Source organism: Trueperaceae bacterium, assembly GCA_036381595.1.
GTDB lineage: Bacteria > Deinococcota > Deinococci > Deinococcales > Trueperaceae > DASVCN01.
In genome coordinates, this window is the sequence record DASVCN010000024.1 from 112,846 (window position 1) to 170,099 (window position 57,254).

Here is a 57,254-nt window from a genome sequence, read left to right on the forward strand (position 1 = left end):
AGCTGCGCCGCATCCCGAAGGGTCAGCGGGCAGGCGAAGAGGTGTATCAATGGCTCCCGCTCCAATCGACCTCGGCCCCCTGGGCCTGATCTTCGCCGGCGTCCTGGGCGCCCTGATAGGCTCGTTCTCGAACGTCGTCATCTACCGGCTCCCGCGCCGTGAATCGATCGCCTTCCCGGGCTCCCACTGCCCCCGTTGCAACCACGAGCTCTCTCCTCTCGAGCTCATCCCGATCCTCTCCTGGCTCGTGCAACGCGGCCGCTGCCGCAGCTGCCGTTCGCCGATCTCCATCCGCTACCCGATCGTCGAGGGGCTCATGGCACTCGGTTTCGTCCTCATCTGGTGGAACTGGCCGCCTCACGAGGCAGGGCTCGCCTTCGTGCCGCTGGCGGCTCTCTTCGCGGTCCTGCTGATACTGGCCGCGATCGACCTCGATACCTTCACCCTTCCCGACGTTCTCACGCTGCCGGCCCTCGCGGTGGCGCTCCTCGCACCACTGCTCTTCCCCGCCGGCACCGGATTGCCGACGGTGGCCAACGCGGTCGCGGGAGCGGGTATCGGGGCCGGAGTACTCGTAATCATCAACCGCGTGGGCGCGCTCATCCTTCGCCGCTTCCGGGACACCGGAGAGCGTCTCTGGCCGATCGGCTTCGACCAGGTCAACGTCGCCGCCCTCGCGGGAGCGCTCGCCGGTTGGCAGACAGGCGCCCTCTGCGCGCTGCTGTCGCTGGTCGTGAACCTGCTCGCCCGCAGGCCCGTGCGGTTGCCGGAGCCGCTCGTTCTGCCCCTCTGGTTCGGCGCGCTGCTGCTCGCCGCGGCCGGCCTCACCGTTTCGCCGCTGGTTGCGGTGGGCGGCAGCCTCGCCGCTGCCGGCACCGCTGCCATCGCTGGCGCGATCTACTGGTGGTTCGCCGAACTGACCGGCCGGGTCGGACCGGAGGCTTCGCCATCCGACGCCACTGGCAAGGTGGAGGCTCCTGCATTGGCCGGCGACGAAGACGACGAACCGGTTGCGATGGGGTTCGGGGACGTGAAGCTGGCCGCGGTCATGGGCGCGATGCTGGGCTGGGAGAAGCTTCTGCTGGCGGTATTCCTCTCCTTCATCGTGGGTGCGATCGGCGGAGTGACCGGTCGCCTGCTCGGCGGCGACAGGGTGGTGCCGTTCGGCCCTTACCTCGTGGTAGGCGCGTTCGTGGCGCTCTTCCAGGGCGACGCCATCATCGGCTGGTACTTGGGCCTGCTCGCGATCTGAAGCTGGAGCCCGGCAGACGGGTCGGGCGGCGTCGCCGCGACCCCGGATCGCTCGCACGGCTGGCCCCTACCCGCGCCCTGAACGAGTTTTCAGCGTGGTAGAGTCTCGCTCGACGGTCGCCCAAGCGCGGCCAAGAGGGAGCCACAATGTCGTCCAACGATTGCATCTCGCAGTGCTGCTAGCCAACGTCGAAACCCTCCGGGGTCGGGACCTGCTGTCGCTCGAGGATCTGAGCCGTGAGGAGTTCGCTGCGCTCCTCGATCTCGCCATCGACCTGAAGGTGGCCTGGAAGCGGGGCGATCGGCCACAACCGCTTCGCCACAAGACGCTGGCGATGATCTTCGAGAAACAGTCACTGCGCACCCGCTCCACGTTCGACATCGCCATGTTCCAGCTAGGTGGACACTCGGTACTGCTCTCGCAGAACTACATCGGCTGGGGCGTCCGCGAGACGATCCGGGACGTTGCCCACAACCTGGAACGCTGGGTCGAGGGGATAATGGCGCGCACCTACGGCCACTCGACCCTCACCGAGCTGGCTCACCACGCCGATGTTCCCGTGGTGAACGGTCTCTCCGACATGCTCCACCCCTGTCAGCTGATGGCAGACTACCTGACCATGCGCGAGGTCTTCGGCGGGCTCGAGGGGTTGCGGGTAGCGTTCGTCGGCGACGGCAACAACGTCTGCAACTCCCACATCTTCGCGGCGATGCAGGGGGGCACGGAGCTGACGATCGCCTGCCCGCAAGGGTACGACCCCGATGCCGGCGTGCTCGAACGGGCGAGGAGCCGCGGAGCCGTGGTGAACATCGTCCGCGAGCCGCGCGAGGCGGCCGAAGGCGCCGACGTCCTCTATACCGACGTATGGATCTCGATGGGTCAGGAGGAGGACACCGAGCAGCGGCGCCAGGCGTTCCGCGGGTACACGGTCACGCCGGAATGGTTCGAGGACCTCTCACCCAGGGGGATATTCATGCACGACCTGCCCGCGCACTACGGCGAGGAGTGCGTCGAGGAGGCGGTCTACCACTCGCGCAGCCGGGTGTTCGATCAGGCAGAGAATCGGCTGCACGCCCATAAGGCCATCCTCACCGCGCTGCTGGGCTCAGAGGACGCCCTCGTCTGATGATAGAGGTAGCCGTGCTGGGGGCCAGCGGCTACGGCGGTGCCGAGCTGATCCGTCGCCTCTCGAGGCACTCGGAGGTCAAGGTCGTCGCCCTCGGCTCGCGGGCGTTCGCCGGTCAGCCGCTTGAGGCGTGCTGGCCGCACCTGGCCGGTCTCACCGATGCCCGCTTCGTGTCGCCCGAAGAGGCGCTGGAAGCCGGGAACGTGGTGTTCACCGCCACTCCCCACGGCGCCACGGCGCCGCTCGTCGCCCAGGCGCGATCGGCTGGGAAGCGAGTGGTCGATCTCTCGGCCGACTTCCGCCTACCGCCGCAGGTGTACGAGCGGTGGTACGGCCAGGAGCACCAGCATCCGGAGCTGTACTCCGAGGCGCGCTACGGGCTGGTCGAACTCCACCGCGAGGAGTTGGCGGGGGCAAGCCTCATCGCCAGCCCCGGCTGCAACGCCTCCGCCGCCAGCCTGGCGCTCGCACCGCTTGCCGCCGCCGGGTTACTGGGGGAGCAGGTGAACGCGACCATCATGACCGGCGTGTCGGGCGCTGGACGAGGGCCGGCGCAGGCGTTCCATCTGCCCGAGTCGGCCGAGAGCGTCAAACCGTACAAGGTTGCCGGCGAACACCGACACACGGCCGAGATCGAACAGACCCTCGGCCGGGCCGCGGTGATGGGCAAGACACTCCTAACACACACGCCCGCCGACCCTCTGCCCGTGACTTTCAACCCCCACCTGGTGCCGATGATCAGGGGCATCCTGGCCACGTGCACGACCGGGCCGCGGGACGGGGACATGAGTACCGGGCGGGCGCTCGAGATCTACCGCGAGTACTACGCAGGAGATCCGATGATCCACGTGCAGGCTGAACTTCCGCAGACGAAGTCGGTGGCGGGCAGCGACCGCACGATCGTTTCGGTTCGCGTCGACAAGCGCACCGGAACGGTGGTCGCCTTCGCCGCCATCGACAACCTCGGCAAGGGGGCGGCGGGTCAGGCGGTGCAGAACTTCAACGTCATGCACGGTCTGCCCGAGACACTGGGACTCGAGCTGGAAGGGCGCTGGCCATGAGGCTCCCTCAGGGGTTCAGGGCTGGCGGCATCGCCGCAGGGCTCAAGCGTTCGGGCCGTCACGACCTCGGAGTGGTGGTCGCCGACGAGCCGGCCGTGTGGGCCCTCGCCACCACCACGAATCTGGTCCACGCCGCTTGCGTCGAGCGGAACCGCTCGCTCCTCGAGGCGGGCGGACCGGTCCAGGCGATCGTGGTCAACTCCGGAAGCGCCAACTGCGCCACGGGGGAGGGTGGGGCGTTGGACAACGAGGAGTACGCGCGGATGGTCGCCTCGGCCCTCCACCTCTCCGGTGGGAGCGACGTACTCACCGCCAGCACCGGCGTGGTAGGGGTCCCGCTGCCGCTGGACGGCATAAGGCAGGGGTTGCCGAACCTCACGCACTCGCTCTCTTCCGATGGCGCCGACTTCGCCCGGGCCGTAATCACCACCGACACAGTGACGAAAGAGGTCGCCGCCGAACTTCCCGGAGGTGGCCGGATCGTTGGCGTGGCGAAGGGCTCGGGGATGATCCATCCGAACATGGCGACGATGCTAGCCTTCGTGCTCACCGACGCGAAGGTGGAGCAGGAGGCGCTTCGCGACCTGTGGCGCCAGATCGTCGCCCGCACCTTCAATCAGATCACGGTGGATGGCGACACCTCTCCCAACGACATGGCAATGTTGCTCTCGAGCGGTCGAACCGAGACCGAGTGGCGGTCTTTCGCGGCGGCGCTGGCGGGCGTGTGCCGGCGCTTGGCGCAGAAGATAGCCCGAGACGGCGAGGGCGCGACGAAGCTGCTGACCGTGAAAGTAGAAGGAGCGAGGAGCGGCGAGGAGGCGCGGGCGGCAGCCCGAGCGGTCGCGGGCTCGCCGCTGGTGAAGGCTGCCGTCCACGGGAACGATCCGAACTGGGGCCGCATCCTCGTCGCCCTGGGGCGCTCCGGGGCTCAGTTCGACCCCGGCCAGGCGACCATCTCGCTGCAGGGGACGACGGTCTACCGGGAGTCACCTGTCGATTTCGATGCCGCCGAGGTCTCCCGTGCCCTCGCCGATCCCGACGTGCTCATCCATGTCGAGCTGGGCGCCGGCGATGGCAGTGGCACCGCCTGGGGCTGCGACCTCTCCGCCGAGTACGTGAGGATCAACGCCGACTACACGACCTGACGTTCGTCTCTGGCGGCCTCCATGAAGGTGCGGTCGCATCCTCTCGCGGCGATACCGGAATCACTCGTGCCCGCTCATAGGTCCACCAACGATCACCTGTAGTCGTTCTCCTTGAGTTCGATCACCCAGGCGCGCCTCTCGCAGATCTTCCCGTCGCGCATCCGGAACACCTCGGCCATCGACATCCGCATCACATCGCCGTTGTCGCGCCTCACCGCTCCTTCGAGTTCCGCCATCACGACATCCCCCTCCTCCACCATGCGCACGACCTCGAGCTGAGGCGGCCCAACGAACCCTTCGCCCTCGATCGCGGCGTCGTACGCCTCTTTACCCGAAAGCCGGAAGGCGCCGAACACGGTCCACTCGATGTCGTCCGTCAAGCAACTCAGTATCTGGGCATGATCGTTCTTACGAAATCCATCCAGGTAGGTTTCGACAACCTTCTTGTTCTGTGACATCTGCCAGGTCCCTTCCTACGGTTCCCACGTCGGGGAGAACCAGGCGCCGCAGCCGACCCCTACCTACGCTTGTTCGCTATATGTATCGCCCTTCCGTGCGCGTGCTCGGCTGCCTCCATGAACGTCTCGCTGATGGTGGGGTGCGGGTGCTGGGTGAGGGCGACGTCCTCGAGGGTCGCGCCCATCTCGATCGCCAGGGCCGCCTCGGCGACGATGTCGCCTGCGTTCGGCCCGACCATGTGGAAACCGAGCAGCAAGTCGGTCTTCGAATCTCCCACGACCTTGACGAGACCCTCCGCGGCCCCCAGTGACAGGGCCCGGCCCGACGCAGCCATCGGGAAGCTTCCCACCCTGACCTCGTAGCCGGCGTCCTTCGCCTCCTGCTCGGTCATGCCCACTGAGGCCAGTTCCGGCGACGTGTAGATGACGCTGGGCACGACGGTGTCGTAGGCGACCGGTTTGCCGGCGATGTGTTCGGCCGCGACCAGCCCCTCCTTCATCGCCTTGTGGGCGAGGAGCGGGGCGCGCGCAACATCGCCGATCGCGTAGATGTGCTCGACATTCGTCTGCAGTTGGTCGTTGACCGGCACGTAGCCGCGCTCGTCCACGTTCACGCCGACCTCCTCGAGCCCCACTCCCTTGCCGTTAGGGCGGCGCCCGACCGCGACCAGGATCTTGTCGACGGTGATCTTCTCCGTCTTGCCATCGGTCTCGAGGGTTACCTCGATGCCACCCTTGGTCCGCTTCATCGCGCCAGCCTTGGTGCCGGTGCGGAGCTTCATGCCGCGCTTCTCGAGCGCCTTGGCGAGCTCCTTGGAGATGGCCGGGTCGGCCGTCGGCACGATCCTCTCCATCAGCTCGACTACGGTGACTTCGCTGCCCAATGCGTTGTACACGTCGGCGAACTCGAGTCCGATTGCCGACCCGCCGATCGCCAGGAAACGCCTGGGCACCTCGCTCACCATCAGGGCGCCGGTGCTGTCGACCACCGATTCACCGTCGACCTCGAAACCCGGGACTTCGATCGGCCGGGAGCCGGTGGCGACGATGAACGCCTTCGCCGTGTAGCTCTTCTCGCCCACTCTGATCGTGTGCGGGTCGGTGAAACGCGCCTCGCCCTCGATGAGCTCGACCTTGTTCCCCTTGAATAGCTGACCCACGCCGCCGGTGAGTTTCCTGACGACGCTGTCCTTCCAGCCCATCAGCCGCTCCAGGTCGAGCTTCGGCTTGCCGAACGATATACCGTACTCGTCGGCCCCTTTCGCCTCGCGCAGGCTAGCCGCCACATGGAGCAGCGCCTTGGTCGGGATGCAACCGACATTGAGGCACACACCGCCAACGGCGTCCCTTTCGACGCATGCCGTCTTCAGTCCTAGTTGGGCGGCCCGCAGAGCCGCGTGGTAGCCGCCTGGGCCCGAGCCGATCACGATCACGTCGTAGTCCATGAGTCCTCCAATAGAGCTGGTGGCCCGCCAGTGTGCCTGTACCGGCCCAGTGTGGCGGCTTCCTCGACCATCGGCCCGCCGTCGCGGGCGAAACGAGCCCAGTGTACCGTCCGGGACGGGCCGTTCGACTATGCTCTGAACCGGCTATGAACTGGCAGACGATCAAGGATGATTGGCAGCGGCTCAAGCCCGCCGCCGCCGGGCGTTGGCCCCGGCTCGACGAGCGGACGCTCCGCCAGATAGCCGGGAACCGAACCCGGCTGATGGAGGCGCTGCAGGACGAGTACGATCTCACCCTCGAGGAGGCAGGAGTAGAGGTCGACCGCTGGGCCGACACCGTGAGCGAGCATGGGGCGCCGGGGGCCAAGACGTCGGAGTAAGGCGAACCGGCTGGCCGGATCCTCTGCTGCAGCGGTGGAGGAACGCTGTGAGTCGATACGGGCTCGCGCGTGCGGGGTACCGGTGCGAAGGGTGTCCGTTCGATTGACAAGGCCAGTGAAGCCGCTTAGCATTCTCTGGATGAAACGGAACGCGTACAGCCAGCGACTACCAGGGAGGGCCGGGCACTAGCTGGAGCACGAGTCCGAACTCTCTGCTGGCTGCCGCGGCCCGACCACCCTGGTCGGGCCGTCTTCCGTTGGCTTCCAGGAGGAGAAGCGTCAGCATCTATACTGGAGTGATCATGGCGAATACCAGCGAAGCGGCAGCGCCGGCCAAGTCGGCGACCCGCTACGAACCCTCGAAGATCGAACCGAAGTGGCAGAAGCGCTGGCAGGAGCAGGGCATCTACGTCACCGACCTGGAGAGCGACAGGCCGCGCTACTACTTCCTGACCATGTATCCGTACCCCTCCGGCAACCTCCACGTGGGCCACTGGTATGCCGAAGCCCCGGCCGATGCCGCAGCCCGCTACCGGCGCATGCGGGGCTTCAACGTGCTCTTCCCCATGGGTTTCGACGCCTTCGGCCTGCCCGCCGAGAACGCCGCCGTGAACGCCGCACGGGAGGGTAAGGAGGTCCATCCGGCTAGGCTCACCTACGAGCGGATCGCCTACATGGAGCAGCAGTTCCGCAAGATGGGCGCCATGTTCGACTGGACCCGCAAGGTGGTGACCTGCGACCCGGAGTACTACCGCTGGAACCAGTGGTTCTTCATCAAGATGTTCGAGCGCGGGCTCGCCTACCGTAAGGAGTCGTACGTCAACTGGGACCCGGTCGACCAGACGGTGCTCGCCAACGAGCAGGTCATCGACGGCCGCGGCGACCGCAGTGGCGCGCTGGTGGAGCGGCGCCTCATGCCGCAGTGGCACCTCAAGATCACCGAATACGCCGACGAACTGCTCGACTTCTCCGGCCTCGACTGGCCGGAACGGGTGCGGCTCATGCAGACGAACTGGATCGGCCGCTCCGAGGGCGCCCAGGTGGTGTTCGAAAGCGAACAGGGCGACCCGATCGAGATCTTCACGACCCGTCCGGACACCCTCTGGGGAGCCACCTTCATGGTCCTCGCCCCCGAGCACCCGTTGGTCGCGAAGCTCACCACCGATGATCGCCGGGCCGCCGTCGAGGCGTACGTCGCGCGCAGCGAGAGGACCAGCGAGATCGACCGTCAGGCCGAGGGGCGCGAGAAGACCGGTGAGTTCATCGGCGCCTACGCGGTCAACCCGGTCAACGGCGCGCGTATCCCCATCTGGATAGCCGACTATGTCCTCATGACTTACGGTACCGGCGCGATCATGGCGGTTCCGGCTCACGACGAGCGCGACTTCGAGTTCGCCCGTAAGTTCGGCCTCGAGATCGTGCCGGTCATCGCTCCCCCGGGCGGGGAACTCGACGGGACCACGATGACGGAGGCGTACTCGGGCGACGGCGTGATGGTGAACTCGGGCGAGTTCGACGGCACGCCGGCGGGCAAAGGCGAGGGCGATGGCGGTATCTCGAAGGTCACCGGTTGGCTCGAGGAACGCGGCATCGGCGAACGGAAGATCACCTACCGCCTGCGCGACTGGCTGATCTCCCGTCAGCGCTATTGGGGCACCCCAATCCCGATGGTGTATTGCGAGTCGTGTGGCGTGGTGCCGGAGAAGCTCGAGAACCTCCCGGTCGAACTTCCCCAGGATGTCGAGTTCATGCCCACAGGCGAGTCCCCGCTCAAGCACCACCTGGGCTTCCTGAACACCACCTGTCCGAACTGCGGCGAGCCGGCGAAGCGCGAGACCGACACGATGGACACGTTCATGGACTCGTCCTGGTACTGGTTCCGCTACCTGAGCCCTCATATGGACGAGGCGCCGTTCGACAAGCACCTGGCCGAGCGCTGGACGCCGGTGGACACCTATACCGGCGGCATCGAACACGCGATCCTGCACCTCCTGTACGCGCGCTTCTTCACGAAGGTCATACGCGACATGGGCCTCATCGACAGCGACGAGCCGTTCCTGCGGCTCCGCAACCAGGGGATGATCCTGGGTGAGGACAACGAGAAGATGTCGAAGTCGCGCGGCAACGTCGTAGACCCCGACGACCTCGTGGCCACCTACGGCGCCGACTCCGTGCGCGCCTACCTGATGTTCATCGGCCCCTGGGATCAGGGCGGACCCTGGAATCCGAAGGGGATCGAGGGTGTAACGCGCTTCCTCAACCGGGTCTGGAACGTGGTGATGGAGGAGGCCGAGGATCGGCCGGCCGGCAACGGCGACGCGGAGGAGTTGCGCCGCGCCGTCCACAAGGCGATCAAGGAGGCGACCGAGGACTTCGAGGCGTTCGCCTTCAACACGGCGATCGCCGAGCTGATGACGCTCCAGAACACGATGAGCCGGCTCAAGAGCCGCGAGCTGGGCGCGCTGCCCGAGTGGGCCGAGGCGGTGGAGGCCCTGCTCCTGCTCCTCGCGCCCATCGCCCCGCACATCAGTGAGGAGCTCTGGGAACGCACGGGACGCGCGGGCTCGGTACACCTGCAGAGCTGGCCCGACTACGACGAGGAGGCGCTGGTGGCCGACACCGTCACTATCGCCGTCCAGGTGAACGGGAAGGTTCGCGGACAGGTGACAGTGCCGGCGAACGCCCTCGAGGCGGAGGTCCTCGAGGCGGCCAAGGCGGAGCGGAACGTCGCCCGCTATCTCGCCGACGGCCAGCTCGTCCGTGAGATCGTGGTACCGGGCAGACTCGTCAACCTGGTCGTGAAGTGAGCAGCCGCCGCGGTGCAGCCTAGGCGTGTCTAGCCAGTTGATCGTGGTGTTCGGCCTCCCGGGCTCGGGCAAGAGCACTCTGGCCGAGCGTCTGGCGAAGCGGCTGGGCGCCACCGCCCTGAGCAGCGACGTGCTCAGGGCGGAGCTGGGGCTCAAAGGCGACTACCGGATGGAGACCATCAGCGAGGTCTACCGGGTGATGCTGAAGCGTGCCGGCGCGGCGTTGGAGAGTGGGGGAACGGTGATCGTCGACGGTTCGTTCAGCAATCACCGCTTCCGGGAGCAGGCCGCTGCCGCGGCCAGGGCGGCGGGAGCCGACCTGGTCCTCATCCATATGGTCGCCAACGAAGAGACGACACTGGAGAGGGTCGGCCGCAAGCGCAAGCTGAGCGAGGCCGGACCCGAAGCGTACGCCCTGCTGAAGGAGCGGTTCCGGGCGGTGGAGGGCGAGCACCTGAGGCTCGATTCGAGCGAGACGCCTGTATGGAGGCTCGTCCGGCAGGCCGAGGAGTACGTCGCCAGCCGGCGTGCCCGCTCGGCGAAAGTGAACCTACTGGGGTGAGATGAGGGCGACCTCGAGCAGGGTCGAGAAGTCGACCGCCGGCTGGACGAGGAAGCTCTGACGCAGTTCGTTGGGGTCCTTGGGCAGCACTTCCACGACCTCACCCAACAGCACCCCGCGCGGGAAGAGACCTCCGTAAGAGCTCGTCTCGACCAGGTCGCCCACGCTCACCGGGTCGCGTTCGATGAAGTCGATGACCCGGATCCTGCCGCCCACCTCGCCGATGGCGATGCCTTGGCCGCCGCGACCGCGAACGGTGACGCCGACCCTCGATTCGATGTCGCTTACGAGCCGCACCGAGGAGGTGCTACGACCGACCTCGGTTACCAGCCCCACCAGACCTTGCGGCGCGGTCACCGGCATGTCGGCGACTATCCCGTCCACCCTCCCCTTGCCCAGCGTCAGTCGCTGCAACACCGAACCGCTCGACACCCCGATCACCGGCGCCGTGGTTTCGACCCCAGGCGACTGATTCTCCCTGATCTGGACCACTTCCTGAAGCTGCTCCACCTGCAGCGCCAACTCCCGGTTCAGCTGCTCCAGCCTCGCCGTCTCCTCGCTGAGCTGCTCGACCCTCGCCCGAAGGTCGCTGCGGTCTGCCAGCGCCGCGAGCGCCGAGCGGAACTTCACCCCGGGACGATAGAGCATGTCGTGCGGCAACGAGACTGCGGCGCTGAGGTCGGCCGGCAACTGGCCAACCAGAGCGGTAAGCACGAAGGTGAGCAGGCCGAGGCCCACGAACACGTACCAGGCGCGGAAGAGGCTAGACAAGCTCCACCCCCAGTTGGCTGGCCAACTCCACCACGGTGGCCACCGACATGCCGACGACGTTGAAGTAGCAGCCGTCGATGTGCGGCACCAACGCCGAGCCTCGGCCCTGGATGGCGTAGCCGCCGGCCTTGTCGAGCCCCTCGCCGGTCGCCGCGTAACGGTCCATCTCGGCATCCGATAGGCGGCGGAATCGCACTCGGGTAGAGACCACCCGCTCGGCCCGGCTGCCCCTGAAGCGCAGGGCGTGGCCCGTCAAGACCTCGTGTACCCTGCCCGAGAGCCGAGCCAGGTACTCGCGGTTCTCGGCTTCGCCGGAAGGTTTGCCCAGGATCTCATGGTCCAGTACCACGACGGTGTCGGCCGCTATCACGAGGGCGGCTTCGGAAGCGGCCGCCACGGCCTCGGCCTTTGCGGCGCCCAGACGCGACACGAGCTGCTCGGGCGCCTCACCGGCCAGCGGCGTCTCGTCGATGTCGGCCGGCCGCACGTCGAACTCCAGGCCCATACCGCGCAGTAGCTCCCGTCGACGGGGCGAGCCGCTGGCGAGGATCAGGCGAGGCAAGCTTGGAGGTCGGGGGCGCACGCCCTCCACTCTACCCCGCTCTCCGCGACCCCGGGAATCGAGAACTTCTCTCGTTCCCGTCGGGACGGGATAGACTTGGGCATGCCAACGGAAGTGTCGAGCGGCGAGGCCGCACCAACGTTCGAGAAGGAGTCGACGCACGGGGTCCAGCGTCTCGAGGATTACCGGGGCCAGTGGGTCGTCCTCTACTTCTACCCGAAAGACGAGACGCCGGGCTGCACCGCCGAGGCTTGCGATTTCCGTGACGCCCTGCCCGGGATGGACGCGGTAGTCCTGGGCGTCTCCCCTGATCCCCTCGAGAGCCACCGGCAGTTCCAGGAGAACCACAGCCTTCCCTTCCCGCTGATAACCGACGAAGACCACTCCCTGGCCGAGGCTTACGGCGCCTGGGGCGAGAAGCAGATCTACGGCCAGACGGTAGTGGGCGTTATTCGCTCCACATTCATCATCGATCCCCAGGGTCGGATCGCCGAAGCGATGCGCAACGTCAAGGCTACGGGCCATGTCGAGCGGGTGCGCAAGCGGTTGGCAGTCCTGCAGAAGTGACCGAGACCGCCGCCGCTCCCGAAGCACAGAAACGGGCGGCCGCGCTGGCCGCCCTCGACCTGGTCGAGAACGACACGGTCGTCGGGCTGGGTACCGGGAGCACGGCCCGCTACCTCATCGAGGAGTTGGGCAGCAGACTCGAGACGGGGCTTCTGAGCGGGGTGCGCGGAGTCGCCACTTCACGGACGAGCGAGGAGCTGGCGAGCGCCTGTGGCATCCCGCTGGTGGAGCTACCCGCCGAAGAAATACCATTGGCGATCGACGGGATGGACGAAGTCGACGACCGGCTGCGCGCGATAAAGGGCCTGGGTGGAGCGTTGACACGCGAGAAGGTGGTGGCTTCGGCGGCCCAACGGTTCGTGCTCATCGGCGACGCGAGCAAGCTCGTCGTACAGCTGGCGCGAGCTACGCCGATACCCGTGGAGGTCCTGGAGTTCGGGCGAAACCGCACCGAGCGCCTGCTCGAACGGCTCGGGCTCGAGCCGCGGCTGAGGCTCCGCAAGGGACAGCCGTTCACCTCCGACAACGGCAATCCGGTGCTCGACTGTTCGGTCGTCGCGACTACCGACCTGGAGGGCCTGGCTGCGGAGATCAAGGCGCTGCCGGGTGTCGTCGAGCATGGTCTCTTCCTCGAGCAGGCGAGTCTCGCGATCGTTGCCGGCGAGGACAGGGTCACGGAGTTGCGGCGCGCGTGAGCAGGAAGCGCGGGCCTCTTCGCCCCGACGGTGCGAGCCACTCGGAGGAGTGCCGTTGATAGTCTCCGTGGGCCTCGACGTCATCGAGCTGGTGCGCATCAAGAGGATCTGGCAGCGCCACCCCAAGCGCTTCCTCTACCGGCACTTCACCCCCGAGGAGATCACCTTCTGCCGCTCCAAGGCCGACCCGCTCCCCTCGATCGCGGCGCGCTTCGCAGCCAAGGAAGCTTTCCAGAAGTGCTGGTTCGAGAACCACGGGTGGCAGGACGTTTGGGTGGTGCGGGAGGGGATGAAGCCCAAGCTGGCGTTCGCACCCGACATCGCCAGGGTGATCGAGGAGCAGGGGCTGGTCGTGCACCTCTCGTTGACCCACTCGCGCGACCATGCCGCCGCGGTAGTGGTCCTGGAGAAACCGTAGGTGAGTGACTGCCGACGGCGAACGCGAAGCGGGGGGACGCGCCGTGGCGCGTCCCCCCGTCGTTCCCTCGACCCGGTTCGGCAGGTCGCGGTCTAGAAGCCGTCCGCGATCGCCTGCAGCTCGAGGGAGTCGAGCAGGGTGATGCTCCTGTAGCCGGACTCGATCAACCCTTCGGAGCGCAACTCGGTGATGATCTTCGACACGCTCTCGCGAGTGCTCGCGGTGCCCTCGGCGATCAGCTCGTGAGTAGCCGAGATCACGAACCTGCCGGCCTCGTCCTTGGCAGCGAGCGGCGTATCGGCCAGCTTTATCAGGTACCGCGCCACCCGCTGCCGCAGGTCGCCGGTCTGCAGGTGATACTCGTAATCCATCAGCCGCTGCATCTGCTTGGAGAGCGACTGGGTAATGGTCATGAGGTCGGAGTGGTTGATCATCTCTGGATCGATCGCCTCGATCTGGGCGTTGGTGAGGGCCTCGGCTATCTCCTCGCGTTGACCGTGCATGAATGCCTCCTCACCGAAGAAGTCCCCCGGCATGACGTGGCGTACCGTCAGGACCCGCCCCTCGGGCGTCATCCTCGTGATTCGGATCAGACCGTCACGGACGCGGAACACCGATTGCGCCGCATCGCCGCTGTGATAGAGCGTCTGCTTCCGTTGGAAGCTCAGCGTTTGCGTTGGCGCCTCCAGCATCCCCTCGACCGGCGCCTGATCCTGTTGCCCCCCGATTTCGTTGAACATCGTATTCATTAGTCCCCGCCTCCTAATAGTTGAAGTCGTTCCGTACCTGGTCGTCGTCGTACGCCGTCAGCTCATGGCCCTCCTCCAGGGGGACGAGCGAGATCGAAGACAGTGCCGAAGGGGGCATGGATAACGTCGTTCATCGCGCCTCCTGGCCGTGAAGGCGCTGGCGCAGCCGCTGGAGCGCCTGGGCGATGTCGCCGCCCAGGTACTCGCCGCCCACGGCCTCGGCGGCGTCCGGGAAACGGTCGAAAGCCCCTCCGCCGAGGCCGAGGAGCGGCGCCACGCCAACCAGATAGCCGCGGTCGCGCTCCAGCCGTTCCAGTGACTCATCGGTGGTGGCCGAGATCAGCACCGCAACTGGGCGGAGCCGCTGCGCGAACATCGCCAGGTCGGGCAGCTGCAGAGCGTCCCCGGTGTAGTAGGCGCGCAGGCCGGCACGGCGCAGCATCAGCATGAGCGTGACCGCGCCGAGTTCGTGACGATCATCGGGTGCGGCGGCCACCGCGACCGCAGCCGCGCCACGGGGCAGCGGAGCCTGGTCTGCGAGCGCCAGGAGCCGCCCCTGAAGGTAGCCCGCAGCGTAGCTCAGCACGGCTGACTCGACCGAGCCCTGCTGCCACAGTTCGTCCAGTCGCCGCAGGCTTCCAGGGATCAGTTGCAGCACCACGACGTCGAGCGGGTGCAGGCTGTGGGCTTCGCTCAGGAGTCGGCGCGCGCCCTCCTCCTCGAGACCTACGAGCGCCGCGACGAGCTCGTCCTGGAGCTGGCGGACGGGTCGCGCGCCTCCGCCCATGGGCATCAAGCCACGCACCAGTTCGGCCGCTCTCGACGCCGGGATGCCTTCGGCGATGTGGCGTTTCATGGCGTCGATATGACCGAGGTCCAGTTCGCTGTACAGCCGGTATCCGGACTCGGAACGTTGCGGCTTGGGGAACCCGTAGCGGCGCTCCCACTGCCGCAAGGTGCTGCCCGGCACCTTGGTACGTTCCTCTACCTCGTTGACCGTGTACTTGCCTCGGTTCATACGAATAGGCGTCCCCCCGACCGCCAACGTACCGACCGCTTGCGACGTAGCTGTACAACTCCTGTACAACCTTCTAGGCGATTATAGAGAGCCGGATCGCATTGTGTCAAGATGCATAAACGCCGTCCCAGATTAGTAAAATGAGCGCCAGATGATAGCTGGGCCGATTAACGCGCTCAGGATACGGTGCCGGTTCACACGATCCCCGACAGATCCTTGGACGGAACCTGTACAACTCTTCCCGGTGGCGCGCGGGGTAGCATCGGCGCCATGGCTCGCAAGCACGTCATCATCTACACCGACGGCTCCTGCGAAACGCAGACGGGCGACGGCGGCTGGGGATTCCTGCTCGTCTACGGCGACGTCAGACGACGCGCCAGCGGCTTCGAGGCGAACACCACCAACAACCGGATGGAGTTGACCGGGGCGGTCCGGGCTCTCGAAGCGCTTTCGGAACCGTGTCGCGCGACGATCGTTACCGACAGCCAGTACCTCAAGAAGGCATTCACCGATGGCTGGTTGGACAAGTGGCTACGGAACGGTTGGCGCACCGCCGGCAAACAGCCTGTCAAGAATCAGGACCTGTGGCAACGTCTGCTCGAGCTCACCAAGATCCACGAAGTGCGCTGGGAGTGGACCCGCGGGCACGCCGGTCATGCCGAGAACGAGGCGGTCGACGACCTGGCGCTTACGGCCAGGCGGAGCCGCAAGGGGCTAGATGAGACCTACCGGAGCCAGAACGGTCGCTAGCCGAGATACCTGAGATCGACCGATCGAGAAACGGAGGATCCTCGCAGCTACTCTTGGCCGGGCTCGCCGGCCAGGCGGGCCAGCAGCCCGGTGAGCGCTCGGTAACCCACCTCCAGCGATGGTCGTTCCAGCCACTCGCTCATGCGGTGGGCGTCCCCACCCGCGTAGACGCCGAACGCGATCGCCGGGATGCCGGCCGCCATCGCTACATTCGCGTCCGTCGAGCTGGCGGCCGCACCCCCCTCGATCGATACCGCGGCCAGCGCCTCCTGAGCCATGGAGACCAGGCGCCGGTTGTCGACGGTGGCAGCCGGCCTGTCCCCTACCTTCTCGATCGTGACGTCTACGCGGTGCCGCCGGGCCGCTTTGTGGAAGCGTGCGAGAGCGTCCCGTTCGAGTTCGTCCAGCGCGCTCGAGTCGACGCTCCGCAGGTCGAGGTTGAAACCGGCTCGCTGGGCTATGGCGTTGACGCCCGTGCCGCCCCAGACCTGGCCGATGTTGTACGACGAGCGGGGTTGCCGGGACACCTTGAGCGCCTCGAGAGAGGCCACCATCGCCCCTAGCGCGTGGACCGCGCTGGGTGCCGGGAAGTCGCCCCAGGAGTGGCCCCCCTGAGCCGTCAGCTCGACCCGGAACCGCTTCGAGCCCACCGCCACGTCGACGATCGTGCTCAGGTGGCCGTCGATCGCCACCACGAAGTCGAACTCGTCGCCGCGCTCCTCGACGAGCGAACGGGCGCCCCTCAGGTCGCCCAGGCCCTCCTCTCCGACCGTGGCCGCCGCCGTGATCCTCGGCAACCGCAAACCGGCGCTTCGTCGCTCGCGCAGCAGGTAGGTGAGCAGGGCGAGGCTGGCGCTGTTGTCGCCGATGCCGGGGGCGCTCCAGCGCGTTCCCTGCCTCCTCACCGTCACATCCACCTCGGCAGAGAACACGGTGTCGAGATGCGCTGCCAGGAGCACCCGCGGGCCTTCGCCCCCCGGCACCTCGGCGACTACGTTGCCCACCCCATCGCTGGTCGGTTCGAGGCCCGCCTCCCGCCACATGCGAGTCACTAGCGCTGCCCGCCGCTCCTCTTCGAAGGTAGGCGCAGGGGTCTGGCAGATCTCGATCAGGAGCCGGCCCAGCAGGTCCTCGGCGACCGGATGCCCGTCCTCCCTTACGCTCTGACCGCTCCCCGAACCGCTCACGACTGGTCGCGAAGACTGGCGATCCCCTCACGGAGGGCGTAGAGAGCCGCTTCGGTGCGGTTGTTGAGCCTCAGCTTCGAGAAGATCTCGGAGAGCCTGTTTCGAACCGTCTTCTCACTGACGTCCAGAGCGTGGGCGATCTCCTGGTTCGATGCGCCCTTCGCCACCAGGCGGAGGATGTCGGCCTCGCGCTCGGTGAGGCCGCTGATCTTGTGCTCGGGGTGCTCCGGCAACTCGCCGAACTTGTGGAACTCGTCGAGGACCGACACGGCGAGTTCCGGGCTCAGCAGGGTCTCTCCGTCGGCTACCTTCCTGACCGCCGCGATGAGCTCGTCGGCCCCGGAGTCCTTGAGGAGGTACCCCTTGGCGCCGGCCTTTATGGCCTCGAATACGTAGCGGTCCTGGCGGTACATGGTCAGGATGATGACCTTGGCCGCCGGCCACTCGCCCAGTATCTCCTTTGTCGCCGCTACCCCATCCAGCTCCGGCATCTGGATGTCCATCAGGATGACGTCCGGCTTCACCTGGAGGGCGTGTCTCACCGCCTCCCGGCCGGTGGCCGCCTCCCCGGCGATGCGCAGACCCTCCTCCGTCTCGAGGATGCTCCTCACCCCCTGACGGAACATGGCGTGGTCGTCGCACAGCAGGAGTCGTGTCACTCGGTCATGGTAGCGCATCATCACGTGCTAACGTGACCGTGCAGCCGGCCGGCACGCGGAATCTATTTCGGGCGCCCGCCGGCTGCGCTGGAGGGTTTTCGATGGCACATCCGAAGGGGCTGCTGATGGAGCGGCTCAGGAAGCAGGGCCTCTCGCCCGAGTTCCGTACTGCCAACACGGGGCCGGATCACGAACCGACTTTCCTCACCGACGTCGTTGTCAACGGCGAAGTCCTCGGGACCGGCCAGGGGGGCAACAAGCGGGAGTCCGAGCGACTCGCGGCCGAGGAGGCGTTGGCATACCTCGACCGCAACCCGCTCGGGCTGGAAGAGGTGGCGCCGACCAAGGAGTCAGGCGCGAAGTCGAAGAAGGGCGCCAGGGCCGAGGGCCGCAATCAGAGCGACCGAGGCGACGCGAAGAAGAAGGGTGACGAAGCCGAGGGGCAGAAGAAGGCCGCGCGAGGCGACGGACAGACGCAGAGCGCCAAGGCCACCGGGCAGAAGCAGAGCGGCCGGAAGGGCGTGACCAGCGACGGCCCGGCGAGGGACCGAGAGGAGCCTCGGTCGGCGGATGGGCCGGCGGCCGACCGCTTCGAGGGGCCGTGGCCGGTTTTCGAGCATCTCCTCGCCGGAGTCGTCGAGGTCGCCGGCGCGAGGGTGGACCAGGATCTCGAAGGGGAGGAGGCGCGCGTCGCCGTGCGCGACTTCACCCTCGAGCTCTACAAGGAGCTGCTAGAGGACCTGGGCGACATCGTCGACGTGGAGGACGAGGAGTAGGAGCTAGAGGTTGTCTCGCGCCCAGCGCTCGATCCTGTTAAGGTCGCTGGTCGCCTTCTCCTTGATCATCATCTCCAGCATGCTGCCGCCCGGGTCGAAGTCACCGGTGCCTACCGACCTGATGATGTCGACCATCTTGGCGCCGAAGGCCCGGAGCGGCGTCTCCATGCCGAACTCGGCGCCCTCGGCGGGGGCGCTCAGGAGGAGCAGGTCGCTCTCGAGGGCGTTGTCGCACTCCGGGTTGACGGCGACCACGACGTCTCCGTACTCGGTCTTGACGAGATAGCGCTGGGGGGTCTGGGAAGTCAAGTTCTGTTCCTCCTGGGTTCGGGCTGCTGCCGCTTCGGCTACCGCAGCACCCGACTATAGCGAGTGGCCGAGTGCATGAGCGAGCGGGCCTGTGTCACACTTGAGCGCATGGCGACGCTCTTCGAGAGCCACATCTCCCTGACCATCGCCGTGATCGTCGCCTTGGGAGGGGCCGCACAGTGGGTGGCGTGGCGCGCCAAGCTGCCGGCGATACTTCCACTCCTGACGATCGGTTTCGTCATCGGGCCGCTGCTGGGCTGGATCCGGCCCGACATGATGGTCCCCTCGGGACTCCTCTACCCGGCGATCTCGCTCGCGGTCGGGCTCATCCTCTTCGAGGGCGGGCTTACCCTGCGGATCCCCGAGGTGAAGGAGATCCGGACCGTGGTCATGCGACTGGTGACGATCGGCGCCCTGGTAACGTGGATCGGCGGCACACTGGCCGCCTACCTGCTCACCGACCTGTCTCTGCCGCTCTCGTTCCTCTTCGGATCCCTCATCATCGTCACCGGCCCCACGGTCATCGGGCCGCTGCTGCGGATCGTACGTCCACAGGCGCGAGTAGCCAACGTCCTGAGGTGGGAAGGCATCACCATCGACGTGCTCGGCGCGATGGTAGCCGTCCTGGTCTTCGAGTTCGTACTCATCGGCACAGCCAATGAAGCCCTGGGGCAAACGATCCTCCTCTTCCTGGAGTTCGTCCTCTTCGGCACCATCTGCGGAGTAGTGGGTGGATTCGCCCTCACCGCCCTGCTGCGGTTGCGGGCGATCCCCGACTACCTGATCAACGTGGTCGCGCTGGGCGCGGTATTCCTGGTCTTCAGCGTCTCCAGCGCCCTGGGGCCCGAGTCGGGCCTGCTTGCCGTCGTGCTGATGGGGGTCATAGTCGGCAACAGCGGCGTCCCCAACATCCACGACCTGCTGTCGTTCAAGGAGGATCTCACGATCCTCTTCATCAACGTCCTGTTCATCGCCCTGGCCGCGAATATCGACCTGCCGGCGTTCGTAGGCGTGCTGACCCTCTCCGGCTTCTCGCTGCTTGCCGTGGTGATGCTGGTCCTGCGGCCCCTCGACGTCTTCGTCTCGACCTGGCGAACCGGCCTCCGGCGCAACGAGAAGATCTACCTCTCCTGGATCGGTCCCCGCGGCATCGTGGCCGCCTCGGTAAGCTCCCTGTTCGCCGCACGGCTCGAGGCGAGCGGTTTCGGCGGGGCCCAGACGCTCGTCTCACTCGTGTTCCTCGTGATCGTTGGCACGGTGCTCCTGAACAGCGTCACCGCCAGACCGCTCGGCAGGCTGCTCGGGGTCGCCGACCCCGATCCGCAGGGGTTCCTGATCCTGGGCGCCCATTCGGCGGCCAGACGGATCGCGAAGCTCCTGCGTGAGTACGACGTGCCAGTCCTGTTGGCCGACACCAACTGGAGCAACGTGGCGGCGGCCCGGGGCGAGGGGCTCAACGCCTACTACGGCAGCCTCCTCTCCGATCGAAGCGACGACGAGGTGCGCCTGGGGGGGATCGGCCGGTTGCTGGCCCTCACCTCGAACGACGAGGCCAACGCCCTCACCGCCCTGAAGTACGCGCGCGAGTTCGGCTCGCAGGACGTCTACCAGCTCGAGCCGAGTCGCGAGGCCTCGGAACGGAACCGCCTCGGGGGCGGGAGCCGTGCTCGGGTGCTCTTCTTCCGTGGGGTGCCGTACCGGGAGCTGAGCAGGCTGGTGGAGAACGGTCGCTTCGTGACTACGGAGGTCGACGAAGCCTTCGACTTCGACGAGTTGAGCCGGGAGTACGGCAGCGAGGTCCTACCGATGTTCGTCATCAACGGCAAGAAGGTGCGGGTGCTGGTCAACGACGGGCAGCCGCCTGAAGCAGGCAGCACGGTGGTGTCACTGGCGCCCAAGGAAGCGGCAGCGGCGGCCTGAGCGGCCGTCCGACCGGCGGGAAGCGGTCGCTCAGACGAGCCGCGACCGGTATAACCCCTATCCGGCTGAAGCCTCAGTCGCTCGCTTCGTCCAGGAACTGCTGCAGCTTCTCGGTGTTGACGGTGATCGGGGCGCGCCTGCGCCGGACCGCGCCGTACTCGAGGAGCCGTGCTAAGCAGTGGCTAACCGTCTCGCGAGTGGCGCCGATCATCTTCGCCAGGTCCTGCTGGGTGAGGTTCAGATCTATGACCGTGCCGCGATCGCCGGGGGCGCCGAAATCCTGAGCGAGTCGCAGGAGCAGGTTGGCGAGGCGACCGGGAGCGTCGAACGCGCCTACCTCGGCCTGCCACTGCTGGGCCTGCCACAGCCTGGTGGACATCACCTGGATGAACTTCATCGCGATGTGCGGCTGCTGCGCCAGTAGCTTCTGGAAGTCGCTCTCGGGCATGACGATCAGGGTGGTGTCGACGACCGCTTCCGCCTGATTCGGACGCCGCTCCGAAGGAAGCAGCAACAGCTCGCCGAAGATGTCGTACTGGCCCAGCAGGCCCAGGATCATCTCCTTGCCGTTGGGGAAGTACATGGAGATCTTCACCATGCCGTCGCGGATGAAGTAGAGCGCGTCGGCCGGATCCTCCATGTGATAGATGATCTCGCCGGCTGCGAACCGCTTGTAGGGCGTAATTCGTGAAAGCTGCTCGAGTTCCTCCTCGGACAGATCCTCGAACAGCTGCGTGTTCTTCAGGTGCCAGACCAGACTCGGATACTCATGCATTTCGGGGATTGTACCTTATCAACGCATCGGACGCGTACCGGCGTTCGGTCCCCGCCGCGGGCAGGGCCCTCCTCCGCCCCGCACCCAGCACGTACCGGCGTCCCATCCTCGCCTCGTGAAGGGCCTTCGTCCGCCCCGCACCCGGCACGTACCGGCGTCCGATCCTCGCCGCGGGCAGGGCCTTCGTCCGCCCCGCACCCAGCACGTGCCGGGCGTCCCATCCTCGCCGCGGGCAGGGCCTTCCTCGCCAGCGCACCGACCCGTTAGCCGGCATCTGCCTCTTTCGCCTCGGCCCTCATCGTGCCCAGTTCCTGCCATTCGTCGACGCTCGTCTCCTCGGAATGAGGACGCAGGCCGGCCAGGTATCCGGCCCGGGCGACCATGTATCCGGAGAGCGGCGCGGTGAGGAAGAAGAAGGCGGCGATCAGCAGCACCCGTTCGGTTGCGCCCACCGAAGAGAAGATGGCCGCGGACCCGCCGAAGATGCCGATGCCGCCGAGGGTCACGAGTTTCGTGCTGGCGTGGAGCCGGGTGTAGAAGTCGGGGAAGCGGAGCATGCCCAGAGCCGCCGCGAGGATGAAGACGGCGCCGAAAAGGATCAGGATCTCGGCGACGATGCTGCTGACGAGTGTAGCCTCCTGAGCCGCCTGGGCGGTACCGGCAAGCGCGGCCGCGAGGAGCAGGGCCGGGGACTTCACCGCATCACCCTGCCGGTGAGCAGGTAGCGGCTCAGGGCCACGGTCGTGAGGAAACCCAGGATCGACACGACGAGGGCGGCGTCGAGGAATGCGGGCTGAGCGCTTCGCAGCGCCACTAGCACGATCAGCAGGGCGACGTTGACCCCCAGGAAGTCGAGCGCGACGATCCGGTCGCCAAGAGTGGGACCCCTCGAAGCGCGATAGACGGCGAAAACGATCGCGAGGGCGATACAAGCGAGGGCGATGTCTACGATCATTGACAACTCCTAGCGCATGAACCCGAGGATCAGGCTCTCGATGCGGACGACAGAATCGCGGGAGCGAGCCGGGTCGGCCTCTCCGATCGCGTGAGCGTACAGCGTGCGCCCATCTTGGCTCGTCCCCATCGCCACCGTGCCCGGCAGCAGGGTGATGGTGGCGGCCAGGAGCGAGATAGCGGCGTCGCTCTCGACCCGCAGGGGTACGGCTATGACGTGAGGGTGGAAGCGCGGCTCACGGCTAACGGTGAGACGCGCGATGGTTACGCAGGCGACCACCAGTTCCGCGAGGAACGACACGACGAACCGGAGCACCCGCCAGAGCCGGCGGGGAAGCGAACTGGACCGTTCGCGCCTCACCAGCAGGAGCAGCAGCATGCCGAGCAGCGCGCCGACGAGCAGGTTGAAGGTGGTGAACTCGCCGTAGAGGAAGGCCCAGAGCAGCGACACGGCGACGACCACGAGTATCTCGGCCAACATCTAGGGCACCTCCGGCGTGGGCGTCAGTACCGCCTGCAGGTAGGCCGAGTTGCTGCCCAGTTGATCCGCCACGAGTGAGGCCATCGAGTAGACGGGACCGCTGAACAGTGCCAGGGCGGCGAGGAGCACGATGGCCGTACCGGCGGTGTAACTCATCGCGCGCGGCAGCTTCACCCGGTGGACCGCGTCGGCCTCGCCCCAGAAGAAGTGGCGGAAGATCTCTACCCCGGCATAGAGGAGCAACAGGCCCGCGATGACGGCGACCGTAGCTACGAAGATGGCGGCGGTGCCCCCGACCGCGAGCAGCGACTCGATTATCGCGAACTTGCCGATGAAACCGCTCGTTGGCGGCATCCCGCTCAGGGCGAGCATTGCGAAGAAGTAGCCTCCCGCCAGCCACGGGTAGAGGCCCAGGTGACCGGACGAACGGAACCTGAGCCCTCCGATGATCTCGGCCAGGGCGGCCACGAGGAAGAGGCTGAAGATGACGAGGACCGAGTTGACCATGTAGTAGAGGGCCGCCTCGAGGCCCGGGCGGCTGCCTATGAAGGCCCCGGCCAGCAGGTAACCGATGCTGGCGATGTTGGCGAAAGAGAAGACGTAGCGCCACCTGTGCCGAACTATCGTCCCGAGCGCGCCGAACAGCAGGGTGAACCCGGCGAGCACCAGGATGATCGACCGGAGTCCGGTCTCTTCCGGGAACATCAGCGTGAATATGCGGATCAGGGCGTAGACGCCGACCTTCGTCAGGAGCGCCGCGAAGAACGCGCTCACCGCCGCCGCCGGAACGGGATAGCTGTTGGGAAGCCAGAAGCCGAGCGGGAAGAGAGCGGCCTTGACGGAGAACGCCAGCGCCAGCAGGGCGGCTATAGCCGTCACCCTCTGGTCGGGGCCGTGTTCCGCCAGCCGTTGGGCGATGTCGGCCATGTTCAGGGTGCCGAAGAGGCCGTACGCCATGCCCGCCGCCCCTACGAAGATCGCCGAAGCGAGCAGGTTGACCACCACGTAACGGAAGCCTTCGCGCAGCTGAGGCAACTCGCCGCCCAGAAGCAGGAGCGCGTAGGAGGCCACCAGCAGCACCTCGAAGGCCACGAAGAGGTTGAACAGGTCGCCGGTGAGGAACGACATGTGGACACCCATGAACAGGAACTGGAGCAGCGCCTGGGCGCCGTACGTCTCACGAGCCCGGTTGAGGAGTCCGCCCAGGGCGCGGTGCGGGGCGTGCTGCAGGCTCGAGCCGGCGAAGACGACGGTGAGGAGTCCGGTCACTCCCGAGAGAACGATCATGACGGCCGCGAGCCCGTCGGCGACGAGCGTGATGCCGAACGGAGCTGGCCAGGAGCCCATCTGGCTGACCAGCACCTCGCCACCGAGCACCCGGGTCAGGATCACCAGGTCGATCGCCAGCGTTACCAGCGATGCGGCGATCGAAACCAGGCTCCGGGACCGGGCCGTGGGGAGGAGGAGCAGCACGACAGCAGCCAGCAGCGGGATCAGGATCGGCAGGGCGATGAAGTGATTCATCTTTGGCCCCCGTTGGCCTCTTCTTCGCCCACGGTCGCCTCACGCTCCCGATAGCCTGCTTCGACCATCGCCCGGTCGCTGTGGCTACCCCGCTCCGGCGATACCGAAGGCTGCTCCGGGTCGGCGTAGACGACCGGAGGTTCGAGCGGATCCGGCCTTTCCACCAGCTCCTGCACGTGGTCCGTCCCGGTCATCTGGTAAGCGCGCGTGGCGAGCACGAGCAGCAGTGCGGTCGTACCGAAACCGATGACGATCGCGGTGAGGATGAGCGCCTGCGGCAGCGGGTCGACGTGCGGCCCGGCGACGTTCAACAGGGGTGGGCTCGCCTGCCCCACCCCTGCGCCGGCTACGAGGATGCTCAGGTTCACCCCGTAGGAGATGAGACTCAAACCGACGATCAGCCTGATGAGCGCCCGCGAGAGCAGGAGGAAGACGCCCGTGCCGATGAGCAGGGCCGCCAGCAACGGGATCAGTAGCTCCACGGATCCGCCTCCCGCTTCCCGGCCCGCTGCTCATCGGGCCGGTCTAGTCCTATCGGAGCGGGCCCGCGGTCTTCCGCGAGCAGGTCGATGATGGTGAGCGTGGTGCCTACCACCACCAGGAACACGCCGGCGTCGAAGAGCACCGCGCTCGCCCATTCGAACTCGCCGATGAGGGGCCAGTCGAGGTGGCCGTGGGCGCTCGTGAGGAATCCGTGGCCGGCCAGCAACGGGACCAGACCGGTGAGGGCGGCCAGCGCCAGTCCGATCGCGACCAGACGCATCGGCGCGACCGTGAGCAGCCTGCTCCCCCCGGACATGCGGGCGAGCAGGGCGGCCACGGCGATGATGAGGCCGGCGATGAAACCGCCTCCGGGAGCGTTGTGCCCGCGGAGGAAGAAGTGCAGGCCGATGACCACCAGTGCCAGCACTATCGGGGTGCTGAGGGTGCGGAAGAAGATGTCGGGGAAGCGGTTCACGTCCTCTCCACCCGCTCACTCTCGTCATCGACCTGGGGGCGACCGGTACGCAGGCGCAGGAGAGCGAACACGGCCACCGCAACTATGCCCAGCACCGTTATCTCGCCCATCGTGTCGTAGCCCCTGAAGTCGACGAGGATCACGTTGACGGCGTTGAAGCCTCCGCCCAGAGTCTTGCTCTTCTCGAGGAAGAAGTCGGCCAGGCGCGGCGCGACCGGATCCTGGACGGCCAGAAGCAGGGCGAAGACCGTGAACGCCACGCCCGTGGCGATGACGCCGTCCAGCACCGCCAGCCTGGCGGGACGCTGATAGTAGGAGAGCCTGGGCAGGAAGTGGAACACCGACAGGAACAGGATGACCGTCACGACCTCGATCAGCAGCTGGGTCAGGGCCAGGTCGGGCGCGCTGAGCAGAACGAACACCAGGCTCGAACCGAAACCGGTCACCCCGAGCATGATCAGCAGGACGATCCGGTTGCGGGCCAGGAGCACGCCGGCGGCGCCCACCAGCATCATCAGGGCGACCAGTTGGACGGTGACCGGCGGCAGGGCGACCGAGTCGGGCCAGGAGGCGATCCCAGTGGCGAAACCTACCGCGAGGACCGGCAGGAGCATCAGTCGCAGGTGGGCGGCGAAGGTCGAGCCCTGGGTGGCCGCGACTATCCGGTCGGCGCCATGCACGACTCCCCTCAGCAGGCCGTAGTAGATGGTGTTGGCGTTCCAGCTGGGGGTGAGGGCCGCCTGCAGCGCGGCGAAACCGCCCCCGGCGACGGTGAGTGCGGTGCCGAAGAACCAGGTGAGGACGCTCAACGCCAGCATGACGTTCGGTCCGTGCCAGAGGGTGAGGGGCTCGGGCTGGTAGCCGAAACTGGTAGCCGCCAGGTCGGTGGCGTAGGAGAGGATGGTGTCGTTCCAGGGGAGGACGCCGAAGAGGATGACCGCCAGCACGAGCGGCGTCACCGGCAGCCAGAAAGATCCGCTGGCCTCGCCGACCGTCGGCCTTTCCGCTCTGAACGGGCCGAAGAAGACGCTCAGGAACCTGAGACTGTAGGCGAACGTCATGATGCTCCCGGCGACGGTGATGACGATGGGCAGGAACCCCTCCTGCAGCATCGCTTCGTAGAACAGTTCCTTCGAGATGAACCCCCCGAACGGCGGCAGGCCGGCCATCGACAGGGCCGCCGGTATCGCCAGCGCGGTGGTGAGCGGCAACTTGCGCCAGAGGCCCGACACCTTCCCCAGGTCGCGGTTGCCCGCCTGATGATCGATGATCCCTACGACCATGAAGAGGGCGGCCTTGAAGGCGGCATGGTTGACGAGGTGGGCGGTAGCAGCGAACTCGTGTCCGGCACCGTAGAGGGACATGAGGATGCCGAGCTGCGAGACGGTCGAGTAGGCCAGCAGCGCTTTGAGGTCGACCTGCCTGAGGGCCAGGTAGGAGCCCCAGAACATGGTGACCAGGCCCACGTACATGGTGATGTCGGCGAAGATGGTGCCGGTGAGAAGGAAGCCGAACTTGGCTATCAGCACGACGCCGGCCTTGACCATGGTGGCGCTGTGCAGATAGGCGGAGACCGGCGTGGGCGCCTCCATGGCCGTGGGAAGCCAGAGGTGGAACGGCAGTTGGGCAGACTTGGTGAAGGCGGCGACGAGCAGCATCACCATCGCTGCCGGGAAGAGCGGGCTCGCGAGCAGGCTCTGCAGGTCGAGTTCCGAGATCGCCAGGGTTCCCCCGGCGATCCCCAGGAGCGCGGCCGCCACCAACAGCGCCAGTCCGCCCAACACGGTCACGAGCAGCGCCTTGACGGCCCCGTCCTGGGAGGCGCCGCGGCTGTCCCAGAAACCGATGAGCAGGAACGAACTGATCGAGGTGAGCTCCCAGAACATGAACAGGGCGATCAGGTTGTCGGTGAGCACCAGGCCGAGCATGGCGCCGCCGAAGAGCAGCAGGTAGGAGTAGAAGCGTCCGTGACGCTCGTCCTCGCCCAGATACGAGGCGGCGTAGAAGAGGATGATGATCCCGATCGAAGCGACCAGCAGGGCGAACAGGAGCGAGAAGCCGTCGGCCCGGAAGGCGAGGTCGAGGCCGATGCCCGGCACCCACGACAGGGAGTAGGAGGGTGGCTCCCCGGCTCGAGCCTGCGGCACGTAGCGCAGCAGGGCCAGGGCGGGCAGGAAGGCGAGAGTGAGCCAGCGTCCCGCCCCGGCTCCGGCCCGCCTCCCCACCAGAGGCGCCACCGCGGCCGCCAGGAACGGGACTGCCACCGCCAGCAGCAGGTGGTTCACTGCCTCGCTCCGACGCTGCCCCTGGGACAGGCGCGCTCACTCATCGGCGAAGGCGTCCACCAGTTCGATGAGCTCGAGGTACTCCTGCAGATCGAGGTAGTTCTGCACCTTGTAGCCGTTCACGAAGAGGGTCGGGGTGCCTGTCAGCCCGAGCCGCGAGATGGCGAACCGGTACGCTTCGCCGATCTCCTCCCGGTAGCGCCGCTCCTCGAGGCACTCCGCGACGCCGCCGGTTTCGAGTCCTATGTCCTCCGCCAGCCGTATGAAGTAGGGGTTGGCGTCTCCGAGTGACCCCCAGGCGCGTTGCCGCTCGAAGAGGGCGTCGTGGTAGGCCCAGAAATCAGCAGGGTCGTTGGCGGCAGCGACGCACTCGGCCGCTTCGGCAGCAGGGATCGCGTTAGCGTGGATGGTGGCCAACGGGAAGTGGTGGTATTCGATGCGGACGTCCCCGCGAGCTAGCAACTGCTCCTCGAGCAGCGGCACCATCTGAGTCGCGAACCTGGCGCAGTAGGGGCACTGGAAGTCGCTGAACTCCCGGATCACGTAGCGGGCGTCGGCCGGACCCTTGCCGTGGGGCGCCGGCGGGAAGACACCGGAGGGAACCTCCTGCAGCGAGAGCCGGAAGTCGACCCGGTAGGGCGCCTCGTCACCCGTCACGTCGAGTACCAGCCCGTACTGCTCGACGCCCAGGGCGGTTTCGCCGCGGCCGGCCAGTTCCCCGAGGCTGGTAGCCAGGAACTCTGCAACCGGTCCCTCAATCGCCGATCCGTAACCGGTCGCCGCAGCCACGAGTTGCGCCATGAACGAGACGTTCTGCTCGTTAAGGACGCCCCCGCCGGCGATACCGTAGACCAGCCCACTCCTGATCTCGAACTCGAACGCGAACCCGTCGGCGGCCGTGTACTCGGCCGCGCCCGACTCCCGTGGCTGGTATTCGGCCAGTTCGGCGAGCAGGGCAGCCGGCGGCTCTCCGATCGCCGCCTGAGCGGCTCCTGCCAGCGACAGCAGGAGCACGAGAAAGAGCGAAGCGGGGTGGTACCGCCGATGAGATCGAAGCGAACTCCGGGGCGCGGCCGCAGTCGCGTCTAGTGGATCACTCATGCCCGGCCAACCGGCTGGCGCAGGTCCTCGAACTTGTTCTGAAGGTAGGCCAGGTAGGGAGCGGCGTCGAGGCGAGTGCCGGTCACCCGTTCGAGCAGTTCGTCGGGCTCGTAGCGGCTCCCCTGACGGTGGATGTTGACCTTCAACCACTCGCGCAGCGGCACATGGTCGCCCGCTTCGATCCTGTCGAAGAGATCGGGGATACTCCTGCGGGCGGCCTCGAAGATCTGCACGCTCATCACGTTGCCGAGAGTATATGTGGGGAAGTAGCCGATCAGTCCCACCGACCAGTGGACGTCCTGGAGGCAGCCCAGGAGGTCGTCGGGTGGTTCTATCCCCAGCAGCTCCCGGTACTTGGCGTTCCACGCCTCCGGCAGATCCGCAGTTGCCAGGTCGCCCTCCAGCATCGCCAGTTCGAGCTCGAAGCGGGCGATGACGTGGAGGTTGTAGGTCACCTCGTCGGCCTCGACTCGGATGAGGCTGGGTTTGACGCAGTTCACGGCGCGGTAGAACTCCTCGAGGCTCACCCCCTCGAGCGCCGGGAAGAGCGGCTGCAGTCTGGGGTAGGCACCGCGCCAGTACGGTAACGAGCGGGCGACCAGGTTCTCCCACAGCCGCGACTGGCTCTCGTGGATGCCCAGGCTCACGGCCTTGCCCAGTGGGCTGCGGGCCAGTTCCGGGTCAAGCCCCTGCTCGTAGAGCGCGTGCCCGGTCTCGTGGAGGGTGGCGAACAGTGCCGACGACAGGAAATCGCTGCGGAAGCGGGTCGTGACGCGTACATCACTGGGGTCGATGCCCTCTGCGAACGGGTGGACGCTCGGGTCGAGCCGGCCCCGTTCGAAGTCGAAGCCGAACCGCGCCGCCTCTGCCCTCACGAACTCCTTCTGCTGCTCGATATCGAAGTGGCGGTAGAGCACGGCATCCTGCTCGTCATCCCCGGCCACTTCGCGGGCCAGTCGGACGAGTTCGGGCCGCAGCCGATCGAACAACTCGCCCACGCGCCTGGCGCTCGAGCCCGGCTCGTAGTCGTCGTGAAGCGCGTCGTACGGGTGTTCGTCGTAGCCCAGCAGTTCGGCCTGCTGACGGGCGAGCTCGAACATGCGCCTCAGGAACGGCTCGAAGATGGCGTAGTCGTTCTGGCGACGTGCCCTCAGCCAGGCCTCCTGACCCTTCGAGCGCTGCGTCGCCAGTTCCTCGACCAGATCTCCAGGCAGCTTGACCGCGCGGTCGTAGCGGCGCCGGCAGAGTCGCACCAGCGTCGCGTCGGCAGGCTCGAGGTCGGCATCTTCGAGCCTCGCGAGCCACTCGCCTACCTCACGGTCGGTCAACTTCTCGTGCATCACCGCCTCGAGGGCGGCGCTCTGGCGACCCCGCGATTCACTGGCGGAGGCCGGCAGGTTGGTCTGCTCGTCCCAGCCCAGCAGTCCCCCCACCTGATCGAGATCACTCAGCAGGGTGAAGCGCTTCCTGAGGGAGGATAGGTCGTCGGCTACAGCTGTCGGGTAGGGCATCGTTTCTCCTTCGCAACTCCCTCAGTCTACCCGCGGCGTGAGGTCCGGCGAAACGCCGCGACGCTCCAGCGCAGGGAAGGCGTTCACCGGCGCATTGGCGTAATCGGGGCAAATGCTATCGTCGCCGCATGAACGTCGAGATGAGCCGCGAGGCACGGGATCTCGTCAACCGCGAACGAGCGGCGATCTCGGACCTGCGAACGCTGCTTGGCCGCATCGAAGCCGCCCAGGAGGATCTGGAGGACCTGCGCAACGCCTCGGAGGATCTCGAGGGGATCTTCATGCTCGTCGTATGCGGCGAGTACAATTCGGGCAAGTCGAGTCTGTTGAACGCGCTCCTCGGTGAGCAGGTAGTGCCCGAAGGGGTCACGCCCACCACCGACCGGATCACCATCTTGAGCCACGGGCCCGAACGGCGGGAGTCTGAGGAGTCGGGCTGGTTGGTCCGCCAGGAGTTCCCCTCTCACCTCCTCAAGGACCTCGCCCTGGTGGATACGCCTGGTACGAACGCGATCATCGCGCGGCACCAGGAGCTCACGGAGCGCTTCATCCCGAGGGCCGACCTCGTCCTCTTCGTCACCTCGGCCGACAGGCCCTTCACTCAGAGCGAACGGGCGTTCCTCGAGCTGATCAGCACCTGGGGCAAGAAGATCACGGTGGTGGTCAACAAGATCGACATCCTCGAAAGCAGCGACGAGCGGCAGAAGGTGCTCGACTTCGTCAGGGAGCACGCCCGCGAGACGCTGCTTGTGACCCCGCAGGTATTCGGCGTCTCGGCCAGGAAGGCGTTCCGTGCCCGCAACAACGGCAAGCCCGCCGACCTGGCCGGCACCGGACTGCCCGAACTGGAGGCGTACATCGAGGCGAGCCTCTACGGCAGCGAGCGGCTGCGGCTCAAACTGCAGAGCCCGCTCGGGGTGGCCGAGCACATCGCCCGCAAGTACGCCGGGAACATGGGGGAACAGCTGGCGCTGCTCGAGGACGACAGGCGGACGCTGGAGGAGATCGACCGGCAGCGAGCTCAGTACGAGAAGGACATGCGCCGCGAGTTCACAAGCTACCTGGCCCGGATCAAGACCGTTCTGGTCGAGGTCGAAAGGCGTGGGGACGTCTTCTTCGACGACACGATCCGCTTCGGCAACGTGCTCACGGTGATGAACAGCGAGAAGGTGCGGCGGCTCTTCGAGGAGCGAGTGATCCGGGGCGCGGATGCCGAGATCGACCGGGCGGTGGGCGAAACCGTCGACTGGTTCATGCAGCGCAATCTGCAACTCTGGGAAGACATCATGTCGTTCGTCAACGACAGGCGCAAGGCAGCCGAGGAGCGGGTGATCGGCGAGGTCGGCGGACGCTTCCAGTACGACCGCGAGACTCTGCTTCACAACCTGCGCGAACGAGCCGAAGCGGTGCTCGATACCTACGACGAGAGTCAGGAGGCGGAACGACTCGCCAACAGCCTGCAGGCAGCGGTGGTCCAGTCGGGCCTCCTCTCGGTAGGCGGGCTGGGCCTCGGCGCCGCGATTGTCGCTTTCCTGTCCGGCGCGGCCCTGGACGTCACCGGCATCGCCCTTGGGCTCACCATCGCCGGCCTTGGGGTGCTGGTGCTGCCGCGGCAGCGCACCAGGGCGAAGCACAAACTGCACCGGCAGATGCAGGCGCTGCGTGACGGACTCGAAGAGAGTCTGGGCACGCAACTCGAGCGGGAGCTGCAGAAGGCGAGCGAGAAGCTGAGCGGCGCGCTGCAGCCGTACACCCGTTTCGTGCGAAGCGAGCTGGAACGTATGGACGAACTCCAGGACGACTTCCAGGAGATCGCCGAGCGTCTCGAGGCACTCAAGCGCGAGGTGGCCGTAGTGAAGGCGTAGGCCTGAACTGGAGTGGCCGCGGGTGTCTCACGTTTCTCGCTCCGGACAGTGCGCCGCAACCGCCATCAGTGCGAGGTCGAGCTCGAGCTGCGCGTTCAGCAGGGCGAGTTCGGCTTGCGCCGCGTCGTTCAGCAGGGAGAGGTCAGAGGCGCTCCCTAGCGAGGCGCGCCTCGCCACCGCGAGCTCGGCTTCCCGTAACCTCAGCCGCTCGCGCGCTCCATATAGCACCATCAGGTCGCGCAAAGCATCGAGTCGAGCACTCTCGACCATCCTCGAGTAGGTGCTGGTGGCTTCGTCGGCGCTGCCCGGCGACTCGACGTTCGGCGCCGGCCAGCCGATGCTCAGCTCCTGGGAGAGGCCGCCTGGGGTGATGGCCAGGGAGAGGTCGCTGCCCACACTCTCGCCGGCAGGAAGCGCCACCTGCAGGGCCAGCCTGAGATTACCGCTCCAGCCACGCCGAGCCTCACTCGAACCGGAGTGCCTGGCGTTGCCGCTCAGGTCCAAGGTGACCTGAGTCAGGCGAACGGCGTCGTCGAGCCGCTGGGCCAGGAGAGACTCTTCCAGGAGCAGTTCGGCGCGGATCGTTTCCGAGGTCTCGAACGGTTCGCGCAGCACGCAGACCTCCGGGTCGACCGCGGGCGCCGCCGGGAGTTCGAACGAAGCCGTGGATAGTTCGTTCGGGTCTACACCCGCCTGTTCGGCCACCGCAAGGAGCAGCAGCGAACGCTCGCGGCGGGTGCGCGCCAACGCCTGTTCGAGTTCCAGATAACCGATCCTCTGCGCATCGAGCCCGGACCCCTGACTGCGACCGCTGGTCCCCTCGTCGTCCGACTCCCCCAGTGCCACCTCGTCGAGGCTTCTCCAGCCCGGGTGAGACTCGAGCAGCTGCTGCCGGTGGCGGGCGAGGAGCTCCTCGGCCGCTTCCAGGTGGACGACGAGCCTCAGGGTGCGTTCGAACTCCCGCACGAGGTCGGCCCGCCGCGAGCTCTGGTCGTGCCGCGCCAGTTCGAGGCGCTTGGCTGTCAACGCCCGCTGCAGTTCTGCTTCGGGGTCTAACAGACTCCAGCTCAATGAGGCCCCGAAACCTAGGTCGAGACGCTCCCCGAACTCCCAGTCCGACCTCTGCGTGAACCGGAGCCGCGCTGATCCGGCCGCTCTCATTCTCTCCAGTTCCGCTGCGATGGCCGTGACGTCGCTGCCTTCCGCCTCCCGCAGTCGCTGCTCGAACCGCTCGATCAGTCGGGCGGAGGTGATCGCCGGAACGGGCGCCGCGGTCGAGTCGGCCGCGGTCGAGTCCACCGCCGTAGACTGCGCGGCGGCCAGCGCTGAGCAGAGGAGCAGTGCCAGGCAGACGGGTTTCACGGGTAACGCCTCACCGTCACGGGGAGTCCCAGCTGCCAGAAGCCTGCCGTGGACCGGTACTCGATGACCGGCTCGAGTTCGAAGGATGTCCGGGAGCTCGAGGCAGGCAGAGATGCATCGGTCCACACGAGCACCGCCCCTTCGCCGGGCGCCAGCTCGAGGCCGAGGTCGCTCGCAGGGCGCCGTTCGAATCCCTCGACCTGCGGGTAGTCCTGCCGCGAACGCCCTGCCTCGCGCCTCAGCGCCGGTGATGTCGCTGCCTCCAGTTCCGATAGCAGTTCACCCGGGTCGCCTGTCGCGACGAGCAGGTGAGCCATTGGCAGCGGATCGGGCAGGTAGCGGACAACCTGCAGGGTGAGTGGCTGTTCACCCGTGTTGCGGACCGCCACCGCACCATGGATGCCGGCCGCGTTCGCCACGAGCGAGCGTTCGAACCGGAGCGGACCGTTCGCCCTCTCGAGCTGCAGCACGGCCGCGCGCCCGAATGCGAAACGGCGCAACTCGCCGGAGGCGAGGCCCAACTCTACTGCCGAGAACGTGAGCGTTCCGCCCGGAACCGGGCGCGCGAAGATTTCCAGACGAGGGGGGTCGGCGTGGAGAGAAACGCCATCGAGGCGCGACTCGCCTGGCAGCACCACCGACTCAACCTCCTCCGGCGACACGCCACCGGGCAGCGGCAGCCCGATGGCGGCCGGCTGTCCTACCGTGGACCAGGCGAAGCGAACGTGGGATACGTCGCCACTCACCTGGGTTGCCAGGGCTGGCGCGCTGACGATGAGCCCTAGCGGGAGCAAGAACCGCAACAGTTTTCCGGGTCTGACGAGTTCCATCATCTGCCTTCCTGGGCGAGTAGCGTGCCGGTTCGAGGCTCGAACGGCTCAGCGTGACTCTGGCCGGGTCACGGCGCGGTTGCGGGCGACGGACCGGGTGGTCCGCCGCCCGCCGGGTTCAGTTGACGAGTCCCTGGACCAGGTTGGTCCTGGTCCACAGGTCGTAGACCGTGGCGCTGCCGGTGTCCAGGACGGCGCGGGTTCCGTCGCTGTAGTCCTGGTACTCCTTGAAGTAGTAGCGCCACCTTTCGTACGGGTAGGCGACGAAGAACTTGTAGTAGGTCTTGGCCGGGATGGTGAAAGACACCGTTTCCGTTCGGCTGGTCTCGTAGGAGCTGCCCAACTGGGCCGAGACGATCGACCTGGGAACGGAAGCGCCGACCGACCAGTTGAACTTCTCCCGATACTGGTAGCTGACCTCGAAAGGACCCCAGGGGCTGTCGGTGCTGTTGATCCTTTGCCAGATCAGGTCGCCGGCTACGTCCGGCCGCTCGATGAGGGTGCGGTAGGCGTACGACCAGTAGGGGGAGCCGACCTTCGTGGGCTGCGCGTCCTCCTCTTCCTCCTCTTCCGATCCCGACGAACCGCCGTCATCACCGTCGCAGTCTGACCAGCAGCCGCCCAACACCGTCACCAGCTCCGCGCCGGTTATGGGGATGAGCGCCGCGTCGGATGCCGGAGCGGCTAGCGAAGTGAGGGGCCAGAGAAGTTGCGAGACTAGGAGCAGCAGGGCAACGAGCAGGGCGGTTCGCTTCGGAGCGATGCGTCTGGACGGTAACTGACTCCAGATAGCTTGCATCTGCACACCTCTCAGTTCGGGCTGGTTACGCGCCAGTGGTCGTCTACGGGTGGCGGTCTGCCGTTTCCGGCCGACCTGGCTGTCAACGAGGCAGTTGCGACCTGCCGAGCGCTCGACGAGCGCCTTCTCGTGCGCACGTCTCGAGTATCGAGCAGCGGGAACGGGAGCGCCAGATGGTATTGCCTAGAGGGTCCTGGCCCAAGCGGAGAAGCGACGAGTGAGCGCGGAGAGTGCGATGGCCGCGGAGCCGTGAGCGGGCGGACAGCACCCTTGCCGGCGCCTCTCGACGACAGCCGCTCGGAGACCCAGCCGGAGCAGGTGAAGGCCGCCATTCGAACTCCGGAGTGACGAGGCGCCCATCTGAGCGCGCCCTCACGACCGCCAGCTGGTAGCGCCGGTGTTAGACTCCCTCGTTATGAGCGATGAGTCCCCCAGGCAGAAAGTCGCGTATCAGGGAGTCCCTGGAGCCTACAGCGAGATCGCTTCGCTGCAGTTCGCTCCCGAAGGTGAAGCGGTTGGCTTCCCCTCCTTCGAACTGGCCTTCGAGGCGGCGCTCAGGGGCGAGTGCGACTTCGTGTGCCTGCCGGTGGAGAACAGTCTGGCTGGGTCGATAAACCAGACCTACGACCTGCTGACCGATTCGGCGATGCACGTGGTGGGCGAGCAGGTCGTGCGGGTCCACCACAACCTGCTGGTCAAGCCGGGGACGAAGCTCGACGATGTCCAGCGCGTGTACAGCCATCCGCAGGCGCTGGCGCAATGTCAGGAGTTCCTCCGCAGGAACGGCTTCGAGGCGGTGACCGACTTCGATACGGCAGGTGCCGCGAAGGTCCTCGCGGAGAACGGAGGCGTGGGCAAGGCAGCCATAGCCTCCACGCGAGCGGCCGAGATCTACGGCCTCGAGATCCTGGTAGCGAACATCGAGGACACGGACTTCAACTACACGCGCTTCTTCATCCTGGGCAGCGACGAGGCGCCTCGCGGCAGCGGCGCCCACAAGACCAGCCTGGTGTTGGCGACCCGTCACCGCCCCGGGGACCTCGTCAACTGCCTCGAGGAGTTCCCGAGGCACGGCATAAACCTCACCAAGTTGGAGAGCAGGCCACGGCGCGACAAGCCGTGGAGCTACCTCTTCTACATCGACATCGAAGGGCACGCAGCGGACGACAACGTCGCGAAAGCCCTCAACGCCCTCATGCGCAAGGCGGCGTTCGTCAAGTTCCTCGGCTCATATCCGGCCGCGCAGACGATGCTCGAACCGTGACGATGGGCGTGACCCGGGGACTGGACTGACGCCATGAAGGGGAACGAGCGGGAGAGCACCGACCGAGCCGGTTTGAGCCTGGGCAGCGCCCTGAAGCTGTCGGGGCTGGTCGAGACCGGCGGCCAGGCCAAGACGCTCATCCAGGAGGGCGCCGTGAAGGTCAACGGCCAGGTCGAGCGGCGTCGCAAGCGGAAGGTCACGGCTGGCGACGAGATCGAGGTGGACGGCGAAACATTCGTGATCGAACTCGAAGGGGAGCCGTGAGGCGCTAGAGCTCGGTCAAAGGGACCACCTCCGCGCCCGGCAGCCCCACGAGGCGTACCCTCTCACCCGGCAGGATCATCGAGCGCTGCCGGTAGAGACCGTTCGAGGGAAGCGAGAGGGCGGTAAGCAAGCGCGACTCCCCGATCAGCCACACCTCCGGCACCGTGGCGTTTGCCGCGGCGCGGAGCAGGCGCTCGTCGACGCCGTCACCGGTCACCAGTAGCAGGACCTGGGCCAGTTCGACCCAGACCCGCGCGAAAGGCGCGCGGGAAACGGTGAGCAGGCTCCGTTCGCCCGTCCAGTCGGCGAGGCAGCCCGAGCACACCACCCCTCTGCCGGCCACGCTGCGGGCGAGCCGGGCGGCGATCTCGGCCCCTAGCTGATCCCGGGCGGCCACGCCCCAGCCTGACCCAGCGGAGCCGAACGCTCGCCGTGCAGGGCGGCATCTGCCGACTTCCACCCGGCCGTCGCCCATCGCGCCGGATGCGCTCTGAGGTGCGTGATACACTCCGCTCCGAATGCGGGATAGCTGATGCCAAGACGCGAAGATATCGAGACGATCCTCATCCTCGGCTCCGGCCCTATAGTCATCGGCCAGGCGGCCGAGTTCGACTACTCCGGCACCCAGGCCTGCAAGGCGCTGCGGGCTGTCGGCTACCGGGTCATCCTGGTCAATTCGAACCCGGCGACCATCATGACCGACCCCGACGTGGCCGACCGTACCTACGTCGAACCGCTCACGCCACAAGTAGTCGAGAAGATCATCGAACAGGAGAAGCCACAGGCGCTGCTTCCCACCCTCGGCGGGCAAACGGCGCTCAACCTGGCGAAGACGTTGTGGGAGCGCGGTGTGCTCACGCGGCACGGGGTCGAGCTCATCGGCGCCAACTACGAGGCGATCGAGAAGGGCGAGGACCGCCAGCTCTTCCAGGAGGCGATGGCCAGGATCGGCATCGCCACCCCCGCTGGGCGGATGATCTCGACGCTCGACGAGGCGCTCGAGTTCGTCACCCGGATCGGCTACCCGGCGATCGTCCGGCCCTCCTACACCCTGGGCGGCACGGGTGGCGGCATCGCGCGCGACGAGAACGAGTTCAGGCAGATAGTCCGCCAGGGACTCCACGACTCCCCGGTTCACACGGTGCTCGTCGAGCAGTCGGTGCTGGGCTGGAAAGAGTACGAGCTCGAGGTGATGCGCGATCAGAACGACACCGTCGTCATCATCTGTTCGATAGAGAACTTCGACCCGATGGGCGTCCACACGGGCGACTCGATCACCGTGGCTCCGGCGCAGACGCTCTCCGACAAGGAGTACCAGCAGCTGCGCGACTACTCGATCGCCATCATCCGCGAGATCGGGGTCGACACCGGAGGCTCCAACATCCAGTTCGCCGTCGATCCGCGCAGCGGCGACGTGATCGTCATCGAGATGAACCCTCGGGTGTCTCGCTCCTCGGCCCTCGCCTCGAAAGCCACCGGCTATCCGATCGCCAAGATCGCGGCTCTGCTGGCGGTGGGCTACCACCTGGACGAACTGCCCAACGACATCACCAAGGAGACGAAGGCGGCTTTCGAGCCGTCCATCGACTACGTCGTCACCAAGATCCCCCGCTTCGCCTTCGAGAAGTTCCCCGGCGCGAGGCAGCAGCTCGGGACGCAGATGCGTTCGGTCGGCGAAGTCATGGCGATCGGTCGAACCTTCAAGGAGAGCCTGCTCAAGGCACTCCGGTCTCTCGAACTCGACATCCGCGGCGAGACGCGCGACCTCTCGCTGGCACAGCTCGAGGCGCGACTCGAGCCCCAGCCGTTGCGGCTCCCGGCTGTCACCGAGCTGCTGCGCCGTGGCAAGAGCGTGCCCTACCTGGCGGAACGCACCGGGATCGACCCCTGGTTCCTCCATCAACTGCGCGAGATCGTCGAGGCAGAGAGGGAGATCGCCGCCCTCCCCCCGCCCCAGGAGTGGAACTGGGAGCTGTGGCGAGAGATCAAGCGCCTCGGCTTCGCCGACACCGACATAGCCGCTCTCACCGGCATAGACGCCGCCGAGGCGCGGCGCCTGCGTCGCCTCCACGACAACGCTCCGGTATACAAGACCGTCGACACCTGCGCTGCCGAGTTCGAGGCTTACACCCCCTACCACTACAGCACCTACGAGTGGGAGGACGAGGTCCAGCCGTCGAACCGCGACAAGGTGATAATCCTGGGTTCGGGGCCCAACCGGATCGGCCAGGGCGTCGAGTTCGATTACGCGACCGTGCATGCCGTCTGGGCGTTGCGCGAAGCCGGATTCGAGACGGTGATGGTCAACTCGAACCCGGAAACGGTCTCGACCGACTACGACACCGCCGACCGCCTCTACTTCGAACCGCTCACCCTCGAGGACGTCCTGAACGTCATCGAGCACGAGAAGCCCAAGGGCGTGATCGTGCAACTCGGAGGGCAGACTCCCCTCCGGCTGGCCCGCGGCCTCGCAGCTGCCGGAGTGCCGATCTGGGGCACGAGCGCCGAGGCGATCCACCTTGCAGAGGATCGTGACGCCTTCCATGCGCTCTGCGAGCGGCTCGGCATCCCGCAGCCCGCGGGCGGCGTCGCAACTCGACCAGCCGAAGCGAAGGAACTCGCCAACGAGATCGGTTACCCGGTGATGGTTCGGCCCTCCTACGTGCTGGGCGGCCGCGCGATGGCGGTGGTGCGCAGCGACGAGGAACTCGACTCCTACCTCGAAGAGGTGTACGCCGAACTCCCCGGTAACCCCTCCATCCTCGTCGACGACTTCATCGAGGGAGCGACCGAGGTGGATGTGGACGCTCTCGGTGACGGCGAGCAGGTGGTCGTGGCCGGCGTCATGGAGCACATCGAAGGCGCCGGGGTGCACTCCGGCGACAGCGCCACGATCGTTCCGCCGGTGAACCTCTCACCCGAAGTCATCACCACGATCTCCGAATACACGGTGAGACTGGCTGGCGAGATCGGGGTCAAGGGTCTGATCAACGTCCAGTACGTGATCAAGGATGGCGAGGTCATGGTGATCGAGGCTAACCCTAGGGCGAGCCGGACAGTTCCCTACCTGTCGAAAGCGATCGGCCACCCGCTGGCCAAGTACGCAGCTCTCATCGCCGCGGGCCGCACCCTCGAGGAGATCGGATTCACGGCGACGCCGGAACCGCGCCTCTACTCGGTCAAAGAGGTGGTGCTGCCGTTCCTCAAATTCGCGGCCGTGCCACCCGCCCTCGGGCCCGAGATGCGCTCAACGGGCGAGAGCATGGGCATTTCGCACGATCCCTACCTCGCCTACTACAAAGCTCAACTCGGGGCCGGCGCACAACTTCCGCTGGAAGGCCGTGTGAGGCTCGTGGGACCCGGGTTGGACGGGGTCGCCGAGGAGTTCCGGCGGCTCGGCTTCGATGTGCTGATCGGTTGCGACGGTGTCGAGGAGCCCGACTACGACCTGCTGGTGGACACGATGGGTGCCCGCGAGGCGCGTCGCGCGCTGGAGGCCGGTCTGCCTTATGTGACTACGGTGGAAGCCGCCACGTGGACCGCGAAGGCGATCGACGCGGTGCGGGGGACCGAGCTGAAGGTGAGGGCTCTGCAGGGCTGAACCGGCCGACTCGAAGACCTGGTCTCAGGCTTCCTCGGCGACCTCGACGCCTGGCGCGCTGCTACCGGACCCCTCGATATCGTTCCCGCTCGACGCTTGGGAGCCGGTGTTCACGGCGCTCACGCGCCCTTCGGTCGCTCCGCCCCGCCTGCTACCCGCGCCCGGCAGCCGCTCCAGGAGCGACAGGGCGTACTCGGCGAGGTGAGCGAGCGCGTCGGGAAGCGGGTGGCGCAGGCAGTATTCACCGCGGTCGACTCGGGCCACGAGGTGGAAGGGCGCCTGCGAGAGCTGCTCGAGCGCGTTGACCACCTGCTCCCGCTGCAGTTCGCCTTCGACCAGGTCGTCCAGCACGAATACCGCAGGTGCGCGTAGCGAGCCCAGCCGGGCGATCACCGCCGAAAGCGCGCCCTTCTCGGCGATCATCCTGCCTAGAGAGCGCTCGAACAGTTCCAGTCCGTTCTCGAACATGCCATCCTTCGCGAAATGCGGTTCCAGGTCGAAGGGTCCGATGAGGACCGTCTTGGCGAGGTTTCGGACGCGATCTATGCCGTCCCAGGACCAGAGGGTAGCGCGCGCCAGTTCTGCCGGGGCGCTGAGCCTGTGCAGGTCGCGATGGTCGCCGAAAACGGCCAGGTAGTCGGCTGTCGATTCTCTTCGTTTGGCCAGCAGCGCCGCCCAGTCGAGCCGCTCCCCGTCGGCCAGGACCCGCACGAGCACGGCGTGCTTGCGGCGACCCAGGTCGGCTCTGGCCAGCAGCATGCCGTGCGGCAGTCCCTCGACTCGGTAACCGAAGCCGTTCAGTGCTTCCCTCGCGCGGTTCACCAGCCGCAAGTCACCGGCTGGACGCTGCGAATTCAGCGCCGCCTCCCCAGGGAACAGGACACCCCTGGGGTAGGGGGTGACGGCAGCGGGCCTGCCTGGTCTGGCGCGGTCGCGATCCCTTTCGATCGGCGCAGCGTCCCACCGGCTGCTACGCTCGCGGCTCGCTCGAGAGCTCTGGTTGGGGCCAGCCACCGGATCGGAACCCTCTGCGAGATCTTCCCCCGGCTTCGCGTCGGCCGCGGCGGCCTCCTGGCCGGCGCGCGACTTCTCCCCCACCCAGCGGCCGCCTCGCAGGTTCAGGCGCGGATGAGCGGCCAGGGCCCGGCCCAGCGGATAATCGGCCGGGATCTGCGGGTGCAGCGCCCTGATCTCCGCTTCGGTCATGGGCGCCTCGTCCACCAGCGAGTCGAGCAGTTCCTTGGCGTCCCCGTCACCGAAACTGCGACGGGTGCGGCGTGGCAGCGAGGTTAGGCAAACTCTCCCGTCCTCGCGCACGGCTATCTTGATCTCGTCGTTGACGTCCAACCTGTGCCGCTCGAAGTAGTCCGCCAGGCCCGATACCTTGCGGGGCTCGCTGATACTGAGCTCGATCTCCCGGTCGTCCACGGTGTCGAGTGCACGCAGCCGACCAGCCTCCGGGAAGATGTCGGCCATCCTCCTGGATAGCGACAGCTGACCGGTACGCAGGCAGATACGCGTGAGCGAGTAGCGGAACTCGGGGGCCATCTTCCAACTCCTCTCGCCTGCCCTCACCGCCTTCCTGCCTGGGAGCGGCGGGGGCATGCGAACTCATCCGCCTTGGTGGGCGGGTCTGCGCGATCTTCGGACGAGCATACACCGGTAGGCTTGCGACTTCCGGTGAACTCCTACCCCTCGCCGGTGCATGCCTGAACAGTCGCGGTCAGCGCCGGGGTCCGGGGTCTCCGAACACCAGGCGGCGGCGCCGCTTCGTGGCGCCACCCTCGCGGGTAGACGTGCGAGTGGCCTTCTCTTCCGGCGCGGCGGCAACTTCCTTCCTCCGGCCCCTACCCTCGCGAGCGCGCGACTCCTGGGATTCGCCGTTCCCTGCGGCCGGCCTGGCCGTGGTACTCTCGCCGCTCTCCTTCTCCTCGCCCCTGGAACCCTTGCCGCGCGACTTGCCGCTCCGGGCCTTGCCGGCGCCGCCCGCTTCTGCCTTGCCGCCGTCGACACGGGTGGGCGCCTTCTCCGGCTCGCGAACCGGTGACTTGAGTTTCTTGGGCGCCTTGCGCGTGACCGGCTGCTCTTCCGGCTCCACTTCCGGCATCTCCATCGAAGCCGGCACCAGGTCGATCTGGCGCACGGTGGGGTTCGCCTGGAAGATCTTCACCTCGATGCGGTCGCCCATCCGGAACTTCTTGCGGCTGTGCTTGCCCATCAGCATCAGCGAGTCCTCGAGGAACATGTAGTAGTCGTCGTCGAGGTGCGACACGTGGATGAGACCCTCGATGCCGTTCGGCAGCGCCGCGAAGATGCCGAAGTTGGTGACGCCACTGATCACGGCGTTGAAGGTCTCGCCTACATGCTCCTTCGCCCACTTCGCATGGAAGTAGCGGGTGAGGTCGCGTTCCGCCTCCTCGGCCACCCTCTCTCTGTCGGAGGCGTGCTCGGCGAGCTTGGGGAAGTCGCTCTTCATACGCTCCTTGAGAGTGGGCGACAGGCGGTGCTGGAGGAGGGCCCGTACCACCCGGTGGACGACCAGGTCCGGGTAGCGGCGGATGGGTGAGGTGAAGTGCAGGTAGTTCTCGAACGCGAGGCCGAAGTGGCCGAGGTTCTCGGCCGAGTAACGCGCCTGCTTGAGGGAGCGCAGGAGCAGGGTGCTCACGAGCTGGGCCTCGGGCTTGCCGTGCGCTTCACGGAGGATCTTCTGCAGATCCTGTGGTCCGGCCGCCTGCAAGTCGAGAGTGTAGCCCAGCTTGGCCAGGGCCTTCTGCAACGCCTGGATCTTCTCGTCGGAGGGATCTTCGTGCACCCGGTAGAGGGCGGGGATGTCCTTGTCGTCGAGCTCCTTGGCCACGAGCCGGTTGGCCAGGAGCATGAGCTCCTCGATCAGCTGTCGCGCTTCGTTGGAGCGGATGGGGGTCAGGTGGAGAGCGCCCTCCTCGTCGACATCCACTTTCGCTTCGGTGAACTCGAAGTCGAGCGCGCCCGCGCCGATCCGTTGCGCCCGCAACTTCTGGGTGAGTCCGATGAGCAGCTTTATGTCCCGCTCGAGTTTGCGCTTGCCGTGGGGCAGGCGACCACCGTCGGCGAACGCCTGGACCTCCTCGTAGGTGAGGCGGGCGTCGCTCTTGATGACCGTTTCCTTGAAGCGGACCGCCTTGACCTCCCCCTCTCGGGTCATGTCTACGAAGGCCGAGAGGGCGAGCCGAGGCTCCCCCTCGACAAGGGAGCAGATGCCGTTGGAGAGTTGCTCCGGTAGCATCGGCAGGACCTTGCCCGGTAGATAGACGCTGGTTGCCCGCTCGACAGCCTCCTTGTCGAGGCTGGTTCCCTCGGCGACGTAGTAGCTCACGTCGGCGATGTGGACGCCTATCCTCAGCAGACCGTTCTTGCCTTCGCCCTTCAGACGCTCCAGCGAGATGGCGTCGTCGAAATCCTTGGCGTCGGCCCCGTCGATCGTGAAAGTGTTGACGTTGCGGTAGTCGGTGCGGCCCGCCATCAGGTCTCCGCCCACGCTCGAGGGGACCGCGGCCGCCTCGGCCAGCGTATCGGGGTTGAACTCGTCCTTGAGGTCGTACTTGACGATCACGGCGCGCGTCTCTATCTCGGGACTGTCGCCGTCCCCGAGGTACTCCTCTACGGTAGCGAACGGATCGCTGTCCCCCGACTCCTCGGGCCAGTTCATCCGCGCGACGATGCGCGAGCCCGCGTCGAGCTTCCCTACGGACTCGGGAGTGAGCAGGATGCGTTCCCGGAGCTTGGGTGAGTCGGGCCGTAAGATCGCGTAGCCGCGCGAGTATTCGAGGGTGCCGACGACCCGCTGATGCTTGCGCTCGAGGATCCGCACGATCTCCCCGGAGGTCCGGCCGTCGTCGCTCTTCATCGGGTTCGGCCTGGCGACCACGCGGTCGCCATCCCAGGCGCCGCCCAGGCGGTCTGCCGGGATGAAGAGGTCCTTGGCGTTGCCGCTCTCGGGGATCACGAAACCGTAGCCGCCGGAGGTCACCTGCAGCTTGCCGATGAACAGGTTCATCTCCTGAGGCAAGCCGTACGAGCGGCGGCGCGTGCGGATGAGCTTGCCTTCGTCGGTGAGCTCGCTCAGGAGCTTGCGCAAGGCCGAGCGGTCGTCTATCTGCAGCCTCTTCTGGATGTCCTGCACGTGCCACGGTCGTTCCGGGTGCTGCTTGAAGAACTCGAAGATGTTGTCCCTGTCCAAACCGTCCATTCCGGTCATACTAAACCGCTCGTGGGCCCTTTCCAGTCAGCCAGCGCGGGATATGGCGAGGACGTCCTCGAATCGACCGCGCCTCGGCGCATCGCCGTACCGCGCAGCGGGCCCCGACGACGTCCTCGAATCGACCGCGCCTCGGCGCATCGCCGTACCGCTCAGAGGGGCCGCGCGACGGACTGATGGTTGGAGCGGCCCGAGGGCAGATAATCGGATCATGGAAGACGACCAGATCTACCGTCGACGGGCAGAGGGGATAGTTTCGGTCTACATGACCTTCCCCGATGAACCAACGGCTGCGCGGATAGTCGCCGAACTGCTGGACGAGCGCCTCATCGCCTGCGCCAACCTGCTCCCCGGGGCAAGGTCGTTCTACAGGTGGGAAGGCGAAGTGCAGGACGAGGTCGAGGTGGTGGCCTTCGCCAAGACGCTCGAGGCGCGGCTCGGGAGGGTGGTCGCGCGGGTCAGAGACCTGCATCCTTACGACACACCGTGCATCGTCGCCTTGGCGGTCGCCGGAGGCTTCGGGGGCTACCTCGAGTGGGTGCGGGAGGAAGCCGCGTCTTGAGGAACAGTGCGTTCGTGACGGGGTTCCCGGCCAGTCGCGAAAGGTGATGACTAGGCATCAAGCCACAGATGCGGCCCGCTTGCAGGTCATACGGTTGATGACAGGAGGGCAGGGGCCCGGAGCCCCGGAAGACTCCCCTCCACAAAACCCGGACAACCGTAGAGAACGAGATACCGACCTAGGGGGGATTTCGATGGCACATAACGAATATCGCAAGACCATGTCCGCTTCGACACTAATCGGGGACAGAGTGGCCAACGCCGAAGGCGAGAACCTGGGCACGATGAAGGAGTTGATGCTCGACGTCGACACCGGTCGCGTGGCCTACGCGGTGCTCGACTTCGGGGGCTTCATGGGGATGGGCGACAAGTTCTTCGCCGTCCCGTGGCAGGCGTTCTCGGTCGACGAAGCCAATCACCGGTTGGTGCTGAACGTCGACAAGGAGACCCTCAAGAACGCCGAGGGGTTCGACAAGAACGACTGGCCCGACACCACCAATCCGGACTGGGGCCGCCGCATCCACCAGCACTACGGCTACACACCGTACTGGGACATCTGAGACCGGCTCAAGGCCGGGGAAAGCAGAGGGGCCCGTGTGGACGGGCCCCTCGATCTCGTTGGTGTGGTTCGGCGACCGCCGCTAGTTGAGTCTCTGCAGATTGCCGCTTCGAGGTTCGAGTTCGAGTCTCATCGCCTCGCGCCTTGCGATCTCGACGGCCTCAAGGTAGTCGCCGGCGTAGACGAGCACCTGGCGAACGGCCTTCTGAGAGAACGTGTCGAAGAGCGGGAACAGATCGATGGTGAAGCTGGAACGGTTGGTGGGGTCTCCCCACACGGTCAAGAGGTTCACGGGGGCTTTCTCCCTCCTGGCGAATAGGCTGGCTGGCGTCGCGCCCGGTGCGCTGTCACCGTTGGCCTGACCTGTTTTACCTCAATCCGAGCCGGCACGTAGGGAACTACCCGACCTGACCACTCTGCCGGCTTCTAGGTGGCACGCTCCAGTTCCTGCTCCGCGAGAGAGCTCAATGCCTCGAGAGCCGGACCGTCGGGGAGGATCGAAAGGGCCTCTATGGCAGCCCGCGACTCGGCGGTTATCCGGTCGCGTGTGAGCGTGTCGACCCCATGCAGCCTCACGAGCTTGGCCATCTGCAGCGGATCGCCCGGTTCTGCGGCCCGGCGGCGTACGATCTCACGGGCCTCCTCGACGCCCCGCTCGAGCAGTAGCAGTACCGGGTAGGTGACCTTCCCCTCCCGCAGATCGCCGCCCGTCGGCTTGCCCAGTCCGCCCTCATCTCCCAGCAGGTCGAGGTAGTCGTCCTGCATCTGGAAAGCCCGCCCGTAACGCATGCCGAACGAGCGCAAGGCGTCCCGGTAGCGGGCCGGCGCGCCGGCCAGAACAGCTACGCCCTCGAGGGAGGCGGCTATGAGCTCTGCCGTCTTCCCCTCTATCACCCGCCGGTAGCCGTCGAGCGAGTAGCTCTCCAGAGCCGCCATCTCGTACTGAAGCACTTCCCCTTCGCACACCCTCGCGGCCGTGTCGGACACCAGCAGCGTGAAGTCGGCGTTGTCGATCCGGGCAAGCAGGCGCAATACCCTGGCTAGGATGTAGTCGCCCGACATCGTGCTCACGACGTTGCCGTAACGGCGGAACGCCGCCTCCTTGCCTCGCCTGACCTCGGCGCCGTCGATCAGGTCGTCGTGCAGCAGCGACGCCGAGTGGAGTAGCTCGACCGTGACCGCCACCTGCTGGCCATGCTCGCGGTCGGCTCCCAGCAACCGGGCGGCCAGGAACGCCAGCGAGGGCCGCAGCCTCTTCCCGCCGGCGGCCACCAGATCGGTGGCGATCCGTTGGATGAATTCGACATCGCTCTCCAGCTCCCGGGCCAGTCGGGCCTCGAAGAGTTGGAGGTCGTCTCTGATGAGTTCGAACACAGCGCAGTAAGTATAACGATGCCGGCAGCGGGCCTCGCTCGCCGCCTTACCCGCTATTCCTCTGCGACCGGCTCGCCCTCGACCTGCGGCTTCAGGTAGAACGCCAACCGCTTGAGACCGGCGAGGAAGTCGACCGTCTCGACCTTGACCGACGGGGGTACGTTGACGATCGTGGGCGCGAAGTTGAGTATGCCCTGCACCCCGGCCGCTACGAGATCGTCGGCAGCCGTCTGAGCCGAACCCTGGGGCACCGTTATGAACCCTATGTCTATCTCGCGTTCGGCCACGACGCGGGACATGTCACGGGGATGCGACACCTCTATCCCCGATATCAGGCTGCCCACCTTACGCTCGTCCACGTCGAAGAAGGCGCGGATGCTGAAGTCGTACTCGTCGAAGTTCGGGTAATCGGCGATCGCCTGCCCTAGCCGCCCCATACCTACCAGAGCGACGTTCCAGGCGCGCGTTAGGCCCAGAATCGCCCTGATCTCGCGCCGGAGCGTGGCGACCGTGTAACCGGCGCCACGCTTCCCGAAGCTGCCGAAGCGGGTCAGGTCCTTGCGTACCTGGAAGGCGGAGACCTGAGCCTCCCTGGCGAGGTCGCCACTGGAGGTCTGTTGTATGCCGGCCGCCTCGAGTTGGCCGAGGATGCGCAGGTAGGTGACGAGGCGGCCTATGGCCGCGCTCGGTATCGCCGGCATCAGCGCGGGAAGTGGTCGATACCCTGTTCGTTCAGCAGCGCTCGTGCCTCGGTCAGCTCATCGCCGGCGAACGGACCCACCAGCAGCTTCACGAGGCCGCTCTCCATCCGCTCACTCACCTCGAAGCCCAGCCCTTCCAGCCGTTCGCGCTGCGGCAGCGAGCTCTCCCGGGTGCCGTATGCGCCCACCTGGAGGAATCTGCCGGCGGTGGCCTGCGCTGCCGTTGGAGCGGGCTCGCGGGCCTGGGGCCGGCCGGCCGAGCTGGCCCCCGAATCGGTGTCGCCTTCGAACAGGTAGATGACCGGTTCGATCCGGAATCCCCCGCCCCTGATACGCGCCGCCACCCGCTCGGCTTCGCTCAGCTCCTCGTACGGGCCCACCAGGACTATCGAGAGATTGCCCTGGGTGCCTATGAATACGGGATAGCCCGCCTCGCGGAAGGTCTGCGCCTGCCGCTGGGCGTTCTCCTCTCCAGAGAACGCGCCCACAGAGATCCGGTAGGTGCCAGGCCGGTCGGCCGCGGCGGCGTTCACCTGGGCCGGATCTGAGGCGCTCCGTGAAGGCTGCTGCTGTTCCGGTTCGGGCTCTGCGCCTGCTGCGCGTTCCTGCTGGGAGCCGGTGCCGGGCAGGGGCAGAGCGCTGACCGTAACCGGTCCCTCGTCCGACTCGCTCGTACTGGAGGGAGTATCCGAGGTCGCCTGAGAGGTGAGCCGCGTCTCTTCCGGGGTCTCTTCCGGGGTCTCTTCCGCCACCGACCTGGTGACTTCCGGTTCATCGGCAGCACGCACGGGTCCGGGCGACGTGAACTCGCTGGACTGTTCCGGCCGGCTGCTGCTCGCCTGTGACGCCCCCAGCGGGAAGAAGGAGCCGCCGGTGAGCAGCGTCGCGATGATGCCCGCGATCACCGCGATGAGGGCGATACCGATCAGCATGTCCGGCCAGTTGCGTCTTATCCAGTCCATTGGTCCCCGATTCTCTCCGACTCTCTCAGAAGTACTGCTGCAAAGCTTCGCTTGCCGGCGCGTAGCCGAGTTCGCTCGCCATCTGCCAGGCCGAGCGGGCCTCCGCCCGGCGGTTCTGTGACATCAGCGCCCAGCCCAGGTTGTAGTGGCTCTCCGCATCCTGCGGATTCTGCTGGACCAGCAACTCGTAGACCGCTTCGGCGTCGCGGAACCGCTCGGTGGCAAGGTAGGCGGCGCCGAGGTTCGCCCTGGCTTCGGCACTGCCGGGGGCGAGCTGCACGGCCCGCTCGTAATATTGGGCGGCGGTCCGGTAGTTGCCCAGCTGGTACTCGGCGAGGCCGGCCCAGAGCTGCGCCTGCGGGTCGCTGGGACGCTCCTGCACCACCTGTGCCAGGACGGTAGCCGCCTGCTGGTAGTCGCCCTGACGGTAGAGCGAGCGGCCGAGGATGAGCCGTGCCTGGGCGGCCAGCTGCGGGTCGTCGAGCTGGTTCAGCGCCCGGCGGGCACTGCCGATCGCGAACTCGGTACGGCCGAGCTGGTCGAATGCCGAAGCGAGGGCGAGGTCCACCTGACCGCCTGCTCCCTCTATCTCCGAGGCGTTCTGCAGGACCTGGACCGCGTTCGCGGGCTGCCCCATCTCGAGATAGGAAACGCCGAGGTTGTAGAGGGCCTCCCAGGAGGAGGCGTTCACTTCGGCCGCCTGCTGGAACGAAGCCGCGGCCTCGGCGTCGCGGCCCAGCTGACGCTGAAGCAGGCCCAGCTTGACCAGCAGGTTCGCCTGGACCTCCGCATCCTCCGACACCCTGGCCTTGCGCAGGCCGCGCTCGAGCGCCCGCAGGGCATAATCCACCTGACCTTGATCAACATAGATATCGGCGATGAGAGAGCTCACCCGATAGTCGGTAGTCTGCCCTTCCAGGTCCGTGAGGTCAGGAAGGGCTTCCAGACCCCGTCCCGCCCTGTAGAGGGCGTCGGCGCGCAGATAGCGGAGCTCGAGCGGGTCCACCCGCGGCTCGTTCTCGAGGGCGCTGGCATAGGCTTCCGCAGCGCCGGCGAAGTCGCCAGAGCGCTTGAGCTGATCGGCGAGGCCGATGTAGGCGGCCGCCACTTCCGGTGGGGCTGCCTCCGGTTCGGCCTGAGCTACCGCTTCCCGGAAAGCGGCGGCGGAGTCGGCCGGACGCCTCAGGCGTGCCAGCGTGACGGCGCGGTTGTAGTGGCCGTCGAAGCGTTCGGGGTGGAGCCGGGTGAGCTCGTTGAAGGCGAAGAGCGCGGCCTGGAAGTCGCCGCGACCGAACTCGGCCAGGCCCAGCCCGAAGTGGGCGTCGCCGGCGAGGTAGTCGAGCGCTATGGCCTCGAGGAACGCCTCCTTGGCGGCTTCGTAGCTATCCTCTTCGAGGAGTGCGTTGCCCAGGTTCACCCAGGCTTCGGCGTTCTCGGGTTGTTCTTCGGTGATGGCACGAAGCTCGCTCAGGGTCGGTTGAGCGAAGGCGGAGGCGAACAACAGGAAGATGATCGCGACCGGCAGGAGTTGCGCGCAGCGCTCGAGTTTGAAGGTACCCATGATGTCTCCCGACGTCTACGGCACGCGTGGAACGGGCCGTTATTGCGATGCGCCAGTTTAGTATGGGTGCCTCCTCGGGCCATGTGAAATCCCCTACGAGCCCCGGCCCGCCTCTGCGCTCAGGAGTGACGCTGGAGACGGTAATTCTCGGGTTGGCGGGGTCGCCTCAGACGGTCGTCCGGGAGTCGGAGCGGCCGTTGGTGAGGGCGAGCTGGCCGCACGCTCCGCCGGCGTCTCGGCCGCGGCTGAAGCGGACCGACACGGAGAGACCTGCCTCTTCCAGCTCCGCCTGGAATCGATCGATCGTCTCCCTCCCGGACGAACCGAACTGGGCTCCCGACCAGGGGTTGAAGGGGATCAGGTTCACGTGCGCGGTGAGCCCGGTAAGCAGCTCTGCGAGGGCTTTCGCCTGCCACGGACGATCGTTCACCCCGCGCAGCATCGTGTACTCGATCGTCACCCGACGTCCGATCTTCTGCTGCCAGGTTCGCATGGCCTCCACTATCGAAGCGATGGAGTGTGCGTGGGCGGTTGGGATTATCTTCCGGCGGGTCTCCTCGTCAGGAGCGTGGAGGCTGACGGCCAGCGTGAGCGGCAACCCCTCCTCGGCGAGCCGGACGATCTTCGCGGGCAGGCCGACGGTAGAGAGGGTGATCCGCCGGGGCGACATGTCGAGCGCCTCCGGATCTACCATCGTGCGGACAGCGGTGATCGCCGAGTCGTAGTTGAGCAGCGCCTCGCCCATCCCCATGAGCACCACGTTCCTGATCTCCCGCGGAGGGAAACCCTCGTGCCAGGCAACCGCCAGGAGCTGCCCTACGATCTCGCCTGCCGAGAGGTTCCGGCCGAAGCCGAGGGCGCCGGTCGCGCAGAAGGCGCAGCCGGCGGGACAGCCCACCATCGATGAGACGCAAACGGTGCGGCGGTTGAGGTAGGGCATGTAGACGGCCTCGGTCTGGCGGCCGTCGGAGAGCGTGAAGAGGTAACGCACCGAGCCGTCCCTCGAAGGGAAGCGCTCGGTCGCTGCGAACGGATCGACCAGCCACCGCTCCGCGAGCTCAGCACGCCAGGCCGCCGGCAGGTTCGACATCTCTTCGAAGTCTCTGACGCCCTGCCGATAGATCCAGCCAGCGAGCTGCGTACGGCGGTACGCTTCCCGCTCGCCGGGCGTGGGCAGCTTCGAGGGCGCGAGATCGAGCAGGAGTTGGCGCTCCCGGCCCGCTGCTTCGCCGCGCCGTTCGCTCGAGGTCGGGTCGCTTCCGATCACCAGCAAAGGCTAGCATCGGGGTAGGGTCTGTGCGGAAGCCGCCGAAACAGTAACAGGCAACTCCGGCGGCCGCTGCAACCGAGCAGAGCGCTCAGTTGCAGCATCACCTCGAGCGTCGTATCGTTACGTTCCATCGGGCAAGGCATGCCCTCGCCGTCTTCTTGGCGACGCGTGATCAGGGGGAAACGAATGATGGAGCAGAAGCCGGTCGAGTCGGACCTGCCGCAGCAGACCGAGCAGACCGACGACTACTTCCGGAAGCTCCTGGGCCAACTGCCGGCCGCTGCTTACGCCTGCGACGCGGAGGGCCTGGTCACCTACTACAATCCGAGGGCAGTGGCGCTGTGGGGGCGGGCCCCGCGGCTCAACGATCCCGCTCACCGCTACTGCGGCTCCTTCCGGCCGCTCAGGCCGGACGGCCTCGCCCTCGACCGGAACGATTGCTTCATGGCGCTGGCCCTGAAGAACGACCGCGGCTACGACGCTCAGGAAGTGATCATCGAACGACCCGACGGGACCCGTAGAACGGTGCTCGCCTACATAAACCCGGTTCACGATGATGACGGGCGCCTGCTCGGGGCGATCAACACACTGGTGGACATCAGCGACCGCAAGTTGACGGAGGAGGCTCCCGCGCGACTCGCGGCGATCGTAGAGTCGTCGGACGACGCCATCGTGAGCAAGGACCTGACCGGTGGGATCAGGAGCTGGAACCGGGGTGCGGAGGAGCTGTTCGGTTTTTCGGCTGAGGAGGCGGTCGGCAGGTCGATCACCCTCATCATCCCGGAGGATCGGCTCGACGAGGAGAACGAGATCCTTGGCAAACTGCGCCGAGGCGAGCGGATCGACCACTTCGAGACGGTACGGCGCCGAAAGGACGGAAGCCTCATCGACATCTCGCTCACCGTCTCACCGATCAAGGACGGGTCCGGGCAGGTCGTAGGCGCTTCGAAGATCGCCCGGGACATCACCGAGGTCAAACGGGCGCAGGAGGCCTTGCAGGAGCAGGCCCGCACGCTGCGGACGATAAACGAGGTAGCCGGGAAGCTTTCCGGCGAACTCGATCTCAAGCGCCTCGTCCGGACGGTCACCGACGCCGGCCGGGAGCTCAGCCGCTCCCAGTTCGGGGCGTTCTTCTACAGTGAACAGGGACAGCATGGCGCCGGCTACACCCTCATGGCCCGGTCGGGCGATATGCCCGAGGGGTTCGACGAGGAGTACGTTCTGGGCAGCTACCCCGAGGTCTTCGGGGCCGTCGAGGGTGCAGCGAGACCGAAGCCGGGACCGAAGCTGAACAGCCACCTTGCCGTGCCGGTGGTGCCGAGGTCGGGCAAGGCGTTGGGCGTGCTCTTCTTCGGCGACGAACGACCTGGCGTGTTCGACGAACAGCTCGAGCAGGTGATAGCGGCTATCGGCAGCCACGCCGCTACCGCCATCGACAACGCCCTGCTCTACGAGGAGGCCCGGGAACTCAACGAATCGCTCGAGGAGAAGGTCGAGCAGCGCACTGCCGACCTGAACGCGCTCAACCAGGAGCTAGAGACGTTCAACTACTCGGTCGCACACGACCTCCGGGGTTCACTGCGCGGCATTGACGGTTTCAGCAGCCTGATACTCGAAGAGAGCGGCGACGAGCTGAGCGACACGACCCGGCGCTACCTGAACAGGGTTCGAGCCGGGGCGCAGCGTATGGGGCAGCTGCTTGACAACCTTCTAGAGCTGTCCCGGCTGATGCGGGCCGAGGTCCTTCGCCAGCATTTCGACCTGCATTCAATGGCGCGATCGATAATCGAAGACCTGCGGGAGTGGGAACCGGAGCGGGAGGTCGAGGTAGTGATCGCCGACTGCCCGCTCCTCGTCGGCGACCCCGGCCTCATGCGCATCGCCATGGAGAACCTGCTGGGGAACGCCTGGAAGTTCAGCCGTCACAGATCACCGGCTCGGATCGAGGTGGGCTGCGAAGAACGTGACGGCAACGTCGTGTATTACGTGCGTGACAACGGCATAGGGTTCGACGATCGCTTCGAAGACAAGCTGTTCGAACCGTTCCAGCGCCTGCACGCTCCCGACGCCTTCGAAGGCACCGGCATCGGCCTGGCCAACACCAAGCGCATCATCGACAAGCATGGTGGCCGGATCTGGGCCACGAGCGCGCCGGACCAAGGAGCCACCTTCTACTTCACCCTCTGATCGCTCGGGGGCTCTCGCTTGCTACGAGGATCCTTCGGTTCCGACGGTCGCCGCGCGAGCTACTCCGCGCCGGCCCGATTGTTAGCCGCGCTGACACCAGCGGCCGTTCACCTTTCGCTATAGTCGCCTGAACAGCCAGTCGAGCGAGCTGCCGGGAGTTCACGCCGTGCCGGCATGGCGGGAGGCGACATCGTGAGCATGAGGACGATACGAGATGTGAAGGTGCTGGGGATGGTCCTGGCCGGGGGCAAGGGAACCAGGCTGCATCCGCTCACCCTCAAACGCACCAAGCCTGCCGTTCCCTTCGGCAGCAAGTACCGGATCATCGACTTCGCGCTCAACAACATGATCAACTCGGGCATCTACGGGATGTACGTGCTCACCCAGTTCAAGGCCCAGAGCCTGACCGAGCACATCCAGCGGAACTGGCGCTTCGGGTCGTTCCTGTCCGACTACTTCATCACGCTTGCGCCGGCCCAGATGTACCTCTACGAAGAGTTGGGGGCAGAGTGGTACCGCGGCACCGCCGACGCCATCTACCAGAACATCCACCTCATCGACAACCACTCGCCCGACTACGTGGCGATCTTCTCCGGTGACCACATCTACAAGATGGACATCGCCCACATGATCGACTACCACCTGGAGAAGCAGGCAAACGTAACGGTAGCCGCCTATCCCACGCCGGTCGCCGACGCCACCCGCTTCGGCGTCCTGCAGGTGGACGAGGATTTCCTCATCACCGAGTTCCAGGAGAAACCCGCTAACCCGAACCCCATCCCCGGTCGGCCCACTCACGCTCTGGCCTCGATGGGCAACTACATCTTCTCGACCGACTGCCTCATGGAGATGCTGTACGACGACGCCGAGGACAGCTCGAGCGAACACGACTTCGGCAAGAACCTGCTGCCCGAGGCGCTCAAGGACGGTTACAGGTTGGCCGCCTACGATTTCGCCCGCAACCCCATCCCCGGACAGGACGGGCCCAACACCTATTGGCGCGACGTGGGCACGATCGACTCGTATCATGAGGCGAGCATGGATTTGGTGGCGGTGCAGCCCGAGTTCGACCTCTACAACGAGGAGTGGCCGCTGCGAACCTCGGCCGAGTTCTCGCCGCCCGCCAAGTTCGTCCACGAGACTCCGGAGCGTCGCGGTCAGGCGTTCAACAGCCTGGTGGCCGGCGGGGTCATCATCTCCGGAGCCACCGTTCGGGAGTCGATCCTGGCCCGCCGGGTGCGAGTCCACTCCTACTCCCTGGTCGAACGCTCGGTGATCTTCGACAACAGTTCGATCGGCCGCAACTGCATCATCCGCAATGCGATCATCGACAAGAACGTGCGGGTACCGGACGGCATGCGGATCGGGGTCGACCGAGCCGAGGACGAGAGCAGAGGGTTCGTGGTCACCGAAAGGGGTGTGGTGACGGTCCCGAAGAGCTACGCATTCGATTGATCCGGGCCGTGGGCGCGCGCATCGGACCGCCGTCCGACAGCTTACAGCTGCCGCTCACCCACCAGTGATACCCTAGCGGGACTAGGTTACGGTCCCGCGCCGGCCGGGAAGGCCATCGGCGTGGGTCCGCATCCGCAGGGAGGCTCTGTTGAAACGATCTTTCAACCCCTGGCTGCTCGTGATGCTGATAATACTCGGCATCTTCGTGTTCAACCAGTTCAACGCGGGCGGTGCCAGCAGGGATATCAACTTCTCCACCTTCACAGATCTGGTGGAAGAGGGCAAGGTGGCGTCGGTCGTCGTCGAACGGAACACCGGCGGGATCCAGGGGGAGCTGCGCAGCGAGACGCAGGTCACGATCGACGGAGAGCCGCAGACGATCCGCTCCTTCACGACCACCGCGGTGATCACCGACTCGCTGCTGCAGCGGCTCGAGGAGCAGGTGCCCGAGGTCACGATACGCAACCCTCCGCAATGGATCGGCTTCGCGATCTCGATCCTGCCCATAATCATCCTCATCGGTTTCTTCTGGTTCATCTTCATGCGGGCCCAAGGCGGTCCCAACCAGGTGATGCAGTTCGGTCAGTCGAAGGCGAAGACCTATGGTCGCGAGACCAAGGTCAAGACCTCGTTCGACGACGTCGCCGGCCACCAGGAAGCGAAGCAGGAGCTGAAGGAGGTCGTCGACTTCCTGAAGAACCCGCAGAAGTATCTGAGGATCGGGGCAGAGATCCCCCGCGGCGTGCTCCTGGTGGGCCCGCCCGGAACCGGTAAGACTCTGCTCGCCAGGGCGGTCGCCGGCGAGGCCGGGGTTCCGTTCCTCACCGTCTCGGCTTCGGAGTTCATGGAGATGTTCGTTGGCGTCGGGGCCAGCCGGGTGCGCAACCTCTTCGAGGAGGCCCGCAAGTCGAGCCCCGCCATCATCTTCATCGACGAACTCGATTCGATCGGCCGGCGCCGCGGAGCCGGCATCGGTGGCGGACACGACGAGCGCGAGCAGACCCTCAACCAGATCCTCTCCGAGATGGACGGATTCGAGAAGGACACCTCGGTGATCGTGATCGCCGCGACCAACCGTCCCGACATCCTCGATCCTGCGCTGCTGCGCCCCGGCCGTTTCGACCGGCAGGTGACCATCGGCCTGCCTACCCAGCGCGAACGCGAGGAGATCCTCAAGGTCCACGTGCGCAACAAGCCGATCGCCGACGACGTCGACCTCAAGCGCCTCTCAGGCGCGACCCCGATGTTCTCCGGCGCCGACCTCGAGAACCTGACGAACGAAGCGGCCCTGGTGGCTGCCCGTAGCGGCAAGCAGACCATCAACTGGGCCGACTTCAACGAGGCCCTCGACCGGATAACCCTCGGTTTGCGGCGCGGCAGCCTGGTGCCCACCGAGGAGGAGCGGAAGATCCTCGCCTACCACGAGGCCGGGCATGCCATCGCCTACACTGCTCAGCCCGACCTGGGGCAGATCCGCAAGGTTACGATCATGCCGCGCGGCGGGGCCGGTGGCTTCATGGCGCCCCTCTCCAAGGAGCAGATGTTCTACAACGTCGACCGTTTCAGGCAGCAGCTGATCGTGGCGTTCGCCGGCCGCATCGCCGAGAAGCGCGTCACCGGCACCATCTCCTCGGGCGCTTCGAACGACCTGAAGCAGGCGACCGACATGGCCAAGCAGATGGTCCTCGACCTCGGCATGGGCGGGGAGGAGTACGTCGCCTGGGGCTCGGACAGCGGCCCCGTGTTCCTTGGCGGGGAGATAAGCCGCCGCAAGGACTTCAGCGAGGAGACCGCGCGCCTCATCGAGGAGCAGGTCACGCAGATCCTGCGTGAGTCGTACGAGAAGTGTCAGACCCTCATCGACGAGCATTGGGAGGCGGTCGAAGCCGTGGCGCAGTCGCTGCTCGCCCAGGAGACGCTCGACGGCGCGATCGTGCAGAAGGCCTTCGAGAAGGCCGAAGCGGGCATGACCGCGGCCGAGATCAAGGAGTGGATCTTGGCCGAGGCGAAGGAACGGGAGCGCCTCGAAGAGGAGGCTGCCGATCGCGACCGGTTGGCCGAGGAGCGACGCCGCGCCGAGCGCGAGCGACACGCTCCCCCCGTCGACAGGAGGCCGGCCCCGGAAGGCACCCGAGGTTAACCGAGCCAGGGCAAAGCGGGCGCTCCCACCGAGGGTGCGCCCGCTTCTTCATGGAT

Annotated in this window: 53 protein-coding genes; 22 read left to right on the forward strand and 31 right to left on the reverse strand. The window is 66.5% G+C overall.

The window, feature by feature from the left end; translation table 11 throughout:
• The first annotated feature begins 49 nt into the window (after nt 1–49).
• The 4 genes from VF168_08665 (at nt 50) to argJ (ending at nt 4,584) form a co-directional block, all read left to right on the forward strand.
• Complete coding sequence (locus VF168_08665; GenBank protein HEX7004245.1) at nt 50–1,252, forward strand: prepilin peptidase; 1,203 nt, start codon at nt 50–52, stop codon at nt 1,250–1,252.
• Between the two features lie 160 nt (nt 1,253–1,412).
• Nucleotides 1,413–2,378, forward strand: coding sequence for an ornithine carbamoyltransferase (gene argF / locus VF168_08670; protein ID HEX7004246.1), 966 nt, complete (start codon nt 1,413–1,415; stop codon nt 2,376–2,378).
• On the forward strand, nt 2,378–3,439 hold the full coding sequence (gene argC / locus VF168_08675) for an N-acetyl-gamma-glutamyl-phosphate reductase (GenBank protein HEX7004247.1): 1,062 nt from the start codon (nt 2,378–2,380) through the stop codon (nt 3,437–3,439). Before argF ends, argC begins: the two co-directional genes overlap by 1 nt.
• A complete protein-coding gene (gene argJ, locus VF168_08680) occupies nt 3,436–4,584 on the forward strand; it encodes a bifunctional glutamate N-acetyltransferase/amino-acid acetyltransferase ArgJ (protein HEX7004248.1) in 1,149 nt (382 codons plus the stop codon). Before argC ends, argJ begins: the two co-directional genes overlap by 4 nt.
• Before the next feature lie 92 nt (nt 4,585–4,676).
• On the opposite strand, the gene VF168_08685 is transcribed toward argJ, so the two are convergent.
• Nucleotides 4,677–5,042, reverse strand: a complete 366-nt coding sequence (locus VF168_08685) for a nuclear transport factor 2 family protein (GenBank protein ID HEX7004249.1) — start codon at nt 5,040–5,042, stop codon at nt 4,677–4,679.
• A gap of 59 nt (nt 5,043–5,101) precedes the next feature.
• A complete protein-coding gene (gene lpdA / locus VF168_08690; GenBank protein ID HEX7004250.1) occupies nt 5,102–6,487 on the reverse strand; it encodes a dihydrolipoyl dehydrogenase in 1,386 nt (461 codons plus the stop codon).
• A gap of 146 nt (nt 6,488–6,633) precedes the next feature.
• Here lpdA and VF168_08695 point away from each other — a divergent pair, with 146 nt between their 5' ends.
• The 3 genes from VF168_08695 (at nt 6,634) to VF168_08705 (ending at nt 10,236) form a co-directional block, all read left to right on the forward strand.
• Nucleotides 6,634–6,867, forward strand: coding sequence for a hypothetical protein (locus VF168_08695; GenBank protein ID HEX7004251.1), 234 nt, complete (start codon nt 6,634–6,636; stop codon nt 6,865–6,867).
• Between the two features lie 302 nt (nt 6,868–7,169).
• On the forward strand, nt 7,170–9,674 hold the full coding sequence (gene leuS / locus VF168_08700; protein HEX7004252.1) for a leucine--tRNA ligase: 2,505 nt from the start codon (nt 7,170–7,172) through the stop codon (nt 9,672–9,674).
• A 25-nt stretch (nt 9,675–9,699) separates the two neighbouring features.
• On the forward strand, nt 9,700–10,236 hold the full coding sequence (locus tag VF168_08705; protein HEX7004253.1) for an AAA family ATPase: 537 nt from the start codon (nt 9,700–9,702) through the stop codon (nt 10,234–10,236).
• Here VF168_08705 and mreC read toward each other — a convergent pair.
• Together mreC and VF168_08715 are read right to left on the reverse strand one after the other, a co-directional pair.
• Entirely contained in the window at nt 10,225–11,007 is a 783-nt protein-coding gene (mreC, locus tag VF168_08710) for a rod shape-determining protein MreC (protein HEX7004254.1), read from the reverse strand. The genes VF168_08705 and mreC overlap by 12 nt on opposite strands.
• Nucleotides 11,000–11,590: a Maf family protein gene (locus VF168_08715; protein HEX7004255.1), complete on the reverse strand. Its 591-nt coding sequence runs from the start codon at nt 11,588–11,590 to the stop codon at nt 11,000–11,002. Before VF168_08715 ends, mreC begins: the two co-directional genes overlap by 8 nt.
• An 81-nt stretch (nt 11,591–11,671) precedes the next feature.
• On the opposite strand from VF168_08715, the gene VF168_08720 reads away from it, so the two are divergent.
• From VF168_08720 to acpS, 3 genes are read left to right on the forward strand one after another with little or no spacing between them, the layout of a single operon-like run.
• Nucleotides 11,672–12,136 carry a peroxiredoxin gene (locus tag VF168_08720; protein HEX7004256.1) on the forward strand — a complete coding sequence of 155 codons (465 nt, stop codon included), beginning with the start codon at nt 11,672–11,674 and terminating at the stop codon, nt 12,134–12,136.
• Nucleotides 12,133–12,831 (forward strand): ribose-5-phosphate isomerase RpiA, encoded by a 699-nt coding sequence (gene rpiA, locus VF168_08725; GenBank protein HEX7004257.1) that lies wholly within the window; start codon nt 12,133–12,135, stop codon nt 12,829–12,831. The genes VF168_08720 and rpiA overlap by 4 nt, the downstream gene beginning before the upstream one ends.
• 55 nt (nt 12,832–12,886) lie before the next feature.
• Nucleotides 12,887–13,249 (forward strand): holo-ACP synthase, encoded by a 363-nt coding sequence (acpS, locus tag VF168_08730; GenBank protein HEX7004258.1) that lies wholly within the window; start codon nt 12,887–12,889, stop codon nt 13,247–13,249.
• A gap of 92 nt (nt 13,250–13,341) precedes the next feature.
• Here the strand turns inward: acpS and VF168_08735 are convergent, their stop codons facing one another.
• The gene (locus tag VF168_08735; protein ID HEX7004259.1) at nt 13,342–13,989 is read right to left on the reverse strand and encodes a helix-turn-helix domain-containing protein; all 648 of its coding nucleotides are present in this window, start codon (nt 13,987–13,989) and stop codon (nt 13,342–13,344) included.
• 139 nt (nt 13,990–14,128) lie between these two features.
• Nucleotides 14,129–15,016, reverse strand: coding sequence for a MerR family transcriptional regulator (locus tag VF168_08740; GenBank protein HEX7004260.1), 888 nt, complete (start codon nt 15,014–15,016; stop codon nt 14,129–14,131).
• Nucleotides 15,017–15,286: 270 nt separating this feature from the next.
• On the opposite strand from VF168_08740, the gene rnhA reads away from it, so the two are divergent.
• The gene (rnhA, locus tag VF168_08745) at nt 15,287–15,766 is read left to right on the forward strand and encodes a ribonuclease HI (GenBank protein HEX7004261.1); all 480 of its coding nucleotides are present in this window, start codon (nt 15,287–15,289) and stop codon (nt 15,764–15,766) included.
• Nucleotides 15,767–15,813: 47 nt separating this feature from the next.
• Here rnhA and VF168_08750 read toward each other — a convergent pair whose 3' ends face one another.
• Entirely contained in the window at nt 15,814–16,953 is a 1,140-nt protein-coding gene (locus VF168_08750) for a M20/M25/M40 family metallo-hydrolase (protein ID HEX7004262.1), read from the reverse strand.
• Nucleotides 16,950–17,612 carry a response regulator transcription factor gene (locus tag VF168_08755; GenBank protein HEX7004263.1) on the reverse strand — a complete coding sequence of 221 codons (663 nt, stop codon included), beginning with the start codon at nt 17,610–17,612 and terminating at the stop codon, nt 16,950–16,952. Before VF168_08755 ends, VF168_08750 begins: the two co-directional genes overlap by 4 nt.
• A gap of 101 nt (nt 17,613–17,713) precedes the next feature.
• Here VF168_08755 and VF168_08760 point away from each other — a divergent pair, with 101 nt between their 5' ends.
• Nucleotides 17,714–18,388: a putative dsRNA-binding protein gene (locus tag VF168_08760; protein HEX7004264.1), complete on the forward strand. Its 675-nt coding sequence runs from the start codon at nt 17,714–17,716 to the stop codon at nt 18,386–18,388.
• Nucleotides 18,389–18,391: 3 nt separating this feature from the next.
• Here VF168_08760 and VF168_08765 read toward each other — a convergent pair whose 3' ends face one another.
• Complete coding sequence (locus VF168_08765; GenBank protein HEX7004265.1) at nt 18,392–18,697, reverse strand: hypothetical protein; 306 nt, start codon at nt 18,695–18,697, stop codon at nt 18,392–18,394.
• Nucleotides 18,698–18,805: 108 nt separating this feature from the next.
• Between VF168_08765 and VF168_08770 the strand changes: the two genes are divergently transcribed.
• Nucleotides 18,806–20,617: a sodium:proton antiporter gene (locus tag VF168_08770; protein HEX7004266.1), complete on the forward strand. Its 1,812-nt coding sequence runs from the start codon at nt 18,806–18,808 to the stop codon at nt 20,615–20,617.
• 73 nt (nt 20,618–20,690) lie between these two features.
• Here the strand turns inward: VF168_08770 and VF168_08775 are convergent, their stop codons facing one another.
• The 10 genes from VF168_08775 to VF168_08820 all read right to left on the reverse strand — a co-directional run bounded on the left by VF168_08775 (nt 20,691) and on the right by VF168_08820 (nt 30,206).
• Nucleotides 20,691–21,392, reverse strand: a complete 702-nt coding sequence (locus VF168_08775) for a Crp/Fnr family transcriptional regulator (protein ID HEX7004267.1) — start codon at nt 21,390–21,392, stop codon at nt 20,691–20,693.
• A gap of 263 nt (nt 21,393–21,655) precedes the next feature.
• Nucleotides 21,656–22,090, reverse strand: a complete 435-nt coding sequence (mnhG, locus tag VF168_08780; GenBank protein ID HEX7004268.1) for a monovalent cation/H(+) antiporter subunit G — start codon at nt 22,088–22,090, stop codon at nt 21,656–21,658.
• On the reverse strand, nt 22,087–22,347 hold the full coding sequence (locus tag VF168_08785) for a monovalent cation/H+ antiporter complex subunit F (GenBank protein ID HEX7004269.1): 261 nt from the start codon (nt 22,345–22,347) through the stop codon (nt 22,087–22,089). The genes mnhG and VF168_08785 overlap by 4 nt, the downstream gene beginning before the upstream one ends.
• Before the next feature lie 9 nt (nt 22,348–22,356).
• A complete protein-coding gene (locus VF168_08790) occupies nt 22,357–22,827 on the reverse strand; it encodes a Na+/H+ antiporter subunit E (protein HEX7004270.1) in 471 nt (156 codons plus the stop codon).
• Nucleotides 22,828–24,351 (reverse strand): proton-conducting transporter membrane subunit, encoded by a 1,524-nt coding sequence (locus tag VF168_08795; protein HEX7004271.1) that lies wholly within the window; start codon nt 24,349–24,351, stop codon nt 22,828–22,830.
• Nucleotides 24,348–24,833, reverse strand: coding sequence for a sodium:proton antiporter (locus tag VF168_08800; protein ID HEX7004272.1), 486 nt, complete (start codon nt 24,831–24,833; stop codon nt 24,348–24,350). The genes VF168_08795 and VF168_08800 overlap by 4 nt, the downstream gene beginning before the upstream one ends.
• On the reverse strand, nt 24,821–25,309 hold the full coding sequence (locus tag VF168_08805) for an MnhB domain-containing protein (GenBank protein HEX7004273.1): 489 nt from the start codon (nt 25,307–25,309) through the stop codon (nt 24,821–24,823). The genes VF168_08800 and VF168_08805 overlap by 13 nt, the downstream gene beginning before the upstream one ends.
• Nucleotides 25,306–27,594, reverse strand: coding sequence for a hydrogen gas-evolving membrane-bound hydrogenase subunit E (gene mbhE / locus VF168_08810; protein HEX7004274.1), 2,289 nt, complete (start codon nt 27,592–27,594; stop codon nt 25,306–25,308). The genes VF168_08805 and mbhE overlap by 4 nt, the downstream gene beginning before the upstream one ends.
• 36 nt (nt 27,595–27,630) lie before the next feature.
• The gene (locus VF168_08815) at nt 27,631–28,608 is read right to left on the reverse strand and encodes a thioredoxin domain-containing protein (GenBank protein ID HEX7004275.1); all 978 of its coding nucleotides are present in this window, start codon (nt 28,606–28,608) and stop codon (nt 27,631–27,633) included.
• A gap of 83 nt (nt 28,609–28,691) precedes the next feature.
• On the reverse strand, nt 28,692–30,206 hold the full coding sequence (locus tag VF168_08820) for a carboxypeptidase M32 (protein ID HEX7004276.1): 1,515 nt from the start codon (nt 30,204–30,206) through the stop codon (nt 28,692–28,694).
• 128 nt (nt 30,207–30,334) lie between these two features.
• Here VF168_08820 and VF168_08825 point away from each other — a divergent pair, with 128 nt between their 5' ends.
• A complete protein-coding gene (locus VF168_08825; protein ID HEX7004277.1) occupies nt 30,335–32,071 on the forward strand; it encodes a dynamin family protein in 1,737 nt (578 codons plus the stop codon).
• A 27-nt stretch (nt 32,072–32,098) separates the two neighbouring features.
• On the opposite strand, the gene VF168_08830 is transcribed toward VF168_08825, so the two are convergent.
• From VF168_08830 to VF168_08840, 3 genes are all read right to left on the reverse strand, one after another.
• Complete coding sequence (locus VF168_08830) at nt 32,099–33,433, reverse strand: hypothetical protein (GenBank protein HEX7004278.1); 1,335 nt, start codon at nt 33,431–33,433, stop codon at nt 32,099–32,101.
• Nucleotides 33,430–34,266 carry a hypothetical protein gene (locus tag VF168_08835; protein ID HEX7004279.1) on the reverse strand — a complete coding sequence of 279 codons (837 nt, stop codon included), beginning with the start codon at nt 34,264–34,266 and terminating at the stop codon, nt 33,430–33,432. Before VF168_08835 ends, VF168_08830 begins: the two co-directional genes overlap by 4 nt.
• A gap of 115 nt (nt 34,267–34,381) precedes the next feature.
• Entirely contained in the window at nt 34,382–35,062 is a 681-nt protein-coding gene (locus VF168_08840; protein ID HEX7004280.1) for a hypothetical protein, read from the reverse strand.
• A 415-nt stretch (nt 35,063–35,477) separates the two neighbouring features.
• Here VF168_08840 and pheA point away from each other — a divergent pair, with 415 nt between their 5' ends.
• Both pheA and VF168_08850 read left to right on the forward strand, forming a co-directional pair.
• The gene (gene pheA / locus VF168_08845) at nt 35,478–36,326 is read left to right on the forward strand and encodes a prephenate dehydratase (GenBank protein ID HEX7004281.1); all 849 of its coding nucleotides are present in this window, start codon (nt 35,478–35,480) and stop codon (nt 36,324–36,326) included.
• Nucleotides 36,327–36,359: 33 nt separating this feature from the next.
• Nucleotides 36,360–36,590 (forward strand): RNA-binding S4 domain-containing protein, encoded by a 231-nt coding sequence (locus VF168_08850; GenBank protein HEX7004282.1) that lies wholly within the window; start codon nt 36,360–36,362, stop codon nt 36,588–36,590.
• Nucleotides 36,591–36,594: 4 nt separating this feature from the next.
• On the opposite strand, the gene VF168_08855 is transcribed toward VF168_08850, so the two are convergent.
• Complete coding sequence (locus tag VF168_08855) at nt 36,595–36,987, reverse strand: hypothetical protein (GenBank protein ID HEX7004283.1); 393 nt, start codon at nt 36,985–36,987, stop codon at nt 36,595–36,597.
• A gap of 135 nt (nt 36,988–37,122) precedes the next feature.
• Here VF168_08855 and carB point away from each other — a divergent pair, with 135 nt between their 5' ends.
• The gene (carB, locus tag VF168_08860) at nt 37,123–40,191 is read left to right on the forward strand and encodes a carbamoyl-phosphate synthase large subunit (GenBank protein ID HEX7004284.1); all 3,069 of its coding nucleotides are present in this window, start codon (nt 37,123–37,125) and stop codon (nt 40,189–40,191) included.
• Nucleotides 40,192–40,215: 24 nt separating this feature from the next.
• Here carB and VF168_08865 read toward each other — a convergent pair whose 3' ends face one another.
• Nucleotides 40,216–41,796, reverse strand: a complete 1,581-nt coding sequence (locus VF168_08865; protein ID HEX7004285.1) for a hypothetical protein — start codon at nt 41,794–41,796, stop codon at nt 40,216–40,218.
• A 118-nt stretch (nt 41,797–41,914) separates the two neighbouring features.
• Nucleotides 41,915–44,419 carry a ribonuclease R gene (gene rnr, locus VF168_08870; protein ID HEX7004286.1) on the reverse strand — a complete coding sequence of 835 codons (2,505 nt, stop codon included), beginning with the start codon at nt 44,417–44,419 and terminating at the stop codon, nt 41,915–41,917.
• A 220-nt stretch (nt 44,420–44,639) separates the two neighbouring features.
• Between rnr and cutA the strand changes: the two genes are divergently transcribed.
• Together cutA and VF168_08880 are read left to right on the forward strand one after the other, a co-directional pair.
• Nucleotides 44,640–44,990 (forward strand): divalent-cation tolerance protein CutA, encoded by a 351-nt coding sequence (cutA, locus tag VF168_08875; GenBank protein HEX7004287.1) that lies wholly within the window; start codon nt 44,640–44,642, stop codon nt 44,988–44,990.
• Nucleotides 44,991–45,183: 193 nt separating this feature from the next.
• Nucleotides 45,184–45,549: a PRC-barrel domain-containing protein gene (locus VF168_08880; protein HEX7004288.1), complete on the forward strand. Its 366-nt coding sequence runs from the start codon at nt 45,184–45,186 to the stop codon at nt 45,547–45,549.
• Between the two features lie 81 nt (nt 45,550–45,630).
• On the opposite strand, the gene VF168_08885 is transcribed toward VF168_08880, so the two are convergent.
• The 6 genes from VF168_08885 to rlmN all read right to left on the reverse strand — a co-directional run bounded on the left by VF168_08885 (nt 45,631) and on the right by rlmN (nt 51,413).
• Nucleotides 45,631–45,840 carry a hypothetical protein gene (locus VF168_08885; protein ID HEX7004289.1) on the reverse strand — a complete coding sequence of 70 codons (210 nt, stop codon included), beginning with the start codon at nt 45,838–45,840 and terminating at the stop codon, nt 45,631–45,633.
• A gap of 134 nt (nt 45,841–45,974) precedes the next feature.
• Nucleotides 45,975–46,922 (reverse strand): polyprenyl synthetase family protein, encoded by a 948-nt coding sequence (locus VF168_08890; GenBank protein HEX7004290.1) that lies wholly within the window; start codon nt 46,920–46,922, stop codon nt 45,975–45,977.
• A gap of 53 nt (nt 46,923–46,975) precedes the next feature.
• On the reverse strand, nt 46,976–47,623 hold the full coding sequence (locus VF168_08895; GenBank protein HEX7004291.1) for a redox-sensing transcriptional repressor Rex: 648 nt from the start codon (nt 47,621–47,623) through the stop codon (nt 46,976–46,978).
• Nucleotides 47,623–48,585, reverse strand: coding sequence for an SPOR domain-containing protein (locus VF168_08900; GenBank protein HEX7004292.1), 963 nt, complete (start codon nt 48,583–48,585; stop codon nt 47,623–47,625). The genes VF168_08895 and VF168_08900 overlap by 1 nt, the downstream gene beginning before the upstream one ends.
• Nucleotides 48,586–48,610: 25 nt before the next feature.
• Complete coding sequence (locus tag VF168_08905; GenBank protein ID HEX7004293.1) at nt 48,611–50,146, reverse strand: tetratricopeptide repeat protein; 1,536 nt, start codon at nt 50,144–50,146, stop codon at nt 48,611–48,613.
• A gap of 166 nt (nt 50,147–50,312) precedes the next feature.
• The gene (gene rlmN, locus VF168_08910) at nt 50,313–51,413 is read right to left on the reverse strand and encodes a 23S rRNA (adenine(2503)-C(2))-methyltransferase RlmN (protein HEX7004294.1); all 1,101 of its coding nucleotides are present in this window, start codon (nt 51,411–51,413) and stop codon (nt 50,313–50,315) included.
• Between the two features lie 189 nt (nt 51,414–51,602).
• Here rlmN and VF168_08915 point away from each other — a divergent pair, with 189 nt between their 5' ends.
• The 3 genes from VF168_08915 (at nt 51,603) to ftsH (ending at nt 57,198) form a co-directional block, all read left to right on the forward strand.
• On the forward strand, nt 51,603–53,603 hold the full coding sequence (locus VF168_08915; protein HEX7004295.1) for a PAS domain S-box protein: 2,001 nt from the start codon (nt 51,603–51,605) through the stop codon (nt 53,601–53,603).
• A gap of 198 nt (nt 53,604–53,801) precedes the next feature.
• On the forward strand, nt 53,802–55,058 hold the full coding sequence (gene glgC / locus VF168_08920; protein ID HEX7004296.1) for a glucose-1-phosphate adenylyltransferase: 1,257 nt from the start codon (nt 53,802–53,804) through the stop codon (nt 55,056–55,058).
• A gap of 148 nt (nt 55,059–55,206) precedes the next feature.
• Nucleotides 55,207–57,198, forward strand: a complete 1,992-nt coding sequence (gene ftsH, locus VF168_08925; protein HEX7004297.1) for an ATP-dependent zinc metalloprotease FtsH — start codon at nt 55,207–55,209, stop codon at nt 57,196–57,198.
• The last annotated feature ends 56 nt before the right edge of the window (nt 57,199–57,254 follow it).

What these genes read in the sequence shown, in the direction of transcription:
- VF168_08665 (HEX7004245.1), top strand. Translation starts at nt 50, where the DNA reads ATGGCTCCCGCTCCAATCGACCTCGGCCCCCTGGGCCTGATCTTCGCC.
- argC (HEX7004247.1), top strand. Translation starts at nt 2,378, where the DNA reads ATGATAGAGGTAGCCGTGCTGGGGGCCAGCGGCTACGGCGGTGCCGAG.
- argJ (HEX7004248.1), top strand. Translation starts at nt 3,436, where the DNA reads ATGAGGCTCCCTCAGGGGTTCAGGGCTGGCGGCATCGCCGCAGGGCTC.
- VF168_08685 (HEX7004249.1), bottom strand. Translation starts at nt 5,042, where the DNA reads ATGTCACAGAACAAGAAGGTTGTCGAAACCTACCTGGATGGATTTCGT.
- lpdA (HEX7004250.1), bottom strand. Translation starts at nt 6,487, where the DNA reads ATGGACTACGACGTGATCGTGATCGGCTCGGGCCCAGGCGGCTACCAC.
- VF168_08695 (HEX7004251.1), top strand. Translation starts at nt 6,634, where the DNA reads ATGAACTGGCAGACGATCAAGGATGATTGGCAGCGGCTCAAGCCCGCC.
- leuS (HEX7004252.1), top strand. Translation starts at nt 7,170, where the DNA reads ATGGCGAATACCAGCGAAGCGGCAGCGCCGGCCAAGTCGGCGACCCGC.
- VF168_08720 (HEX7004256.1), top strand. Translation starts at nt 11,672, where the DNA reads ATGCCAACGGAAGTGTCGAGCGGCGAGGCCGCACCAACGTTCGAGAAG.
- VF168_08735 (HEX7004259.1), bottom strand. Translation starts at nt 13,989, where the DNA reads ATGTTCAACGAAATCGGGGGGCAACAGGATCAGGCGCCGGTCGAGGGG.
- VF168_08740 (HEX7004260.1), bottom strand. Translation starts at nt 15,016, where the DNA reads ATGAACCGAGGCAAGTACACGGTCAACGAGGTAGAGGAACGTACCAAG.
- rnhA (HEX7004261.1), top strand. Translation starts at nt 15,287, where the DNA reads ATGGCTCGCAAGCACGTCATCATCTACACCGACGGCTCCTGCGAAACG.
- VF168_08760 (HEX7004264.1), top strand. Translation starts at nt 17,714, where the DNA reads ATGGCACATCCGAAGGGGCTGCTGATGGAGCGGCTCAGGAAGCAGGGC.
- VF168_08770 (HEX7004266.1), top strand. Translation starts at nt 18,806, where the DNA reads ATGGCGACGCTCTTCGAGAGCCACATCTCCCTGACCATCGCCGTGATC.
- VF168_08775 (HEX7004267.1), bottom strand. Translation starts at nt 21,392, where the DNA reads ATGCATGAGTATCCGAGTCTGGTCTGGCACCTGAAGAACACGCAGCTG.
- VF168_08785 (HEX7004269.1), bottom strand. Translation starts at nt 22,347, where the DNA reads ATGATCGTAGACATCGCCCTCGCTTGTATCGCCCTCGCGATCGTTTTC.
- VF168_08790 (HEX7004270.1), bottom strand. Translation starts at nt 22,827, where the DNA reads ATGTTGGCCGAGATACTCGTGGTCGTCGCCGTGTCGCTGCTCTGGGCC.
- VF168_08795 (HEX7004271.1), bottom strand. Translation starts at nt 24,351, where the DNA reads ATGAATCACTTCATCGCCCTGCCGATCCTGATCCCGCTGCTGGCTGCT.
- VF168_08820 (HEX7004276.1), bottom strand. Translation starts at nt 30,206, where the DNA reads ATGCCCTACCCGACAGCTGTAGCCGACGACCTATCCTCCCTCAGGAAG.
- VF168_08825 (HEX7004277.1), top strand. Translation starts at nt 30,335, where the DNA reads ATGAACGTCGAGATGAGCCGCGAGGCACGGGATCTCGTCAACCGCGAA.
- VF168_08835 (HEX7004279.1), bottom strand. Translation starts at nt 34,266, where the DNA reads ATGATGGAACTCGTCAGACCCGGAAAACTGTTGCGGTTCTTGCTCCCG.
- VF168_08840 (HEX7004280.1), bottom strand. Translation starts at nt 35,062, where the DNA reads ATGCAAGCTATCTGGAGTCAGTTACCGTCCAGACGCATCGCTCCGAAG.
- pheA (HEX7004281.1), top strand. Translation starts at nt 35,478, where the DNA reads ATGAGCGATGAGTCCCCCAGGCAGAAAGTCGCGTATCAGGGAGTCCCT.
- VF168_08850 (HEX7004282.1), top strand. Translation starts at nt 36,360, where the DNA reads ATGAAGGGGAACGAGCGGGAGAGCACCGACCGAGCCGGTTTGAGCCTG.
- carB (HEX7004284.1), top strand. Translation starts at nt 37,123, where the DNA reads ATGCCAAGACGCGAAGATATCGAGACGATCCTCATCCTCGGCTCCGGC.
- VF168_08865 (HEX7004285.1), bottom strand. Translation starts at nt 41,796, where the DNA reads ATGCCCCCGCCGCTCCCAGGCAGGAAGGCGGTGAGGGCAGGCGAGAGG.
- rnr (HEX7004286.1), bottom strand. Translation starts at nt 44,419, where the DNA reads ATGGACGGTTTGGACAGGGACAACATCTTCGAGTTCTTCAAGCAGCAC.
- cutA (HEX7004287.1), top strand. Translation starts at nt 44,640, where the DNA reads ATGGAAGACGACCAGATCTACCGTCGACGGGCAGAGGGGATAGTTTCG.
- VF168_08880 (HEX7004288.1), top strand. Translation starts at nt 45,184, where the DNA reads ATGGCACATAACGAATATCGCAAGACCATGTCCGCTTCGACACTAATC.
- VF168_08895 (HEX7004291.1), bottom strand. Translation starts at nt 47,623, where the DNA reads ATGCCGGCGATACCGAGCGCGGCCATAGGCCGCCTCGTCACCTACCTG.
- VF168_08900 (HEX7004292.1), bottom strand. Translation starts at nt 48,585, where the DNA reads ATGGACTGGATAAGACGCAACTGGCCGGACATGCTGATCGGTATCGCC.
- VF168_08905 (HEX7004293.1), bottom strand. Translation starts at nt 50,146, where the DNA reads ATGGGTACCTTCAAACTCGAGCGCTGCGCGCAACTCCTGCCGGTCGCG.
- VF168_08915 (HEX7004295.1), top strand. Translation starts at nt 51,603, where the DNA reads ATGATGGAGCAGAAGCCGGTCGAGTCGGACCTGCCGCAGCAGACCGAG.
- glgC (HEX7004296.1), top strand. Translation starts at nt 53,802, where the DNA reads ATGAGGACGATACGAGATGTGAAGGTGCTGGGGATGGTCCTGGCCGGG.